Source organism: uncultured Arthrobacter sp. (genome assembly GCF_964021775.1).
In the GTDB taxonomy this organism is placed as follows: Bacteria; Actinomycetota; Actinomycetes; order Actinomycetales; family Micrococcaceae; genus Arthrobacter.
Genome location: NZ_CAXHZI010000015.1, coordinates 1 through 55,289, shown reverse-complemented (window position 1 = coordinate 55,289; position 55,289 = coordinate 1). Strand labels below are relative to the sequence as shown.

At 68.0% G+C, this 55,289-nt stretch carries 53 protein-coding genes, 1 tRNA gene and 2 rRNA genes (1 of these 56 running past the window's edge); 18 read left to right on the top strand and 38 right to left on the bottom strand.

Going from position 1 to position 55,289, the window contains the following annotated elements; translation table 11 throughout:
* From ABIN76_RS12830 to ABIN76_RS12740, 19 genes are all read right to left on the bottom strand, one after another.
* On the bottom strand, positions 1-311 hold the 5' portion of the coding sequence (locus ABIN76_RS12830) for a flagellar motor protein MotB (RefSeq protein WP_346960077.1). The gene continues 517 nt to the left of window position 1, outside the view; only the first 311 of its 828 coding nucleotides appear in the window; its start codon is at positions 309-311; its stop codon lies beyond the left edge, outside the window.
* Complete coding sequence (locus ABIN76_RS12825; RefSeq protein WP_346960076.1) at positions 308-1,129, bottom strand: MotA/TolQ/ExbB proton channel family protein; 822 nt, start codon at positions 1,127-1,129, stop codon at positions 308-310. The genes ABIN76_RS12830 and ABIN76_RS12825 overlap by 4 nt, the downstream gene beginning before the upstream one ends.
* A gap of 2 nt (positions 1,130-1,131) precedes the next feature.
* Positions 1,132-1,419 carry a flagellar FlbD family protein gene (locus ABIN76_RS12820; protein WP_346960075.1) on the bottom strand — a complete coding sequence of 96 codons (288 nt, stop codon included), beginning with the start codon at positions 1,417-1,419 and terminating at the stop codon, positions 1,132-1,134.
* Between the two features lie 510 nt (positions 1,420-1,929).
* Positions 1,930-3,105, bottom strand: a complete 1,176-nt coding sequence (locus ABIN76_RS12815) for a flagellar hook protein FlgE (protein WP_346960074.1) — start codon at positions 3,103-3,105, stop codon at positions 1,930-1,932.
* 30 nt (positions 3,106-3,135) lie between these two features.
* Positions 3,136-3,570 (bottom strand): flagellar hook capping FlgD N-terminal domain-containing protein, encoded by a 435-nt coding sequence (locus ABIN76_RS12810; protein ID WP_346960073.1) that lies wholly within the window; start codon positions 3,568-3,570, stop codon positions 3,136-3,138.
* Between the two features lie 18 nt (positions 3,571-3,588).
* Positions 3,589-4,611 (bottom strand): flagellar hook-length control protein FliK, encoded by a 1,023-nt coding sequence (locus tag ABIN76_RS12805; protein ID WP_346960072.1) that lies wholly within the window; start codon positions 4,609-4,611, stop codon positions 3,589-3,591.
* Between the two features lie 824 nt (positions 4,612-5,435).
* Positions 5,436-6,149: a C40 family peptidase gene (locus ABIN76_RS12800; RefSeq protein ID WP_346960071.1), complete on the bottom strand. Its 714-nt coding sequence runs from the start codon at positions 6,147-6,149 to the stop codon at positions 5,436-5,438.
* A complete protein-coding gene (locus ABIN76_RS12795; protein ID WP_346960070.1) occupies positions 6,146-6,580 on the bottom strand; it encodes a flagellar FliJ family protein in 435 nt (144 codons plus the stop codon). The genes ABIN76_RS12800 and ABIN76_RS12795 overlap by 4 nt, the downstream gene beginning before the upstream one ends.
* The gene (locus ABIN76_RS12790) at positions 6,577-7,905 is read right to left on the bottom strand and encodes a FliI/YscN family ATPase (RefSeq protein ID WP_346960069.1); all 1,329 of its coding nucleotides are present in this window, start codon (positions 7,903-7,905) and stop codon (positions 6,577-6,579) included. The genes ABIN76_RS12795 and ABIN76_RS12790 overlap by 4 nt, the downstream gene beginning before the upstream one ends.
* Positions 7,902-8,576: a FliH/SctL family protein gene (locus ABIN76_RS12785; RefSeq protein WP_346960068.1), complete on the bottom strand. Its 675-nt coding sequence runs from the start codon at positions 8,574-8,576 to the stop codon at positions 7,902-7,904. The genes ABIN76_RS12790 and ABIN76_RS12785 overlap by 4 nt, the downstream gene beginning before the upstream one ends.
* On the bottom strand, positions 8,566-9,582 hold the full coding sequence (gene fliG, locus ABIN76_RS12780) for a flagellar motor switch protein FliG (RefSeq protein ID WP_346960067.1): 1,017 nt from the start codon (positions 9,580-9,582) through the stop codon (positions 8,566-8,568). Before fliG ends, ABIN76_RS12785 begins: the two co-directional genes overlap by 11 nt.
* A complete protein-coding gene (gene fliF, locus ABIN76_RS12775) occupies positions 9,579-11,189 on the bottom strand; it encodes a flagellar basal-body MS-ring/collar protein FliF (protein ID WP_346960066.1) in 1,611 nt (536 codons plus the stop codon). Before fliF ends, fliG begins: the two co-directional genes overlap by 4 nt.
* Positions 11,189-11,494 (bottom strand): flagellar hook-basal body complex protein FliE, encoded by a 306-nt coding sequence (fliE, locus tag ABIN76_RS12770; RefSeq protein WP_346960065.1) that lies wholly within the window; start codon positions 11,492-11,494, stop codon positions 11,189-11,191. Before fliE ends, fliF begins: the two co-directional genes overlap by 1 nt.
* Positions 11,494-11,886 carry a flagellar basal body rod C-terminal domain-containing protein gene (locus ABIN76_RS12765; RefSeq protein ID WP_346960064.1) on the bottom strand — a complete coding sequence of 131 codons (393 nt, stop codon included), beginning with the start codon at positions 11,884-11,886 and terminating at the stop codon, positions 11,494-11,496. The genes fliE and ABIN76_RS12765 overlap by 1 nt, the downstream gene beginning before the upstream one ends.
* Entirely contained in the window at positions 11,886-12,227 is a 342-nt protein-coding gene (locus ABIN76_RS12760) for a flagellar basal body protein (protein ID WP_346960063.1), read from the bottom strand. The genes ABIN76_RS12765 and ABIN76_RS12760 overlap by 1 nt, the downstream gene beginning before the upstream one ends.
* Before the next feature lie 156 nt (positions 12,228-12,383).
* Complete coding sequence (locus tag ABIN76_RS12755; RefSeq protein ID WP_346960062.1) at positions 12,384-12,770, bottom strand: hypothetical protein; 387 nt, start codon at positions 12,768-12,770, stop codon at positions 12,384-12,386.
* On the bottom strand, positions 12,763-13,293 hold the full coding sequence (gene fliS / locus ABIN76_RS12750) for a flagellar export chaperone FliS (protein ID WP_346960061.1): 531 nt from the start codon (positions 13,291-13,293) through the stop codon (positions 12,763-12,765). Before fliS ends, ABIN76_RS12755 begins: the two co-directional genes overlap by 8 nt.
* Entirely contained in the window at positions 13,293-14,624 is a 1,332-nt protein-coding gene (gene fliD / locus ABIN76_RS12745) for a flagellar filament capping protein FliD (protein WP_346960060.1), read from the bottom strand. The genes fliS and fliD overlap by 1 nt, the downstream gene beginning before the upstream one ends.
* 188 nt (positions 14,625-14,812) lie before the next feature.
* Positions 14,813-15,688 (bottom strand): flagellin, encoded by an 876-nt coding sequence (locus tag ABIN76_RS12740; RefSeq protein ID WP_346960059.1) that lies wholly within the window; start codon positions 15,686-15,688, stop codon positions 14,813-14,815.
* Positions 15,689-15,985: 297 nt separating this feature from the next.
* Between ABIN76_RS12740 and ABIN76_RS12735 the strand changes: the two genes are divergently transcribed.
* Genes ABIN76_RS12735 through ABIN76_RS12720 form a run of 4 tightly spaced genes read left to right on the top strand, consistent with a single transcriptional unit; the run spans position 15,986 to position 19,169 of the window.
* Positions 15,986-16,471 (top strand): flagellar protein FlgN, encoded by a 486-nt coding sequence (locus tag ABIN76_RS12735; protein WP_346960058.1) that lies wholly within the window; start codon positions 15,986-15,988, stop codon positions 16,469-16,471.
* A gap of 10 nt (positions 16,472-16,481) precedes the next feature.
* Entirely contained in the window at positions 16,482-17,894 is a 1,413-nt protein-coding gene (flgK, locus tag ABIN76_RS12730; RefSeq protein ID WP_346960057.1) for a flagellar hook-associated protein FlgK, read from the top strand.
* A gap of 4 nt (positions 17,895-17,898) precedes the next feature.
* Complete coding sequence (flgL, locus tag ABIN76_RS12725) at positions 17,899-18,783, top strand: flagellar hook-associated protein FlgL (RefSeq protein ID WP_346960056.1); 885 nt, start codon at positions 17,899-17,901, stop codon at positions 18,781-18,783.
* Positions 18,780-19,169: a flagellar assembly protein FliW gene (locus ABIN76_RS12720; protein ID WP_346960055.1), complete on the top strand. Its 390-nt coding sequence runs from the start codon at positions 18,780-18,782 to the stop codon at positions 19,167-19,169. The genes flgL and ABIN76_RS12720 overlap by 4 nt, the downstream gene beginning before the upstream one ends.
* 58 nt (positions 19,170-19,227) lie before the next feature.
* Here the strand turns inward: ABIN76_RS12720 and ABIN76_RS12715 are convergent, their stop codons facing one another.
* Positions 19,228-19,788: a hypothetical protein gene (locus tag ABIN76_RS12715; protein ID WP_346960054.1), complete on the bottom strand. Its 561-nt coding sequence runs from the start codon at positions 19,786-19,788 to the stop codon at positions 19,228-19,230.
* Between the two features lie 218 nt (positions 19,789-20,006).
* Positions 20,007-20,309, bottom strand: a complete 303-nt coding sequence (locus ABIN76_RS12710) for a DUF4193 domain-containing protein (protein ID WP_056741192.1) — start codon at positions 20,307-20,309, stop codon at positions 20,007-20,009.
* Between the two features lie 141 nt (positions 20,310-20,450).
* On the opposite strand from ABIN76_RS12710, the gene ABIN76_RS12705 reads away from it, so the two are divergent.
* Positions 20,451-20,798 (top strand): hypothetical protein, encoded by a 348-nt coding sequence (locus ABIN76_RS12705; protein WP_346960053.1) that lies wholly within the window; start codon positions 20,451-20,453, stop codon positions 20,796-20,798.
* Between the two features lie 36 nt (positions 20,799-20,834).
* Here the strand turns inward: ABIN76_RS12705 and ABIN76_RS12700 are convergent, their stop codons facing one another.
* The 4 genes from ABIN76_RS12700 to ABIN76_RS12685 form a co-directional block, all read right to left on the bottom strand.
* Positions 20,835-21,347 carry a GyrI-like domain-containing protein gene (locus tag ABIN76_RS12700; RefSeq protein ID WP_346960052.1) on the bottom strand — a complete coding sequence of 171 codons (513 nt, stop codon included), beginning with the start codon at positions 21,345-21,347 and terminating at the stop codon, positions 20,835-20,837.
* 68 nt (positions 21,348-21,415) lie between these two features.
* On the bottom strand, positions 21,416-22,051 hold the full coding sequence (locus tag ABIN76_RS12695) for a lactate utilization protein C (protein WP_346960051.1): 636 nt from the start codon (positions 22,049-22,051) through the stop codon (positions 21,416-21,418).
* Positions 22,048-23,616, bottom strand: coding sequence for a LutB/LldF family L-lactate oxidation iron-sulfur protein (locus ABIN76_RS12690; protein WP_346960050.1), 1,569 nt, complete (start codon positions 23,614-23,616; stop codon positions 22,048-22,050). Before ABIN76_RS12690 ends, ABIN76_RS12695 begins: the two co-directional genes overlap by 4 nt.
* Complete coding sequence (locus ABIN76_RS12685; protein ID WP_346960049.1) at positions 23,613-24,416, bottom strand: (Fe-S)-binding protein; 804 nt, start codon at positions 24,414-24,416, stop codon at positions 23,613-23,615. Before ABIN76_RS12685 ends, ABIN76_RS12690 begins: the two co-directional genes overlap by 4 nt.
* Positions 24,417-24,605: 189 nt before the next feature.
* Between ABIN76_RS12685 and ABIN76_RS12680 the strand changes: the two genes are divergently transcribed.
* The 6 genes from ABIN76_RS12680 (at position 24,606) to ABIN76_RS12655 (ending at position 33,375) form a co-directional block, all read left to right on the top strand.
* Entirely contained in the window at positions 24,606-26,351 is a 1,746-nt protein-coding gene (locus ABIN76_RS12680; protein ID WP_346960048.1) for an L-lactate permease, read from the top strand.
* Positions 26,352-26,421: 70 nt separating this feature from the next.
* Positions 26,422-27,174: an FCD domain-containing protein gene (locus ABIN76_RS12675; RefSeq protein ID WP_346960047.1), complete on the top strand. Its 753-nt coding sequence runs from the start codon at positions 26,422-26,424 to the stop codon at positions 27,172-27,174.
* Between the two features lie 30 nt (positions 27,175-27,204).
* A complete protein-coding gene (locus tag ABIN76_RS12670; protein ID WP_346960046.1) occupies positions 27,205-30,048 on the top strand; it encodes an FAD-binding and (Fe-S)-binding domain-containing protein in 2,844 nt (947 codons plus the stop codon).
* Between the two features lie 85 nt (positions 30,049-30,133).
* On the top strand, positions 30,134-30,715 hold the full coding sequence (locus ABIN76_RS12665; RefSeq protein ID WP_346960045.1) for a hypothetical protein: 582 nt from the start codon (positions 30,134-30,136) through the stop codon (positions 30,713-30,715).
* A 96-nt stretch (positions 30,716-30,811) separates the two neighbouring features.
* A complete protein-coding gene (locus ABIN76_RS12660) occupies positions 30,812-31,348 on the top strand; it encodes a hypothetical protein (protein ID WP_346960044.1) in 537 nt (178 codons plus the stop codon).
* Positions 31,349-31,704: 356 nt separating this feature from the next.
* Positions 31,705-33,375 carry a phosphodiester glycosidase family protein gene (locus tag ABIN76_RS12655; protein WP_346960043.1) on the top strand — a complete coding sequence of 557 codons (1,671 nt, stop codon included), beginning with the start codon at positions 31,705-31,707 and terminating at the stop codon, positions 33,373-33,375.
* 247 nt (positions 33,376-33,622) lie between these two features.
* On the opposite strand, the gene ABIN76_RS12650 is transcribed toward ABIN76_RS12655, so the two are convergent.
* A tRNA-Thr gene (locus tag ABIN76_RS12650) sits at positions 33,623-33,699 on the bottom strand.
* Positions 33,700-33,858: 159 nt separating this feature from the next.
* Positions 33,859-34,749 (bottom strand): DsbA family protein, encoded by an 891-nt coding sequence (locus ABIN76_RS12645; RefSeq protein WP_346960042.1) that lies wholly within the window; start codon positions 34,747-34,749, stop codon positions 33,859-33,861.
* A 308-nt stretch (positions 34,750-35,057) separates the two neighbouring features.
* On the opposite strand from ABIN76_RS12645, the gene ABIN76_RS12640 reads away from it, so the two are divergent.
* Together ABIN76_RS12640 and otsB are read left to right on the top strand one after the other, a co-directional pair.
* Complete coding sequence (locus ABIN76_RS12640) at positions 35,058-36,467, top strand: trehalose-6-phosphate synthase (RefSeq protein ID WP_346960099.1); 1,410 nt, start codon at positions 35,058-35,060, stop codon at positions 36,465-36,467.
* A complete protein-coding gene (gene otsB, locus ABIN76_RS12635) occupies positions 36,457-37,266 on the top strand; it encodes a trehalose-phosphatase (protein ID WP_346960041.1) in 810 nt (269 codons plus the stop codon). The genes ABIN76_RS12640 and otsB overlap by 11 nt, the downstream gene beginning before the upstream one ends.
* Positions 37,267-37,270: 4 nt before the next feature.
* Here otsB and ABIN76_RS12630 read toward each other — a convergent pair whose 3' ends face one another.
* The gene (locus ABIN76_RS12630; RefSeq protein ID WP_346960040.1) at positions 37,271-37,687 is read right to left on the bottom strand and encodes a VOC family protein; all 417 of its coding nucleotides are present in this window, start codon (positions 37,685-37,687) and stop codon (positions 37,271-37,273) included.
* Positions 37,688-37,945: 258 nt separating this feature from the next.
* Here ABIN76_RS12630 and ugpC point away from each other — a divergent pair, with 258 nt between their 5' ends.
* Together ugpC and ABIN76_RS12620 are read left to right on the top strand one after the other, a co-directional pair.
* Positions 37,946-39,028, top strand: coding sequence for a sn-glycerol-3-phosphate ABC transporter ATP-binding protein UgpC (gene ugpC / locus ABIN76_RS12625; RefSeq protein ID WP_346960039.1), 1,083 nt, complete (start codon positions 37,946-37,948; stop codon positions 39,026-39,028).
* Positions 39,029-39,191: 163 nt separating this feature from the next.
* Positions 39,192-40,604 (top strand): DUF4032 domain-containing protein, encoded by a 1,413-nt coding sequence (locus ABIN76_RS12620; protein ID WP_346960038.1) that lies wholly within the window; start codon positions 39,192-39,194, stop codon positions 40,602-40,604.
* A gap of 45 nt (positions 40,605-40,649) precedes the next feature.
* Here the strand turns inward: ABIN76_RS12620 and ABIN76_RS12615 are convergent, their stop codons facing one another.
* The 5 genes from ABIN76_RS12615 to ABIN76_RS12595 all read right to left on the bottom strand — a co-directional run bounded on the left by ABIN76_RS12615 (position 40,650) and on the right by ABIN76_RS12595 (position 48,083).
* A complete protein-coding gene (locus tag ABIN76_RS12615; protein ID WP_346960037.1) occupies positions 40,650-42,020 on the bottom strand; it encodes an FAD-binding oxidoreductase in 1,371 nt (456 codons plus the stop codon).
* Positions 42,021-42,069: 49 nt separating this feature from the next.
* Entirely contained in the window at positions 42,070-44,037 is a 1,968-nt protein-coding gene (locus ABIN76_RS12610; protein WP_346960036.1) for a glycoside hydrolase family 13 protein, read from the bottom strand.
* 2 nt (positions 44,038-44,039) lie between these two features.
* Entirely contained in the window at positions 44,040-45,011 is a 972-nt protein-coding gene (locus tag ABIN76_RS12605; RefSeq protein ID WP_346960035.1) for a sugar ABC transporter permease, read from the bottom strand.
* Positions 45,008-46,660 (bottom strand): ABC transporter permease subunit, encoded by a 1,653-nt coding sequence (locus ABIN76_RS12600; RefSeq protein ID WP_346960034.1) that lies wholly within the window; start codon positions 46,658-46,660, stop codon positions 45,008-45,010. The genes ABIN76_RS12605 and ABIN76_RS12600 overlap by 4 nt, the downstream gene beginning before the upstream one ends.
* A 118-nt stretch (positions 46,661-46,778) precedes the next feature.
* Positions 46,779-48,083, bottom strand: coding sequence for a maltose ABC transporter substrate-binding protein (locus ABIN76_RS12595; protein WP_346960033.1), 1,305 nt, complete (start codon positions 48,081-48,083; stop codon positions 46,779-46,781).
* 322 nt (positions 48,084-48,405) lie between these two features.
* Here ABIN76_RS12595 and ABIN76_RS12590 point away from each other — a divergent pair, with 322 nt between their 5' ends.
* Positions 48,406-50,151 carry a glycoside hydrolase family 13 protein gene (locus ABIN76_RS12590; RefSeq protein WP_346960032.1) on the top strand — a complete coding sequence of 582 codons (1,746 nt, stop codon included), beginning with the start codon at positions 48,406-48,408 and terminating at the stop codon, positions 50,149-50,151.
* A 2-nt stretch (positions 50,152-50,153) separates the two neighbouring features.
* A complete protein-coding gene (locus ABIN76_RS12585) occupies positions 50,154-51,197 on the top strand; it encodes a LacI family DNA-binding transcriptional regulator (RefSeq protein ID WP_346960031.1) in 1,044 nt (347 codons plus the stop codon).
* A gap of 811 nt (positions 51,198-52,008) precedes the next feature.
* Here ABIN76_RS12585 and ABIN76_RS12580 read toward each other — a convergent pair.
* Complete coding sequence (locus ABIN76_RS12580) at positions 52,009-52,605, bottom strand: RHS repeat-associated core domain-containing protein (RefSeq protein ID WP_346960030.1); 597 nt, start codon at positions 52,603-52,605, stop codon at positions 52,009-52,011.
* 81 nt (positions 52,606-52,686) lie between these two features.
* A complete protein-coding gene (locus tag ABIN76_RS12575) occupies positions 52,687-53,508 on the bottom strand; it encodes a hypothetical protein (protein WP_346960029.1) in 822 nt (273 codons plus the stop codon).
* 47 nt (positions 53,509-53,555) lie between these two features.
* Between ABIN76_RS12575 and ABIN76_RS12570 the strand changes: the two genes are divergently transcribed.
* Positions 53,556-53,741: a hypothetical protein gene (locus tag ABIN76_RS12570; protein ID WP_346960028.1), complete on the top strand. Its 186-nt coding sequence runs from the start codon at positions 53,556-53,558 to the stop codon at positions 53,739-53,741.
* Between the two features lie 75 nt (positions 53,742-53,816).
* Here ABIN76_RS12570 and ABIN76_RS12565 read toward each other — a convergent pair whose 3' ends face one another.
* From ABIN76_RS12565 to ABIN76_RS12555, 3 genes are all read right to left on the bottom strand, one after another.
* Positions 53,817-54,305 carry an SRPBCC domain-containing protein gene (locus tag ABIN76_RS12565; protein ID WP_346960027.1) on the bottom strand — a complete coding sequence of 163 codons (489 nt, stop codon included), beginning with the start codon at positions 54,303-54,305 and terminating at the stop codon, positions 53,817-53,819.
* A 301-nt stretch (positions 54,306-54,606) separates the two neighbouring features.
* A 5S ribosomal RNA gene (gene rrf, locus ABIN76_RS12560) occupies positions 54,607-54,723 on the bottom strand.
* A 237-nt stretch (positions 54,724-54,960) separates the two neighbouring features.
* Positions 54,961-55,289 (bottom strand): 23S ribosomal RNA (locus tag ABIN76_RS12555); the annotation flags it as partial.

Sequence of the window (55,289 nt, the reverse complement as noted above, 5' to 3'; positions counted from 1 at the left end):
GCGAGCGCCTGGTCCTGGGCCGTTTTGTCGTCCGCCTGGACGGCGGCAAAGGCCTCGAGGTCCTTGTCGACGAATTCGGGCGGGACCACCGTGCCGGAGGCGGTGTCCACGGTCTCCGAGGCCACCGCGCCGAACCCCGTGGCGAGCGAGTTGCGCAGCTTCTCGAACTTGTTCGCGTCCACCGTGGACATGGCGTAGAGGACGATGAAGAGGCACATAAGCACCGTGACCATGTCCATGTAGGACGCCATCCAGCGCTCGTCGACGTGGTGCGCTTCGGGTTTCTTGCGGGGCCGCCGGCGCCCGCTCACGCGGCGGTGTCCATCGACTCCGCAGGGGAATCCCCGCTCGGCGCCTTGCGGCGGCTGTCGGCGCTCTTGAGCTGGTGCTCGGGGACCATGGACCGGAGCCGTTCGGCCAGCAGCAGCGGCTGGGCACCGGACTGCACGGCGAGCATTCCCTCCATCACGAGCGTCATGCGTTCGATGTCCAGCTCCGAGAGCCGGGCCAGGCGCGAGCTGAACGGCAGCCAGATGAAGTTGGCGGAGAGCAGGCCCCACAGGGTCGCGACGAACGCGGCGGCGATCATGTGCCCCAGCTCGTCCGGCTTGGAGAGGTTTTCCAGCACGTGGGTGAGGGACACGACAGTTCCGACGATCCCTACGGTGGGGGCGTAGCCGCCGAGGCTGGCGAAGAACTTCGACGAGGCGTGGTCGCTGCGCGACTTCGTGTCGATCTCGTCCTCCATCTGCATCCGGAGGTCCTCGGCGTCGGTGCCGTCGGCGATGTTCTGCAGGGCACGGGCCAGGAACGGATCCTTGACGCTCGCCGCCTCCTCCTCGAGGGAGAGCAGGCCCTCGGCGCGCGCCTTTTCCGCGAAGCGGACCATCTGGTCGATGCTTTCCTGCGGCTTTGACGTCTTCCCGACGAACATCCCCGGCACGGCCTTGAAGGCCTGGATCACGTCCTTGAGGGTGTTGCCCGCCAGTCCGATCGCCAGGGTGGCGCCGAAGACCAGGACCAGGGGCCCGGGCAGCAGCAGCGAGGAAAGGCTGCCGCCTTCAATGAGCACCATGACAATGACGGAGCCAAAGGCGAGGAGCAGTCCGATGACTGTTGCGGGATCCATGGTTACTTCCTTGGTGGTTCAGGTGCAGGGGTGCCGGCGTCGTCGTCCGATTCGGCCGGCGGCACCAGGCTCAGCGGGAAGCCGGTGACCACGGGAAAGTCCCGGGCCTTGCTCAGGACGTGGGCGCGGTAGTCGGCAATCAGTTCCACCACCTCGGCGAGGCTTTCGAGCACCACGTAGGCGGCGCCGTCGAGCGTCACCAGGTGGGTGTCCGGGCTCTCGTGGATCCGTTCGATCAGGTCCGGATTGACCGCGAAGCGCGTTCCGTTGAGGCGTGTAACAACGATCATGGGCCGATTCTGCTCTGGGGATTGCTCGGCTGTGGGGCCAAGCGGCGGGAAGGGGTGTTCTCCCCTTACTGTCGGCCGCAGGCGCGCTTTCGTTAGGAATTGGCCCGGACACACGAAGAGGGTCCCCCAAGGACCCTCTGCCATGTGGCCGCCGTTACCCGGCCTTCGTTCGCCGGACCATCATAAACATGCTTACGATTATTTGTCAGCTTCGCCGCCGGCCTGGGCAGCTCCGGGGGACGACGGCGGCACGAATTTCGCTACGGCAACGGACACCGGCTGCGGAACCGGACCCGCGCCCCCCGGATCCGAGGAGCGTCCGTCCAACCGCGCCGCGCTTTTCCAGAACCGGTGCGAAAAAGCAGCCATGCCGCGGCATGGCGGCCACCGGGTTTGCCGCAAACGGGTGAATCCGAGGGGACAGCCCGGGACTCGGTGCGGTACGAGGCCCGTAGCTGTCCCCTGCGCCTGTCGCAGTCAGCCGTGGACTGCGGTGCGATGCGCTTGGGGTTAGCGCTTGAGGTTGCCGAGCTCCTGCAGGACCTCGTCGGAGGTGGTGATGATGCGGGCGTTGGCCTGGAAGCCGCGCTGCGCGACAATCAGGTTGGTGAATTCCTGGGACAGGTCCACGTTGGACATTTCCAGCGAGCCGCCGGCCAGGGTGCCGATCCCCGGGTCGCCAGCCGCGCCCAATTGGACGTTGCCGGAGTTGCCGGTGGCGACGTAGGAGGAGCCACCGGCCTTCTCCAGCCCGGCCGGGTTGGTGAACTTGGCCAGCGCGATCTTCGCCAGCACCTGCTTGACGCCGTTGCTGAAGGATCCGATCAGTGACCCGTCGTTGCCCAGCGTGAAGGACTCGAGCTTGCCAACGGCGGACCCGTTCTGGCCGCTGACGGTTAGGGAGCTCATGCCGGCGAAGCCGGAGACCTTGGAAAGGTCGACGTCGATGCCGTTGATCGAAAGCGCGGGGCTGGCAACAAGGGTCCCGCCCGGGCCGGGGGTGAGCTTGGTCACCGGGGACGTGGTTGCCCCGTCCTTGGCGGTGACATCCCAATCAGCGCCGTTCCGGGCGAAGTTCAGCGAGAAATCGCGGGGTGCACCCAGGCCGTCGTAAACCTTGACGATGCGGTCAAAGGTGGCGTTGGCAGCCGCGTCAGCGGGCAGGTTCCCGTCCAGCGTGACCGTGGTGGTGGGGGTAGCGATCATGGTGTTCGGGTTGAGCGTGATATCGCCGATCGCCCTGCCCTGGTCGACCGTGCCGCTGGCGTTGGCGGTCCAGCCCTGCAGGATGCCGCCGTCGGGGCTGACCAGCTGGCTGGCGGCGTCGAACGTCATGGATCCGGCGCGGGTGAACAGCTGCTGGCCGCCCTTGCTGGTCACAAAGAAGCCTTCGCCGGAGATCATCATGTCGGTGGCGCGGCCGGTGCTCTGCGAGGAGCCCTGGGCGAAGTTGGTGCTGACGCCGGCAACGCGGACGCCCAGTCCGATCTGCGCCGGGTTGCTGCCGCCGGACTCCCCCTGCGGCGCGGAGGCGCCCTGGGTCATCTGCGACAGGGTGTCCTGGAACTGCGTGGAGGACGCCTTGAAGCCGGCCGTGTTGACGTTGGCGATGTTGTTGCCGGTGACATCCAGCATGGTCTGGTGGGCACGGAGGCCGGAGATTCCGGAGTACAGCGAGCGGAGCATGGGAACTGCCTTTCTACGGGAGGTAAACGGCTAGGAAGCGGCCGGTGCGGTGAGGCCGCTGATGGAGTCGAGAGGGATGGAAAGATCGCCGACCTTGACGGTTGGCACCGTCCCGGCGAAGGAGACCGAGCTGGCGAGTCCGGTGCCGGTGGTGCCGTCGGCGAGGGTGTAGTCGACGGAGTGGCCGATCAGCTGGGCTGCGGCCGAGCGCATCTGGAGGGAGAAACCCTCCTTGCTGTTGGTGGTCAGTTCGGTCATTTTTTCCATCATGGAGAGCTGGATGGTCTGGGCCATCATCTGGTTGGTGTCCATGGGGGCGCTGGGGTTCTGGTTCTTGAGCTGGGCCACGAGGAGGGTCATGAACACGTTGGCGTCCATGGTCTGCACGGGCGCCCGGACGGCAGCAGCCTCCGGGGTCGTCCCCGCGGCCGTGATCGGCTGGGGGGCGATGGGCTGGATGGTCATGGGTCGGGTTCCTTCGTGTCAGACGAGAATGTCAAGGGTGGTTTGGGGGCCGTTCAGGATCCTGGCGGTGCGCAGCGAGGCTTCGTCCGCCAGGGCATCCCAACGGTGTCCCGGCCGGGGTTCGCCGGGCCCGTTCCGGCCGCCGGCGCCCGAGCCGCCGCTGCCGGCGTGGGAGGCTTCGCGTCCGCCGGCTCCCTGCCCGGCGGCCTGCCCTGCGTCCCGGCCCCCGCCGGCGGGCCCGCTATGGTCCGAGACGTCGAGGCTGGCGCCGAAGCCGGCGTCGGCAAGTTCCTTGCGCAGTTCGGGGAGGATCCCGCGCAGGGCTTCCCGGCCGGTGTCTCCGGGGGCGAACAGTTCGATCCGCACGCCGGCGCCGTCGATGTGGGCGCGCACGGTCAGCGGCCCCAGGTCCTCCGGGCTGACCTTCAGGGTCATGATGTGCTGGCCGTGCGGCGCCCCGGCGAGGGTGAAGAGAGGTCTGGCCAGTTGCGGCTGGAGGGCGGGCTGCTGGGCGGGCGTCGGAAGCGGAGCCGCGGCGGCGGGTGCTCCCGTGCCGGCTGCCGGGCCTGGCGCGGGCGGGGCCACAGCTGCCGCGCTGGCGGCGCCGGCCGCAGCCAGGTTGTCGGTGGGGGCGGCAGCCGCGGTCATCCAGTCCGTGGCGTCGGGGGCAGTGGTGCCGGGCACGTTTCCCGCTCCGACGACGACGGCGGCCGGCATCACGCCGGTGGGCCTGGCGGTCGGCGTGCTAGCTGCCGTCGCGCCGGTGGGCGTGCCGGTCGCCGTGCCGGCCATGTTGAAAGTTCCGGGCATGCCGGCCGGGGGCACCGAGGGAGTCGCAGCCGGGCCGGCCTTTCCACCTGCGGTTGTTTGGGCCGGTTCAGCGGCGGACGCTGCGGTCAGGACCGCGGCCGGCAGCACAAAGGCTTCCGCCCGCGCTGCAGGCAACACCGGCGCGGTTGCCGCCGTCGTCACCGGCGTGGAGGCAGACTGCACGCCGGGGACGGCGCTGGAGGCCACTGCGCTGCCCGGCAGTGCAATCATTTGACCCGCGGTTGCAGCGACCGGCTCCGGGCGGAGGAAGTCAGGTGACTGCGCGAGGGAGAGACCCGAACTCTTGGGAACCCCTGCCGGCGTTAGCACCGGGCCGGTCCCCGCCTCCGGTTGCATGACGTCCGCTCCAGCAGCAACGGCGGCACGATCCACGGCCGGGCTTCCCAGAGCGCCGGAACTGAGCCAGCCCCGGGCAGCAACAACGTTGGCGGCGGAATCGGAAGCCGACCCCAGCACGTCTCCCGTCGGCGCGTCGGTCGGTGCCGTCGCGGGACCCAGACCCTGGCTCGCGGCCGTCGTCGCTGCCGCGTCACCGGGTCTTGTGGCCGATGCCGGGTTTGCGGGAGTTACGGGAACGAAAGGCGCCACACCTGAGGGAGCGTTAGGGGTGGTGGCAGCCAAACCTGAGGGAGCGTTAGGGGTGGTGGCAGCCAAACCTGAGGGAGCGTTGGGTACGGAAGGCGCCAAACCTGAGGGAGCGTTGGGTACGGAAGCCGCCAAACCTGAGGGAGCGTCCGGGGAGGAAGCAGCCAAACCTGAGGGAGCGTTCGGGGTGATGGCAGTCAGACCTGAGGGAGCGTCGGGTACGGAAGGCACCAAACCTGAGGGAGCGTTGGGTACGGAAGGCACCAAACCTGAGGGAGCGTCGGGGGTGGGGGGTGTTCCGCTGGCGACGGCGTCGCTCAGGACGGATCCGAAGGCGTCGGCGTCGGACGAGCCGCCCTCCGCGCGGCTGCGGCTCCCCTGCCCGGCGCCGCGCGCGTGCATCGGCGCCGCGGCAAGCGCAGACGCCAGGTCCATCGAAGCGGCGCCCTTCACGAGGCACCTCCGGCCGGGACAATCCGGCGGATCGAGGTCAGGTTGGACTGCTGTTCCCAGGCGTCGCGGATCTGGATGGTCTTGCCCGGCACCGGCGCGTCGATGGCCTTGCCGTTGCCCAGGTAGATGGAGATGTGGTTCCCGCCGAAACTCACCAGCAGGTCGCCGGGTTTGGCCTCGGCGAGGGACGCCACCGGGGTGCCCTGCTTCATCTGGTCGCTGACGACGCGGGGAATTTCGACGCCGAGATCTTTGAAGACCCGCTGGGTGAAGCCGGAGCAGTCCATCCCGGTGGCCGGGTTGGTGCCGCCCCAGACGTAGGGCACGCCGATGTATTTCTTGGCCATAGCCACCACGTCCGTGCCGGTCGCGGTCCCGGCCGCAACCGGCGCCGGGGCCGCCACCGGGGCCGGCGCGGTGAGCCCGGTCAATGCCCCGAGTCCCGCGCCGCCGCCCAGCCCCAGTCCACCGAGGCCCAGGCCGCCGGACAGCCCGGTGGTGTCCGTGCCGGCGGTTGCGGCGCTGCCGCCGAGGGCCGCGGTGAGCGCGTCGGTGAAGGAGCCGGCGTCGCCGGTGCCCGTCCCGGTGGCGAGGGACGCCGCCGCGGCGGACTTCAGCGCCGCCGTGCTTTCGGTCTGCGCGGGGCGGGTCAGTTCAGCGATCATCGACTGGATGCCCTGCATGCGGCCCAGCGCCTCGGTCAGGCTCATGGGCGCACCTGCTGTTCATCCCGGTGCCAGATGGTCGAGGAGATCTCGTCCAGGGTGGACTGTTCGGCGCGAAGTTCCGCGGTGCTGACCTCGGCGTGGTGGCGGGCCTGCAGCTTTTCCAGGCCCACGGAGCGGGTCCGGGCGGCGATGAATTCCTCGCGCGCGGCGGCCTCGTCGGTCTCGGCGATGCGGGCGAGGTTCTGCAGGTCCGCGAGCATGCTGTGCGCGGCGGAGCGGGACGCGGCGACGGCGCGCAGCGATGCAGAGCTGTCAATGCCCTCGTCGGTGGCGGACAGCTGCCGGCGGGCCGAGGCTTCCCGGGCGCGGACGGAGCTGGACCGGGAGCGGGCGCGGGCCAGCCCGCTGGCTGCCTGGTCCTGCTGGATCTGGCGGAGGCGCAGCAGCCCCGCGAGCGAGAATTGGCGGTTCATGCCGCGGCTCCCAGAATCGAAGTGAGATGGCCCAGCTGGCGCCAGGACTCGGGGTGGGGGGTGGACTCGTCCATTGGCTGCTGCAGGAACCCGCTGACGGACTCCTCATGCGCCAGGGCAGCGTCCACCAGCGGGTTGGTCCCGGCCTGGTAGGCGCCGACGTCGATCAGGTCCTGGGCGGACTTGCGGGCCGCGAGGACGCGGCGCAGCGCGGAGGCCGCGTCCAGGTGGGGACGGGCGATGACCTTGGAGGCGACGCGCGAGACCGAACCCAGCACGTCCACCGAGGGGAAGTGCCCCGTCACGGCGAGCTTGCGGTCCAGCACCACGTGGCCGTCCAGGATGGAGCGGGCGGCATCGGCGATCGGTTCGTTGTGGTCGTCGCCGTCCACCAGCACCGTGTAAATGCCGGTCACGGAGCCGGTCTCGGCGGTGCCGGCGCGTTCCAGCAGCCGGGCCAGGATGGAAAAGGTCGACGGCGGGTAGCCGCGGGTGGCGGGCGGTTCGCCGGCGGACAGGCCGATCTCGCGCTGGGCCATGGCCACCCGGGTCAGGGAATCCATCATCAGGACCACGTCCTGGCCCTGGTCGCGGAAGGACTCGGCAATCCGGGTGGCGGTGAACGCGGCGCGCATGCGCATCAGCGCCGGTTCGTCGGAGGTGGCGACGACGACGACGGAGCGGGCCAGCCCGGCCGGGCCGAGGTCGTCTTCAAGGAATTCGCGGACCTCACGGCCACGCTCCCCCACGAGGGCGATCACGGATACCTCGGCGTCGGTTCCGCGGGCGATCATCGACAGCAGGGAGGATTTGCCCACGCCGGAGCCGGCGAAGAGGCCCATGCGCTGGCCCTTGCCCAGGGTGGTCATGGTGTCCAGCACCCGGACGCCGGTCTGCAGCGCGGTGTTGATCCGGGCGCGTTTCATGGCGTTCGGCGCTTCGTTGTCGATCGGCACGCGGGGGCCGCTGAGCAGCGGGCCCTTGCCGTCGATCGGGCGGCCGAGGCCGTCGATGACGCGTCCGAAGAGGCCCGCGCCGGTGGGCACCAGCACGGCCCCGCCCTTCGCCCGGACCGGGTCACCGGCTGCAACGCCGGCGAGGCGTCCCAGCGGCATGCAGCGCACGGCGCCGTCGAGCGCGGCCACCACCTCGGCGTCGAGCCCGGGGTTCTCCCCCACGGTGACCAGGTCGCCGAGCGCGCAGTCCAGGCCGGACACTTCGAGGCCCAGGCCCATCACGGAGGTGACGGTGCCGACGCGCTGCGGCGCGGCCGCGGCGAGCGCTGCGGCGAAGTCGTCGCCCTTGGGGCGCCACTGGGCGATCATGCCGGGCCGCCGGAGGAGCTGTCAGCGGCGGGCCACTGCTGGTCCCCCAACAGGGCCGCCCTGGCCCGGGCCAGGGCGCTGCCGAGGCTGGCGTCCAGCCAGCCCTGCTGGTACTCCACCTTCGCGTCGCCGCGCTGCAGCGACGCGTCGGCGAGCAGCGGGAGCCCGGCCGGCAGGTCCTGGCCTTCCTTGGCGAGGACCTCGATGTCGGCGGGGTGCAGCCGGATGGCCAGCACGGTGGCGGCATCGTTTCCGGACAGGGCGCGGTTGAGGGCGGCGCGGGCGGTCCGGGTCCCCTCGGCCAGCTCATAGCCAAGGATGGCCTCGGCAAGCTCCAGCGCGGTGCGGGCCAGGACTTCCTCGGCGTCGTGCAGGGCCTGGACGTTGCGGTGCGCGAAGTCGGCGCGGGCCACCGCGAGCGCGCGGACGGCGCGGTCCAGGTCCTGTTGACCGGCGGCCAGCGAGGCGGCCTGTTCGGCGGCCATCCGGTCCCGCCAGCGGCGCTGTTCCTTGGCGGCGGCGCGGACGCCCGCGGCGTAGCCGGCGGCGTGGCCCTCGGTGTAGCCGGCCTGTTCGTTGGCCGGTCCGCTGGAACGCAGCGAGGGGAAGACGATGCGGGCCGGGGCGCCCTCGGCGGCGGCCCCGCCGGTGCGGGCCCCGTCAATAAACATAGTCTTCTTCGTCCCCGCGCTGGATGGTGATCTGGCCTTCGGCTTCGAGTTCGCGGATGGAGCGGACGACGGCGGCCCGCGCCTCCTCGATCTGCGAGGCGCGCAGCGGTCCCAGCGCCGCGATTTCCGATTCGAGGATTTCCAGGTTGCGTCCGGAGACGTTGGTGGTGATGGTTTCCAGGACCGGTTCCGAGGCGCCCTTCATGGCCACGGCGAGCACCGAGGCGTCCAGGCCGCGGAGCACCAGCTGCACGTCGCGGCGTTCCAGCTTGACGATGTCGTCGAACGTGACCATCTGGGCACGGATTTCCACGGCCAGGTCCGGGTCCAGCAGGTCCAGGCCGTCCAGGACGGAGCGTTCGGTGCCGGCGTCGGTCCGGTTGATGATTTCCAGCAGCGGCGCGATGCCGCCCACCACCTTGGAAGCCTGCTGCGAAACGGCCGCGCCGCCGCGCAGTTTCAGCGTGTCCGCGACGATGCCGATGGCTTCCGGCGCGCCGGATCCCATTGTGGCGATGCTCAGCGCGACGTCGGCACGGAGCGTGCCGGGCAGCCCGGACATCACGGCGGAGGCCTTGCGTGGGCTCAGGTGCGCCAGGACCAGCGCGATGGTCTGCGGCAGTTCGCCGTCGATCAGCGCGAGGATCTGCACCGGTTCAATGTCTTCGAGGAATTCGAACGACTTGCCGGCCATGTTGACGGTCAGCCGGTTGATCAGGCCGGCGGCCTTCTCCGAGCCGAAGGAGGCCTCGAGCAGACCCTCGGCGAGCTCGCGGCCGCCGCGTGCCTGCCGCGGGCTGCTCAGGGCGGCCTCGTGGAAGTCCTTCATGATCTGTTCGGCGACCTCGGGGTCGACCTTGCGGAGCCGGACGATCTCGGCGGCGATATCTTCCGCCTCGGCGTCGGTGAACTGTGCCATCACCTTGGCCGCATTGGGCGGGCTCATCTGCATCAGGACGACGGCGGCGCGCTGGGTCCCGGTGAGGGTCGAGTCGGCGAGTTTCATACCGGCTGCCTGTCATCCATCAGGCCGCGGAGGTAGTCGGCGGCCTTTTCCGGGTTGGCGGCGACCATGTTGTCGATCTCCTGCATGCGGCGTTCGGCTTCGAGGACTTCCATCGGCGGCGCCGGCAGCGGCTGCAGCGGCAGGGCCGTCAGCGGGATGGCCGACGTCGCGGGGGCCGGGTCGAAGGCCGTGACCGCGGGGATCGCGGGCAGCATGTCCAGCCGTTCGCCCAGGTCCACGGGTTCGCGCTTCTGCCGGCGGCGCAGGATCACGGTGATGACCAGCGCCAGGATCAGCAGCCCCAGCAGGATGCTGCCGGCGGTGACCAGGGTGCTGAAGAAGGCTTGCTGCTTCTGCGCCTCGAGCTCGGCCTTGGCCGCTTCGAGGGAGGCGTTGGCCTGGTCCGCGGCAGCCGTGCTGAACGGGATGATTTCCACCGTGACGACGTCGCCGCGGGCCTTGTCCACGCCGGCGGCGGAGGTGACCAGCGCGGTCAGCGAGCCGAGGTTCAGCCCGCCTGCGGCGGTCTGGCTGACGGCCACCGAGATGGTCTGTCGTTTGACGGCGCCCGGCGGGATCACGCGGTCCTCGGTGACCTTGTTGACGGCATTGTTCTTGGTCGCGGTGGTGGAGTCGAAGTTGCCGTTGCCGCTGGTGTCGCCGGGCACGGCGATGTTGTCCGGGCCGAGGACGCCGGCGGCGCCTCCCCCGGCGCCGCTGTACTTTTCCGTTTTGGAGGATTCGCTCAGCGGCAGCGCGCCGGGCGTGTTGGAGAACGTCTCGCTCTTCTGCTGGGCGGACTCGCCGGTGATGTCCGCGGCCACCGCCACGGTGGAGTTTCCGGGGCCGACGACGCGGTCAAGGACGGCGCGGACGGCGTCGCCGGTGCGCTGCTGGTAGTCGGAGGCCTGCTTCGACGAGGACCCTGCCGCCCCGCCGCCCACCGTGGAGAGCACGTTGCCCTGCGAGTCGACCACCGAGACGTTGGCAGGCTTGAGGTTCTCGATCGCGGCGGAGGTGAGGTGCACGATGGCCTGGACCTTGTCGCCGGAGAGCGTGACGCCGGGGGCGGTCTCAACGAAAACGGACGCGGTGGTGTCCGGGGTCTTGGAGACGAAGACGGTCTTTTCCGGGATCGCGAGCCGGACGGCGGCGGTCTTCACGCCGTCCATGGCGGAGATAGTGCTGGCCAGTTCGCCTTCGAGCGCCCGCTTGTAGGTGACGGACTGCTGGAATTCGGAGGACGTGACGCCCATTTTGTCCAGCAGCGAGTAGCCGGTGGCCGCCGCGGTCGGGAGGCCGGCGGCGGCGGCCTTGAGCCGCTCGTCGTAGACCTTGTCCTGCGGCACGAGGATGGTGGAACCGCCGTCGCTGAGTTCGTAGGGCACATTGTCCTTGCGGAGCTGCTCCACGATGCCGTTCGCATCGGTGTCCTTGAGGCCGGAGAACAGAGGCGCCAGGGTGGGGCGGGTGAGCCAGGCGGAGAGCGCCACAATGCCCACCACCAGGAGGGCGGCGCCGATCGCGGCGAGCGTGCGCTGGCCGGTGGTGAAGCCTTTGAGCCCGGCGCCGAAGCGCTGGAAGAAGACGGTAATCTGCGGAGGCATCAGGCCTGCATCCTCATGATCTCGTTGAACGCGTCAACGCCCTTGTTCCGGACGGTGGCGACGAGTTCGAGCGTGATCTGCGCCCGGCTCGCCGCGATGGTGGCGTTGTGGATGTCGTCCAGGTTGCCGGTCACGGCGGAGACGGCGAGCTGCTTCGACGTCGACTGCAGCTGCTGGAGGTTGTCCACGGCGCCGGTGAGGGAAGAGGCGAACCCGGAGCCGTCGGTTGCCGGCACCGAGCCGGCGCCGGAGAGGTAGTCCGTGGGGAGGACGCCTTGGACCGGGGCGATAGGGGAAACAGGCATCAGGATCTTCCAATCTCAAGGGCGGCGAGATAGGTCTCGCGGGCACGGTCCACGACCTGGGCGTTCGCCTGGTAGCCGCGCTGGGCGATGATCAGGGCGCCCATCTGTTCGGCCATGTCGATGTCCGGGTACTTCACGTTGCCGTTGGCGTCGGCGAGGGGGTGGTCCGGCTGGTAGACAACGCGGCCCGCGCCGTCGCCGAGCTGCGTCGCCTTGACGTACACGCCGGTCCCCTCGGCGCCTTCGGCCGCTTCGACGTACTTGGCGCGGAACGCCGGGCCCGACGTGGCGGAGGCGTTGTTCATGTTGGCCAGGTTGTCCGAGACGGCGTCGAGCCACTTGCGGTGCACGGTCAGGGCGGATCCGGCGATGCCGATTGCATCGAAAGTCATCAGTTGGTCCTCATCGCGGCGCGCACGGCATTGAATTCCCCACCGACGGCGCGGGCGGCGAACTGGAAGCGCAGCACCGTGTCGATATTGGAGAGGGTTTCCGTGTCCAGGTTGACGTTGTTGCCGTTGAGCTGGGTGGGCTCAAGCGAAGTCGCGGTCGTGGCCTCGGCGTGGCCGTCACCGGACTGCACCGACGCGGCCAGGGCAGCCTCAAAGCTGACGCGTTTGGCGTGGTAGTTCGGGGTGTTGACGTTCGCGATGTTGTTCGCGATGGCGCGTTGGCGCAGGGCCAGCCCGTCCATGGCGCTGGCCAGGGCTGCGGAAGTCACGGATTCGAGCACAGAGTCCTGCCTGGGAAATTGTGGGGTGGCCGATCCGTGGCCGGTAAACGAGCGATCCGTGCTCTTACTGTGGTTATCGGCACAGTTCAGCGCCGCGTTAGCCAAAAATGTGAAACGTTTATTCGGGTTCTTTCCGGCGCCCCGACCGCGGCTGCGTCAGCCCTTGACGTCGAGGTAAATCGCACCGGACGGGTCGCCGACGCCGGGCACCGAGCTCACGGCCTGGAGTTGACGGACGACGTCGTGTTTGGCGGCTTCCAGCCGCCGGGCCACCCGCTCCTGCGCCGCGGAGAGCGCCATGGCGCGGCGTCGTGCCTCGGGCGGCAAGGGGGCATTCAGGGAGGGCGGGGACCAGCGTTCCACCGGCAGCGCGGCCACCGGCTGGTCCCGCGCGGAGAGGGGACCCAACGGGTCCCTGAGTGTCTTCTCCGCGGCAACGACAGCCATCTCCAGCACGTCCAGCACCAGGGACCACGCGGCGAGGGCGGGATCCCCCTCGAATGGCTCGGCTGTTTGGTCCCCCCAATGGGCCTGCTCAGCCAAAGCCAAGGCTCCCGCCGCCGGCGCCCGGCTGCGTGCTCCAGGCCCCGGCTGTTGCGAAAGCAGACGCTGCCGGCGCTGCCGCTGCCGCCGCAGCCTGCCGGCCAGCCGGCTGTGCCGCCGGGATGGCTGCCGCGGCCTCATGCCAGGCCTGGCGCAGAGGTTCCAGCAGTTCGATCGCCTCGCGGGTCAGTGCCGCGTCCCGCTGGATGTTGGCATTGACGAGGGCCGTGAACGCGTAGTTGTAGAGCCCCAGCAGCCCGTCGGCGCCGTCCCAGGCGTCCGTCTTGAGCGAGGAAATCAGCTCGGCGATGATGGCCTGGCCGTGCAGCAGGTTCTCCGAGGCGACCGGCCAGTTGGCGGCCTGCTGGGCGGTTTCGGCGCGGCCGAGGTCCAGCAGGAGGCGGTCGTAGAGCATGGTCAGCAGCCGGGCCGGTGGTGCGGAAAGCACCGAGTCCGCGAGGTACTGGTTGCGCTGGGCGGCGCCGCCGAAGCCGCCGCCGTAGCCGAAGGGCGTGCTGGTCATTACTGGGCGCTCCCGCCGGACAGGCCCGCAAGCTGCGAGGTGAGCCAGGACTGCTGCGCCTTCATGTTGCTCAGCGCCACCTCCAGGCCGGAGTAGGTGCTCTGCAGGGTGGCTTTGCGGGAGGCGAGCCGGAGGTCCCAGTCGCTGATCCGGTCGGCCAGGTCCCGGACTTCGGATTGCTGCCCGGTGATCTTAGTGGTGAGGGTGCCGGTGTACTTGTCCGAGGCGTTCGTGGCCGCAGTCGCGATGCGTCCGGCAAGTTCCTGCACCTTGGCGGCGGTGCCGGCCGGATCGGCGGCGAGAGCGGCGCCGAACTTGGTGGCGTCGAACTCCATGGTGCCGGTCTTGGTAATGCTGATGCCGATTTCCGACGGCGACCGCGGCGGCGTGCCGACCGGCAGCGACGCGGCCGAGAGGATGCTCTGGTTCACGGAGCGCACCGTGCTGTCCCCCGCAAAGACCCCCGCTGAGACGTTGGTGCCGCTGGTGTTCGTGGTGGTGCTGACCGCGGTCTTGCTGGCGACCAGCGAGAAGATGCCGTTGACGCCGTCCACCAGGTCGGAGGCCAACTTCGTGATGCCGGCGTCGTCGCGGGACACGGTCAGGGTGACCGGAGCGGCGCTAATTTCCTTGGCCGTAACCGTCACGCCCGGCAGGACGTCGGTAAACGTGTTGGTGGAGGATTTGATCGTGGCCTGGATGGCTGGATTTGTCGGCCAGAGCACCAGCTCAGCGTCCTGCGCGACCGTTACATCTGTGAAAGGGTCTACGGGGCCCGTGATGGTAAATTTCCCGGCCTCGCCGGACTTGGTAGCGGTGAACTGAATCCGGAAGTCGCCGCCCCCGACGTCGACCTTAGTAGCCGTGACGCCGGCACCGGCTGCATTCACCGCGCTCACCACGTCGTGGAGGTTGTTGGACGCCGGCGCGATCGTGTAGTCCTTGCCGCCGCTATTGATGGTCATGGTGGTGTAGGGCCAGCCGGTGACCGCGTTGACCTTGGGCGTCACAGTGACCTGGGTTTGGGCCAGCTTGGTCACCTGGAAGTCGATCGATCCTGCTTTGGCTGCCGCGGTGGTGGAAGCGGAGACCTTGTCGCTGGTGGTGGTGGCGGTAGTGAGGTCCAGGGCGCCGGGCTTGGCGGCGGCGGTGGCCTGCGTTGCCAGCGCTGCGACCTTGCTGTTGAGCCCCTGCAGCGCGGACACCATGGACTGCAGGTCGTAGGACTTGTTCTTGAGCAGGGTCTGCGGCAGGGCCTCGGACTGCATCAGGGAGCTGATGAGCGCGGTGGTGTCGAGCCCGCTGGCCAGTCCGTCGAGTGAGATTCCCATCGCTGCCTCTCTTAGCTATCAAGAACGTTCGTTGGTGGTGCTGTTTCTGACGTTTCGGTATTGCACGTAAGGGCCGGACGATGGTTTTGCCATCGTCCGGCCCTTCCGCAGTTTAATGATCGGGGGTATCTCTTCGTCCGATCAGGGTGGCAGCCGCGCTTCTGGACTACCGGACTGCCGGATCCGGGCTAGCGCAGGAGCGAGAGAACGCCCTGGCTGGACTGGTTTGCCTGGGCCAGCATTGCGGTGCCGGCCTGGGACAGGATGTTGGCCTTGGTGAACTTGACCATTTCCGAAGCCATGTCGACGTCAGCGATGCGGGACTGAGCGGCCTGCAGGTTTTCACCGGCAACGTTCAGCGACTTGATGGTGTGCTCAAGGCGGTTCTGCGAAGCACCCAGCTCCGAACGCTGCTTCGAGATGTTCTCGATGGCGGTGTCAATGGCGGTGATGGTGGCAAGAGCCTCAGTGCTGGTAGAAACCTTGAAGTCGCTCGCGCCCGTGGTCTCGGACAGAGCACCAACAGCGGTAGTTACGTCACCCACCTTCACCGAGAGGGAGTCGACCCCAACAGTACCGCCGGTACCGACCTGGATTTCCAGGCTGCCCGGGGTCGTGGTAGCAGTAAGGCCCTTGCCGGCAGCACCCTTGAGCAGATCGATGCCGTTGAAGTTGGTGGCTTCGGTGAGTCGGTTCAGTTCCTTGCCGAGGGCGTCGCCTTCGTCCTTGATCGCCTGGCGGGCCTTGTCGTTGTTGGTATCGTTCGCACCCTGGACAGCGAGGTCACGCATACGCTGCAGGATGGAGTGAACCTCGGTCAGGGCGCCTTCAGTGGTCTGGATGACCGAGATGCCGTCCTGGGCGTTGCGGGCGGCCTGGGCCGAGCCGGTGACCTGGGCCTTCAGGCCTTCGGAGATGGACAGGCCTGCTGCGTCATCGCCGGCGCGGTTGATGCGCAGGCCGGTGGACAGCTTCTCCAGGGACTTGGAGAGGTCGGTCTGGGTGGAGTTGAGGTTGCGGTACGAGTTGTTCGCCGCGAGGTTGTTGTTAATAACGAAGCCCATGATGTTTCCTCCGTGAGTGGGACTGTAAGCGATGGCCCATCCGTGGGCCTTCAGGAGTAGTTATCGCCGGTTTGATGGCGCCGGTAAGCAATTTTTCCAAATTTGTTTTTCGGATTTGTGCGCCGCAGGTTTCCGCCTGTTATCAGCCTTATTCCTGCTAACGCCTGCGGAAATCCTGCCGATAGTTTGTACGAACCCTGTTGCAGGCTGCATCGTCCGCACGATGAAAATCATGCCTCTGCAACCACCGCATCAGTCGCCCGCACCATTCGCACTCATAAGGGAGCCGTCCGGACCATGGCCATCCACGAACTTTCTGCCCTGCTGTGGCGGGAGCGTGAACTTCTGGACGTTCTGACTTTCAAGCTGGAGGAAGAGCAGCTTTTGCTCACCGCCGGCAAGTCCCGCTGGCTGCCGCACGGCACCCGCGAAGTAGAGCAGGTCCTTGGGCACCTGTCCCAGGCGAGCCTGGCCCGCACCATCGAAGCAGCCGTTGTTGCCGAGATGTGGGGCCTGCCCACCGACGCCACCCTGGGTGAACTTGCCGCAGCCGCCCCGGAGGGGGCATGGGCCGAGGTACTCAACGCCCATCTTGCCGCCCTGACCCGCCAGACCGCCCTGATCAAGGAGCTGCGCGATTCCAACGAGCAGTACTTGCGCACCGCGGTCCGCTCCACCCAGGAGTCCCTCGCCGACCTGCGTCCGGCCACCGCCGGCACCTACGACGCGCACGGCAAGACCGGGGAATCGGCCGGCTCCCGCATCTTCGACAAGCAATTCTAAGGAAGCGACCATGAGCACCTTTGGCGCCCTGAACACCGCCTACCGTGGACTGACTGCCGCCCAGCAGGGCATGAACGTGGCCGGGCAGAACATCGCCAACGCCGCAACCGAGGGCTACACCCGGCAACGCGTGCAGCAGTCCGCGATCGCGGCACCGGCCCCGGGGATGTTCAGCAGCGGCGTCGCCCAGACCGGCCAAGGGGTCTCGGTGGACGCGATCGCACGGCTGGGCAGCAGCGTTCTTGACGCCGGCGTCCGCACCGCCAGCGCACAGGCAGGCTACGCCGGAATCCGCTCCAACGCCTTGCAGGGCATCGAAGGCATTTTGCAGGAACCCGGGGACAACGGCATCTCCGCCTCCCTCCAGTCGTTCTGGTCCGCGTGGCAGGGCGCCGCGAACCAGCCGGACGAGGACGGCCCCAAGGGCCTGCTGCTGAACGCGGCCACTTCGCTCACCGAGAAGATCTCTTCCGCCTACCAGTCACTCCAAGGGCAATGGAGCAGCGTCCGCGCCCAGGCCGCTGACGCGGTTGACACCGTCAACGCCGCCGCCAAACAGGTGGCCGCCTACAACGCCACCATCCGCTCCACCCTGGCCGCCGGCGGGTCCGCCAACGAACTGATCGACGCCCGTGCCAAGCTCACCGAGACCATCTCCCGGCTTGCAGGCGGCACCGTCCGCGAACAGACCGACGGCACCGTGGACGTCCACATCGGCGGCAACGCCCTGGTGATGGGCACCTCGGTACGGGCGCTGGAACTCTCCGGCAGCCAGACCGGAGATGCGCTCGGGTCAACCGTCCAGCTGCTCTGGAAGAACCCGGCAGGAGTTGCGTCCACCGACGGCGGCGAAATCGCCGGAGCCCTCTCCGTGCTGGCTCCCGCCGCCGGCGGCAGCGGCGGCGCCATCGCCGAGGCAGCTGAGTCCTACAACAAGCTGGCCGACTCCCTCGCCCAGACCGTCAACACGGTCCACCGCACCGGTGAAACAGGAACCGGCGCCACCGGCGTCGATTTCTTCACCACCAGCGCCACCGGGCCGGCAGCCCTCGGGCTCAAGGCCCCCGCGGACACCACCGGCATCGCGCTCAAGGCACCGGGCAAGGGCGCGCTGGACACCAGCATCGCGGACCAGATTTCCCAACTCGGCACCGGCCCGGACGCACCGGACAGGCTCTGGTCCGGCATCGTCACCGGCATCGGCGTCGAGTCCCGCGGCGCGCAGCAGCGCGAAGCCCTCACGTCCGCGGCCCAAGCGTCCGCGGTGACCAGCCGCGCGTCGCAGGCGTCGGTGAGCCTGGACGAAGAGAACGTCAACCTGCTCACCAACCAGCACGCCTACCAGGCGGCCGCCCGCGTGATGACCGCCGTCGACGAAGCCCTGGACGTCCTGATCAACCGCACCGGATTGGTAGGAAGGTAGAACCATGCTGAACCGGGTAACAAACCTGACCATGAGCGCGAACGCCCAGCGGACCCTGCAAACCCAGCAGGCCAAGCTGGCCGAACTGCAGGACAAGGCAACCTCACTCAACAAGATCTCCCGGCCCTCGGACGATCCTGCCGCCACCGCCCAGGCCCTGGCCACCCGCTCGCTGCAGGCGGCCAACGCCCAGTACGGCCGGAACATCGACGACGGCAACTCCTGGCTCACCGCCGCCGACTCCGCGCTGGAGCAGGCCACCAACGTGATGCACCGGGTCAAGGACCTCACCGTGATGGCCGGCAACGGCTCGCTGAACCAGTCCGGCAAGGACGCGATCGCCGCCGAGCTGGAATCCCTGAACCAGGACCTGGTCTCCATCGCCAATTCCCAGCACCTGGGCCGGAACATCTTTGCGGGCAACACCGACAAACCGGCCTTCAACGACGCCGTCCCACCCACTTACAACGGCGCCGGCATCAACCCGGTGGAGCGGCGGATCAGCGCCACCCAGACCGTCCGCGTCGACGCCGACGGCGAGGCGATCTTCGGCAGCGGCGCCGGTTCGGTCTTCGACGTCGTGAGCAAGATCGCGGCGGACCTGCGGACCGGCACCGATATTTCCCCCCGGGTGGCCGACGTCGACACCGCCTTTAAGAACATCGTCAACGGCCGTGCTGAAATAGGAACACGGCAGGCACAGCTGGAACGTGCCGGCAACGTCAACACCGAATTGGAGGCTTCCTTGGACGCCCAGCGGACCGGGATTGAAAAAGCTGACCTTGGCAGCGTGATCATGGACCTGAAGCTTCAGGAAACCAATTACCAGGTGGCGCTGGCCGCCACTGCGCGGGTCCTGCAGCCCACGCTCATGGACTTCCTGCGATGAACTCCGTCCTCAACAGCACCCCGGTGACATTCACAGCCCCGATGCCCGGGCTCGAGAACGTGCACGACTTCGCCCTGCGCAACATCGACAGCGCCCCGGGCCTGTTCGCCCTCGAGTCCGGTTCCGCCCCGGTCCGGCTGTTCCTGGCGGACGCCGCCGTCTTCGTCCCGGGCTACACGCCGCCGCTGCCGGGCGCCGCGCTGGACGCCTTGGAACTCGGCGACGGGGAGACGCCGCAGGTGCTCGTGGTGGTCAACCACTCCCCCGCTGCCACCACGGTGAACCTGATGGCACCGATCGTGCTCAACCCGGCCACCCGCCGCTGCACCCAGCTGGTGCTGGACGGCAAGGAGTACCCGCTGCGGGCGGAGCTTGGCGCGGCCTAGCCGGAACCGCCGTCGGGCGCTGCCGACGGCTCACCGGCGAACGGTTGTCGGGTCCGGTTCACCAGTAGTGCGCGACGTCGATGACCAGGCGTGAGCCCGAGTCCGGCCCGGCCAGCGTGAAGACCCGGAACGGCAGCCGCGCCCGGACACCTAGCCCCAGGCTGGTGTAGCCCTCGAAGCTTCCCGCCCACGCCAGCTGCCGGAACGTCTGGTACCCGCCCACGTTGCTCACCTCGGTCTTGTTGGCCGGGGTGTAGGTGGCCTTGCCGCCCTCGTCGTAGGCCGGCGCGTTGGCGGTGACCTGAAGGAAGGCCTGGCCCCGCAGCGCAATCGGCAGGCCGGACCCGTCCTGCACCACTTGGGGAACGTAGCGCACCGAGTAGCCGGCCGCCGGCCCGTTGAGGTCAAGGACGAGCCGGTCGAAGCAGTAATGCTGCCCGGTCCGGACGTTGACCACCTTGGCCTGGCTCATCGCGGGGTCAGCCTTTGCCAGCGAGCCCCAGACAAGGCCGCAATAGGGTTCCGCCGCGGCCGGCCCGGACGTCAGTAGGCCCAGCCCTGCCGCCATCAGCACGGCCACCAGCCAGACGGTGAGTTTCTTCCGAAGGATTATGAACATACCGGCCGCCCCTCAATCATCCGGACCTGCACCTCGTCCAGATATCTCAAGGGTAGAACCGCACGTCTGGGTTGACGAGGGGTCGTTAGCCCCAACTGTCACCCGGCGGGTTCGGCAAAGCGCCGGGCCCTGCGGGCGTCCGGCGCTTTGCTTGGAATGATGTGAAATTCTTTTGAAACGAGCCCGGGGATGCGGGCTGGCCGTCCTGGGCGAGGGTTTTAGCCTTCGCAGTCGCGGCAGTACTTCAGGCCGTTCTTTTCCTTGGCGACCTGGGACCGGTGGCGGACCAGGAAGCAGGAGGAGCAGGTGAATTCATCTGACTGCTCGGGAACAACAATGACGGTCAGTTCTTCGCCGGAGAGGTCGGCGCCGGGAAGGTCGATGCCCTCGGCGGTGTCGTTCTCGTCGACGTCGATCACAGCAGTCTGGGCACCGCCGCCGCGGGATGCCTGGAGGGCCTCCAGCGATTCAGCGGGAGACTCTTCTTCTGTCTTGCGTGGGGCGTCGTAATCGGTAGCCATAGCGGGGTTCACTTTCGTTGCTGCACAGCGCCATTTCAGGCACCTCAGTGAAGCAGTTTAGGGCATCATGCTGGTAGTTGGCGCATAGTGTGTTTAAAGCGACATTCAGCGTCATGGACCAGGTTCTCCAGGGAGGCAATGATGGCTACGAAACTCAACAAGAAGTCGCTCGCCCAGGCGCGTCGACTGATCAAGGACGGGAAGGTCCAACGCGACACCCGGGACGATTGGAGCGAGCACGCGCCGTCGGCCGAGCAGGAGAACAAGTTCATCGAAAAGAACGGATTCGCCGAGTTCTCCCACTGGCATCTGGGGCTCGACCCGGATGCTTCCGATGGCACCAAAGGCAGCGTGACATTCCCCTTCGGCGACTTCAAGAAAGTCCACCGCTGCGCCATTGTTTCGTTGGAGAGCCGGGCTGCGCAGCATGGCCACGACGACATTGCCGCCGCGGCCAAGAAACTCCTCGAAGAAATCGACGCCGAGTAGCGCTGGCGGCCGGCCGGTGCCGGCCGCTGCCAGGACTCAGGCCACCGGCCAGACGATGAGGGTTTTCCAGGCCGACGGGTCCGGTTCGGCGGCCGGGTCGCTGAGGTAGTACTCCCACATGGCGTCGCCCGGGGTCAAACCGTCCGCCTGCATCCGCGCCATCACGGCGTTGTAGGTCTCAGGCAAGGTCTCGTAGGGGCCGACGTGCATGGCCTGCAGTGCCCTGCCGGCTGGAAGCACGCCCGCCGTCACGCTCGGTTCCGAGCCGCGATCGCCCCCGCCGCCTCCCCCGCCCGGGTACGGCGCGGCCAGCGGGAAGCCTGCCTCGACGTCGACGACGTCGGTGGGCATGCCGCGGTACAGCGCGAACGGGGGCCCCGCCAACTGGACGTTTTGCTGCTGCACGGCCTCCATGACGGTCCGGTAGGCACGGTCGAAGAAGTCGCGCAAGGCATTCATGGGCACAGTCTCGCGCAGCACTGCGGTGGGCTGTTCCTGGAGGTCGGTGGACTTGATGTCCGGTGTCGTTTCGGGATTCGTTTCACTCATAGGCCAAGCCTCCGCCGCCGGATTTGGCCGGTCAAGGGCCCAACGCCCCGCGGACAGTAGCCGCGCGGCTACCGGGCGATGATCACGTCGAGGGTGCGCGGGCCGTGGACCCCTTCGACGCGTTCGAGTTCGATGTCGCTGGTGGCGCTCGGTCCGCTGATCATGGTGAGCGGCCGGGTGCCGTCGATGCGCCGGAGCGCCTCCGGAAGGATGCCGGCGATATCCGCGGCGTTCACGACGCAGATGTGGTGGTCCGGGACGAGGCTGATGGCGCGGCGGCCCTGGTTGGGACTGCCGTCCAAAATGATCGTCCCCGTTTCGGCGACGGCGACGGCGCTGCCGGTCACAACCGCGTCCACGCCGTCCAGCTCGGCAACGGTCAGCGGCGCAGACACGGAATCCACCCGGCGGCGGTCGCCGTCGGGGGCGGAGTGGAGGCCGGCGGTCCAGCCGGCGTCGAGCCCTGCCGGGACGACGTAGCTGCGGGCGTCCGCGAGCAGTTCGGCGATCCGACGGGGCACCTCGGCCGCGTCCACCACACAGACCCGGGCCTTGTAGTCGACCAGGCGGTCCACCAGCAGGTGGATCAGCGCGTCCTGGTCCAGCCCGGATGATGTGCGGTATTCCCGCGGAATCTGCGGCGCTTGTGGGCCGTCCCGCAGTGCGGAGCGGATCCGGCCGAGGATATCTTCGCGTGCGCTCATGCTCCGTCTTCCTTGTCCTGGGCAGTGACTTGGGCATTGGGGTGGGCATTGCCGTGGGCTGGGGCCGGCGCTGGGGTGCCGCCGGTTTCCGGGCCGTGGTGTTCCTTGGCCCACCAGTCGCGGAATGATTGCTGCGGGGGCGCCGGGATGTCGCGGCTTTGGGTCCAGCCGGCGGCGATGCCGGGCAGCTTGGTGATCTTTTGATCCGGGCCGGCCGCCAGGCGGCCCAGCGGAAGGCCCTTTTCGACCAGCCCGAGGCGTTTCCCGGAGGACAACGCCCAGGACGCGGCCTTCATGCCGACGTCCATCTGGCTGGGCAGCTTCTTCTTTCCACGCTTGCTGTCCACGTCGACGCTGCGCAGGTGCACCAGGATGTCCGGGATGTTGATTTTCACCGGGCAGGCGTCATAGCAGGCCCCGCACAGTGAGGAGGCGTACGGCAGGGAGCTGTTTTCCTCCGATTCGATGCCGGTCAGCAGCGGCGAAAGGATGGCGCCGATCGGGCCGGGGTAGGTGGAGCCGTAGGCGTGGCCGCCGGTCCGCTCGTATACCGGGCAGACGTTCATGCAGGCGCTGCAGCGGATGCAGTGCAGCGCGGAGCGGCCCATCTCGTCCGCGAGCGCGGCGCTGCGTCCGTTGTCGAGCAGCACCAGGTGCACGTTTTGCGGCCCGTCGCCCTCGGTGACGCCGGTCCACAGCGAGGTGTAGGGGTTCATCCGTTCCCCGGTGGAGGAGCGCGGGAGCAGCTGCATGAACACCTCGAGGTCCTGCCAGCCCGGCAGCAGTTTTTCCACGCCCATCACGGTGATCAGGGTCTCCGGCAGGGTCAGGCACATCCGGCCGTTGCCTTCGGATTCGACGACGGCCAGGGTGCCGGAATCGGCGAGCGCGAAGTTGGCCCCGGACACTGCCACCTTGGCCGTGAGGAATTTGCGGCGCAGGTGTGCGCGGGCCGCCATGGCCAGCACCGCGGGGTTGTCAGTCAGGGCGGGGTCCGCGCCGGGCATCTCGCGCAGGAAGATGTCGCGGATTTCGGTGCGGTTCTTGTGGATGGCGGGGACCAGGATGTGGCTGGGTTTGTCGTGGTCCAGCTGCACGATCAGTTCGGCCAGGTCCGTTTCAAACGCCGTGATCCCCTGCTCTTCGAGGTATTCGTTCAGCCCGATTTCCTGGGTGGCCATGGATTTGACCTTGACCACCTCGGTTTCGCCGGTGTCCCGGATCAGTCCCGCGACGATTTCATTGGCCTCGTCGGCGTCGCGCGCCCAGTGGATGACTCCGCCGCGGGCGGTGAAGTTCTGTTCGAACTGCTCGAGGAGTTCGGGCAGCCTGGCCATCACGGATTCCTTGATGGCGGACCCGGCGTCGCGCAGCTGTTCCCAGTCGGGCAGTTCGGAGACCACCTGGAGGCGCTTGTCGCGGATGGTGTGGGTGGCGTGGCCCAGGTTGGCGCGCAGCTGGGCGTTGCCCAGCTCGCGGTGCGCCGCCGTCGGGAACGATTCGGCGGCGTGCAGGTTGCCGGTGCCGAAGACGGGAAGGGAGGGCATGCCCAGGAAGGTGCTCATCGTGTTGCCTTTCCGGTGGCGACGCGTACCTCGCCGGTGACGGACGCGGGCGCTTCCGCGGTGCTGGCGAGGATTTCGGCCAGGTGCAGGGTGGTGACGTCGCTGCCCTGGCGGGACAGGCCGCCGCCGATGTGCATCAGGCAGGAGGCGTCCCCGCCCGTGCACAGCGCGGCGCCGGTGGAGCGGACGTTGGCCGTCTTGTCCTCGAGCATGGCCGAGGAGACGTCGGCGTTTTTCATCGAGAAGGTACCGCCGAAGCCGCAGCACTGGTCCGCTTCCGGCAGGTCGGCCAGCTCGATTCCCTGGACACTGCGCAGCAGCCGGGCCTGGCGGTCGCCGAGGCGGAGCAGGCGCATCCCGTGGCAGCTGGGGTGGTAAGTGACCCGGTGCGGGAAGTAGGAGCCCAGCTGGGCGCCGGCGTCGGTCACGCCCAGCACGTCCACCAGCAGCTCGGACAGCTCGTAGGTCCTGGCGCCGACGGCGGCGGCCCGGGCCTCCAGCGAAGTGTCGCCGCAGGAGCGGGCCACCATCGGGTGCTGGTGCTTGACCGAGGCGACGCAGGACCCGGACGGCGCGACGGCGACGTCGTAGTCCTCGGTGTCGAAGGCGCGCACATGGTTGGCGACGACCGGGACGGCTTCCTTGAGGTAGCCGCTGTTGACGTGCATCTGCCCGCAGCAGGCCTGGCCGGACGGGAACACGACCTCGTGCCCCAGCCGCTCCAGGATGCTCACGGTGGCCTGCGCGGTGCGCGGATACATCGCATCCACGATGCAGGTGGCGAACAAAGCGATTCTCATAACAGCCTTTCGAGGAACGCCGGAGGTATGTGGTCTGACCATAGTAAAGCACGTGATGCCTGCCACTTCCAGCGCGGGCCGCGACGTGAACCCGCTCACACGGCAATTGAGATCTGCGCTACACTCTCATGGTCCGACCACAGTGGTCTGACCAAAGCTTTCGTCGTCTCTCAACGCAGAGGAACTTCCGTGGACCACTTCACCCCCACCACCGACCCGGTGCTGAACAGCGTGGCCTGGTCGGCCATCGTTGGCCTGCTGCCGCTGCTCACTTTCTTCATCCTGCTGGCCGTCGTGAAGACCAAGGCCCACGTGGCCGGCGCCTTCGCCCTGCTGGTCGCCCTCGTGATCGGCATCGCCGCCTTCCACATGCCGGCCGGCCTGGCGATCCTTTCGGCAACCCAGGGCGGGGTCTTCGGCGCCTTCCCGGTGCTCTGGATCGTCGTCATGGCCGTCTGGCTGTACCAGGTGACCGTCCTCAGCGGCCGGTTCGAGGACCTGCGCCGCGTCTTCGACGTGATCGGCGGCGGCGACGTGCGCCTGCAGGCCGTCCTGGTGGCGTTCTGCTTCGGCGGGCTGCTCGAGGCCCTCGCCGGCTTCGGCGCCCCGGTGGCCATCACTGCCACCATGCTGCTGGCCCTGGGACTGCCGCCGCTCCGCGCAGCCGCCGCCGTGCTGGTGGCCAACACCGCGCCGGTCGCGTTCGGCGCGATGGCCATTCCGATCACCACCGCCGCCGGACTGACCGGCCTGCACGCGACGGACATCGCCTCCATCGTGGGCCGCCAGGCTCCCCTGCTGGCCACCTTCGTGCCGCTGATCCTGCTTTACATCATCGACGGCCGCCGCGGCCTGAAGGACTGCTGGCCCGCCGCGCTGGTGGTGGGCGGCTCCTTCGCCGTCGCCCAGTTCCTGTGCTCCAACTACTTCTCCTACGAACTCACCGACATCCTGGCCTCGCTGGTCGGCCTCGGCGCCGCTGTCGTGTTCTTCCGGATGTGGAAGCCGAAGGGCAGCGCTGCCGCCCGCGAGCGCCTTGGCGTTGCCGCTGACGCTGTTGCCGGCGGCGGCGCCGCCCGGAGCGGGGGCTCACAGGATGCCGGCACGGCCGGCGTTGTCACCGCCGAAAGGGCCACCGACGGCGGCCTCACCCCGATGCGCACCTGGCTGGCCCTCTTTCCGTACTTCCTCGTGATTGTGGTGTTCGGCATCGCCAAGCTGTGGAAGCTCGGCATCGACCTGCCCGCGTTCCTTGCCTCGACGGACGTCAAGATCCCCTGGCCGATCCTGCACGACGCCCTGGTCAACGCCGAGGGCAAGCCCGTCTCCTCCACCGTGTACTCGTTCCAGTGGCTGTCCAGCCCGGGCACGCTGCTGTTGATCACCGGGCTGCTGGTTGCGCTGGTGTACTCCAAGTACGACGACGGCGGCCGCTTCCGCCTCTCGGTCGGCGACGCGGTCCAGGAGATCGGACGCACCATCTTCAAGATGCGCTGGGCAGGACTGACCATCATCACGGTGCTCGCCCTGGCGTATGTCATGAACAACTCCGGCCAGACGGTCTCGATCGGCACCTGGCTGGCCGGCACCGGCAGCTTCTTCGCCTTCCTCTCGCCCGTGCTCGGCTGGCTGGGCACCGCCGTGACCGGCTCGGACACCTCCGCCAACGCGCTGTTCGCCAAGCTGCAGCAGACCGCGGGCCTGAAGGCCGGCATCGATCCGAACCTGCTGGTCGCCGCCAACACCTCCGGCGGCGTGGTGGGCAAGCTGATCAGTCCGCAGAACCTCGCCATCGCGGCGAGCGCGGTCAACCTTGACGGCCAGGAGTCGGTGATCCTGCGTAAGGTGGTCGGGTGGAGCGTGGCTCTGCTGCTGGTCCTGTGCACCCTCGCCTTCCTGCAGTCCACCCCCGTCCTGGGCTGGATGCTGCCGTAGCGGCCAGCCCCACGCCATCACGAGTGCGGGCCGCGCCGCGGCCCGCACTCCCGCCCGGAAGGAAAAGCCCGTGACAACCGCCGAAGCAGGAGCAGCCCCCCGCCGTCGTACCTATGACGCGCTCCTGCAGGACATCGAGGCCGACCTGCGCTCCGGCAAGATCAAACTCGGCGACCGCCTCCCGGGCGAACGGACCCTGGCGGAAAGCTACGGGATCTCCCGGGCCTCGGTCCGCGAAGCCATCCGGATCCTGGACGCGATGGGTGTGCTGCGCAGCTCCGTCGGCTCTGGCCCCACTTCCGGGGCCATCGTCATCTCGGATCCGTCCGCGGGCCTGTCCTCCGCCCTGCGCCTGCATGTGGCCAGCAACCGCCTGCCCGTCGAGGACATCGTGCAGACCCGCATCCTGCTCGAGACCTGGTCGGCCCAGGCCGGGGCTGCCCGCGGCGGCACGGAGGAAGAGCTGAAGCAGGCCGCCGCTCTGCTGGACGCCATGGACAACCCCGGACTCGACCGGGCCACCTTCCACGAACTCGATGCGCGCTTCCATGTCGCGCTGAGCTCGCTCGCCGGGAACGCCGTCGTCGCCACCATGATGGAGTCGCTCAGCGGCTCCATCGTCGGCTACGTCAAGGGCGCCATGGACGCGATGGAGTCCTGGCCGGATGTCCTGTGCGAGCTGCGAAGCCAGCACCACGGCATCTTTGATGCCGTGCGGGCCCGCGACGGCGAGCTTGCGGCCCGCCTGCTGCGCGAACACATCGAGTGGTTCTACATCCGGGCGCAGGAAGCCACCCCGCCGCAAGCCCCTCCCGCCCCGTAACACACTCCCCGAAAAACTCTGGAGCACCGCATGACCGCCACGGCCGCCGCCGCACCCCTGATCGACCAGCTGGACCTCGACACGGTCAGCACAAGGGACCTGGACCGCCGGGCCATGGCGCACGACGCGTCCCACTACCTGCTGATCCCCCAAGGCGTCGCCACCCCGCGCAACGCCGACGACGTCGGGCTGCTGCTGCGCCGCAGCCGCGAGCTCAACCTGCCCGCCACGTTCCGTTCCGGCGGCACCAGCCTCTCCGGCCAGGCGCTCAGCGACAGCCTGCTCATCAACACCCGCCAGCATTTCCGCGGCATCGAGGTCCTCGACGGCGGCGCCCGCGTCCGCGTCCAGCCCGGCGCCACCATCCGCAGCGTTAATGCCCGCCTGGCGGCGTTCGGCCGCAAACTCGGCCCCGACCCGGCGAGTGAAATCGCCTGCACCGTGGGCGGCGTGATCGCGAACAACTCCTCCGGGATGGCCTGCGGCACGGAGTTCAACACCTACCGCACCCTGGAATCCATGGTCCTGGTGCTGCCCTCAGGCACGGTCATCGACACCGCCGACGCCGGCGCGGACGCGCGCCTGCGGGAGCTGGAACCGGATCTCCATGAGGGCCTGCTGCGGCTGCGCCGCCGGGTGGCCGGGAACGCGGAATCGGTGCGCACCATCACCTCGCTGTTCTCGATGAAGAACACCATGGGCTACGGGGTGAACTCGTTCCTGGACTACGAACGCGCCGTCGACATCCTGATGCACCTCATGATCGGCAGCGAAGGCACCCTCGGCTTCGTCGCGGAAGCGGTCTTCCGCACCGTCGAGGTCAAGCCCGCCGTCGCCACCGGGCTGCTGGTCTTCAACACGCTCGCCGCGGCGACGGCGGCGCTGCCCGAGCTGGTGGCCTCCGGCCTGGCGACCATCGAACTGATGGACGCCGCCGCGTTGAAGGTCGCGCAGCTGGCCGCGGATGCTCCCGCGGCCATCCGGTCGCTGCCGGTCCAGGGGCACACCGCGCTGCTGGTGGAACACCAGGGCGCCGACGCCGCGGAGCTGGCCTTCAGACGGGAGAGCTCGCAGCCGCTCTTCGCGTCGCTGGACCTGGCCTCGCCGTTCGCGCTGACCACGGACCCGAAGGACCGGGCGGCCCTCTGGCATGTCCGCAAGGGCCTGTACACCACCGTGGCCGGCGCCCGTCCCTCCGGCACCAACGCACTGCTGGAGGACATCGTGGTTCCGGTTCCAGCCCTGGCGGACACCTGCGGCGAACTGACCCGGCTCTTCGCCGAACACCGCTACGAGGAGTCGGTGATCTTTGGCCACGCCAAGGACGGCAACGTCCACTTCATGCTCAACGAGCGCTTCGACGACCCGGCCCAGCTGCTGCGCTACCAGGCCTTCACCGACGACATGGTGGACCTGGTCCTCGGCGCGGGCGGTTCGCTCAAGGCCGAGCACGGCACCGGCCGGATCATGGCCCCGTTCGTCCGCCGCCAGTACGGTGACGAACTCTACGAAGTCATGCAGGAGATCAAACGGCTGATCGACCCGGCCAATCTCCTGAACCCGGGCGTGCTGCTAGCGGAGGAGCCCCTCTCCTACGTGCAAAACCTCAAGGTGGCGCCGACTGTGGAGGAAGAGGTGGACCGCTGCGTGGAGTGCGGCTACTGCGAGCCGGTCTGCCCGAGCAAAGACATCACCCTCACGCCCCGCCAGCGCATCGTGCTGCGCCGCGAGATGGCCGCCGCGGAACAGCGCGGCGACGACGCCCTGGCGGCGCGGCTACGCAAGGACTACGAGTACGACGGCGTGCAGACCTGCGCGGCCGACGGCATGTGTGTCACCGCCTGCCCGGTGCTGATCAACACCGGGGACCTGGTGCGGCGGCTGCGGCAGGAAAACGCGAACGCCGTTGCGGAGGCCGGCTGGAGCGCCGCCGCGGACCGCTGGGGCGCCGTCACGGCCGGCGGCGGCCTGGCCCTGACCGTGGCGAAGGCGATGCCCGCGCCGCTGGCCAAGGCAGCGACCGCCGTCGGCCGTGCCGTGCTGGGCGCGGAGACCGTTCCCGCCTACGACGCCGTGCTGCCCGGCGGCGGCTCCAAGCGCCGGCCGCGCCGGGATCCGGACAGCGTCGCCGTGTTCTTCCCGGCCTGCATCGGCACCATGTTCGGCCCCGCGGATGCGGGCGGTGGTGTAGCGGGCAGTGGCGCCAAAGGCTCGGCCCAGGCGTTCTTGGAGCTCTGCGAGCGCGCCGGCGTCGGGCTGACCGTCCCGGAGGACATCGGCAGCCTGTGCTGCGGCACCCCGTGGAAATCCAAGGGCTTCGCGCAGGGCTACGCTGCGATGTCCGCCAAGGTCCTGGACGGGCTCTACGAGGCCAGCGGCCAGGGCCGGCTGCCGGTGGTGTGCGACGCCGCCTCCTGCACCGAAGGCCTGGAGACCATGAAGCGGCTCGCAGCCGAGGGCGGCGAGCGGTACGCCGGGCTGCGGTTCGTGGACTCGGTGGAGTTCGTGCACCAGCACGTGCTCGGGCAGCTGACCGTCACCGCTCCGGTGGGGTCTATGGCCCTGCACCCCACCTGCTCCTCCACCCAGCTGGGAACCAACGGTGCGCTGATGGACATGGCCCGGGCCGTCACGGAGGACGTGTTTGTGCCGCTGAACTGGGGCTGCTGCGCCTTCGCCGGCGACCGCGGCCTGCTGCACCCGGAACTGACCGACTCCGCCACGGATAAGCAGGCCCGGGAAATCAACGAGCGCGAGTTTGATGCTTACGCCTCGACGAACCGCACCTGCGAACTGGGCATGTCCAAGGCCACCGGCCACTCCTACCGGCACCTGCTGGAAATTCTCGAGGAGGCCACCCGGCCGCTGGGGTGAGGCGCGGGCGGCCACCGCCGGCTTGGATGTCGGGGGTTAGCCATAAGCTGGTCGCGCACACTTCAGTACGACAAATGGGGGAACCATGAACTCGATTATCCGCAACCTCGGCGCAACGCTTTCGGCACTCGTAATCGTCGCCGGTACGGTCGCCTGCGGCGCGAACAGCCCCGGCCCTGCAGGCGCACCGCCTGCCGGATCCTCGGCCGCGGCCGCCGCCCGGGCGGACGAGGTCGCCCGGCACAAGCCCGCGGAGGTGAAGAAGGTTCTCGACGCGTTCCTGCGGAGCGTTTCAAATGAATCCGATGCCTACATGAAGGCTGCCATGGCTGGCGGTTCCACAAATGACACCCCCGAGGAGAAGGCAGCGAAATTTAAGAGCGGGTTCCCTGGGTCTTACAAATACCTGGACCTGGACGACAAGAAGGCGGCCGGCCTGATCGGTATCTTCGCACTCGTCGCCATGCTGACCCCCGATACGGAGATGAGCGCCAATGAGTCTGGAATCGTCATCGACGGCGAGACCGCGACAATCAGGGGAAGTGACATCAAGATCAAGGGCATTGAGAAGTCCGGGAAGGGTGGAACCGGCGGCAAGCTCGGGAAAATCACCCTGAGATTCCAAGGGTCGACTTGGAAGATCACTGATCTAGAAATCCAGCAATAACCCCTCTTCGACCGGGGCCGGCCTCCGGACCCGCACCCCCCGGTGCCCGGAACGCGGGCGGCTTGCCATCCGGCGGACAGTCCGTAGACTCGGCGCATGTCTGGTCTTGGGGGAACGAAGGCAGTCCGCTCCGTTGCGGCACTCGGCCTGCTGCTGGCCGCAGGGCTGGGCGCCTGCACCTACGAGGATCGGGGCGATCCGCAGCGCACGGATGGGCAAAGCCTCCGGCCGGCGCCCACCGGTGCGGCGAAGGATCCTGATGTCCTGGCAGTGGAGGGACGCAACTATGCGGAACTGGAGCGGCGCTTGGCCGCAACGCCCGGGGAGGCGCTGCTGGCCGACTCGGGTCAAGCGGACGGCCCAAGTGTCGGATTCAAGAAAACGGCAACGGTAACGAAGACCGGGCCGCACACCGTAACGGCCGCTTGCATCGGCATTCCGCATGCCCAGATATACCTCTCGCAGGACATCAAGGGCGGAAGCAAGTACACGGTCCTCGAGGTCGACTGCTCGCAGACCCAGACCCAGGTGGTTCAGCTGGCGGCAGGGCCCGTCGGCGTCCAGCTCACCCGTGTCCACCCAGACGGCGCCTGGACCGGGGCGGTCGCCGGGATCAGGATCACCGCCCCATGAGGCTCGAGGGCTGGAATGTCACGGTTCTCCTGCTCCTGCTTGTGGCTGCAGCCGTTGTGGTGCACGGCGTGACCTTGCTTGTCGCGTGGGCCGTGCGGCGGCTCCGTCGGCGAAGCAACGACGGCGGCACCGGGGCAGGTCTTCCTTGAGGCTTGCCGCCACAGCCAGCGGCCTCCGCCAGAGCGTGTGAATCCTGTCCTACCGAGCGGACGTCCACTCACCCGTAGTTCGTGAGACCGGCGGAAGGAGCCACGACGAGGACAGGCGTGGGCGTGCTGTGAACAGCTCGCGAAGAGGCGGTGAACTGCGGCATGTCGGTTGTGGGAGGCTTCTCGGCTTCTCATAGCGTCGGGTGCATGATCACACCCCATCATCGTTTCCGCAGGGCCGCCATCACTGCCCTGGCCGTCACCCTCCCGGTTGCCTTCCTAGCCCCCGCCGGCGCCTCCTCTGCCGCGCCGGGCACAGCGCACCAGGCCGCGGCCGTCGCCCCGGACCCGTCCGCCAAGCTCGACCTGGGTGCTCCGGGCCAGCCGGAGTCCCGCACCGTGACCACCCTGGCACCCGGCCTCACCCGGACGTCCATCACCCGCGGCACCCCCAACCAGGACTTCTTCTGGACCGCTGAGGTCGCCGTTCCTTCTACGTCCCCGGACCCGGACGCTCCTGCTTCGGCGCTGTCGACGCAGTCGCAGGCCCAGGAGGTCGCCGACAAGCTCAACGCGGCCGGGGTGGTTGCCCGCGTCGAGCACGTCCAGTCCCCGAAGCTCGCAGATGCCGGCGGGGACCTCGGCTACCGGGTACGCGCCGGGAACTTCACGGCCAAGGCAGACGGTTCCGCCACTGTCGCGCAGATCCAGGCGGCCGGCTACAAATCCTCGGTGATCTACACCGGCTGGGACGGCGACGAAGGCACCAGCGAGGACGACCGCGGACCCTGGAAGCTGGAGGTCCTCACCATCGACCCGAAGCAATTCCGCGGCGACCTGACCTCCTCCTTCGGACCCGACCTCAAGACCCGGGAAACGACAAGCAAGCTCGCGGCCGCCTCGGGCGCCCTGGCGGGGACCAATGGCGGCTTCTTTGTCATGGATCCGGCCGCCGGAGCCGAAGGCGATCCCGCGGGCGCGGCAGTGCAGGACGGCAAGATCCTCAGCGAACCCGTCGGAGACCGCCCCTCCCTCGTCATCGGGGCTAAGAACACCACCTCGGTCCAGCGGCTGCATTGGCGCGGCACTGTCGGTGCCCCCGGCAACCCCGCGACACTCCCCCTGGACGGCCTGAACCGCGTGCCGGGCCTCATCCGCAACTGCGGCGGGACCGACGACACCCCCACGAACCTGCCGCTGCACGATTTCACCTGCACCGACGCGGACGAGATCGTGGCCTTCACCCCCGAGTTCGGCGCCTCCACCCCGTCCGGTGCCGGCCTCGAAGCCGTCGTAGACGCCCACGGCACGGTCACGGCCCTCCACCACACGCGCGGCACCACAGTCCCGGCCGGCGGTCACACCCTGCAGGCGATCGGAGCGGACGTGGCAAAGCTCTCCGCGCTGGCCAAGCCCGGCGCGAAGCTGAAGATCGGCACGGACCTCCTCAACGAAAGCGGCAGGGCACTGCAGATTGGCACCACCACCGATGTCGTCAACGGCGGCCCCACTCTGGTCCGGAACGGTGAACTCAGCGTGACCGCCAAGCGCGACGGCATGGTCCGCACCGGCGACAGCAACTCTTTCTTCTACGGCTGGGTACACAAGCGCAACCCCCGCACCTTCGCCGGCGTTGACGCCCAAGGCCGCACCATGATCGTCACCGCCGACGGTCGCCAGACGACGTCCCTCGGGCTGAGCATCAAGGAGTCCGCCGACGTCGCGCATTCACTGGGCATGGTCGACGCGATCAATCTGGACGGCGGCGGCTCGACCACCATGGTCCAGGGCGGTCAGGTCGTGAACTCGCCCTCCGACGCGACCGGTGAACGCCCGGTGGGGGACGCACTCCTCGTCCTGCCCGGCCGCAAGAACTAGGCCGGTCAAACCCCGCCCAAGGCCCTCGGGGCCTTGGGCGGGGTTTCCCTCTTTAAGCCAGCCGGGATTCACACCGGCGGGGGTAGGCGAAGCAGTTGGCCGACTGCATGGCCGCGGCCATGGGCGGCGATTCCGGCGCAGCGGCTACGGCACCACGAACTGCAGCGGAATCCGGGGCGGCGCGGGCGGGCTCCGGGCACAAGAAACCCCTCCGTCCCGGGCAAAATCGCCGGAAAGGAGGGGTTCGTGGGGCCCCCTGTCGGATTCGAACCGACGACCCCCGCTTTACAAGAGCGGTGCTCTGGCCAACTGAGCTAAGGAGGCAATCCGCCGTCGTCGCCTGACCAAAAATCCGGCCCGGCGCTAACTGCTAGATAAGGGTAGCCCACGGACGCCCGCCGGTAAAAAATGCCGGCAAGCGGCGAAAACAAAGCAGCCCGGCCCCGGACGGATCCGGGCCGGGCTGCATCGTCAATGCGGCGCTTACTTCTTGGCGTCGACCGCAGCCTGCAGGAACTGCTCGAACGGGGTCTGGGCGCTGTCACCCTTGCCCCACTGCTTGCCCTCGACGAAGACCGTCGGCGTTCCGGTAACACCGATGGCCGCCGCCTCCTGGGTGGTGTACTTCACGTACGGGCGGTAGGTCTTGTCATCGACGCACTTGTCGATGCTCTTAGCCCCGACGTCGGTTGCCATCTTCTTCAGCTCCGCGTCGGACAGGCCCGCGCCGCCCTCGGCCGGCTGCTTCGCGAAGAGTTCGTCGACAAAGGCGGAGTACTTCTCGGGGGATTCATTCACCACGCAGGCCGCGGCGTTGGCCGCGCGCGAGGAGTAGTTGGTGCTGGAGCGGCTGTCCAGGAAGCCCAGCGGACGGTACTCGACCGAAATCTTGCCCTCGTTGCGCAGCTTGGTGAGGGTCTCGTTGTACTGGGTCTCGAAGTTCTTGCAAACCGGGCAGATGAAGTCGATGTAGAGGACCACCTTGACCGGCTTGCCGGCCACAGCCTCTGCCCCGGGCGCCTTGATCTCGGCGGGCGGGGTGGCGGCGGGGGACGGCAGGTCTGCGACGTTCACGGTGGCCGGGTCCGTCTTGGCCACCTCGGTGTTGGCCAGCAGGGTGACGCCGCCGTGGACGTTGCCGTTCGCCGGGGTCGGGCCCGAGTCTGCCACCGGGGCGTTGTTCTTGATGTTGGAGGTGACCACCAGGGCAACAATCACGACGATGGCCACGACGGCGGCCACAATGCCCCAGCCGATGAGCAGCTTGTTCCGCTTGTCCTTCTTTAGCTGCGCCTCGCGGATCTCACGGGCTTTCTCGCGGGCCGCGGCGGTGCGCTCCGCTTTGGACTGACGGGGTTCGTTTGCGGCGCTCATTAGTTCCTCGTGTCGATCGGCCATGGATGCTCCACTGGGTGGCAACTTCATCATTTTAGGGGAGAAACCTGAGGAGCTTGCGCTTTCAAGTTTCCTTCCGTGTGCCCAACGGACGAATAGCACAGAAGATTCCGCCCGGCTAGGGTGGATGAGAGCCACAAGCGACCCAGGGGGCACCAATGCAAGCAACGGACCACGCCGAGCAGCGCGCCGAGCACCATACTGCGCCGACAGCCGGGAAGCAGGATGCCGCACCTGCGACGGACAAGCACCCGGATGCCTCCGAGGCGGCTGCGAGCTTCGACTTTATGGTGGTGTCCAACCGCATGCCGGTGGACCGGTGCTCCCCGGATGAGCCGGGCTGCGAGGACGGCTGGCGCCGCTCCCCCGGCGGCCTGGTGACGGCGCTGGCCCCCATGATGACCAAGACCGACGGCGCCTGGGTGGGCTGGCACGGCGCCCCGGACGAGCACCTTGAGCCGTTCAGCCACGGCGGCATCGATCTCATCCCGGTCCAGCTGAGCACCCGCGACGTCGAGCTCTACTACGAGGGCTTCTCCAACGCCACGCTCTGGCCGCTCTACCACGACGTGATCGCCCCGCCGGAGTTCCACCGTGCCTGGTGGGACACGTACCGCAAGGTCAACAAGCGGTTCGCCGACGCCGTCGTCCGCCACGCCGCCCAAGGCGCCACGGTCTGGGTGCAGGACTACCAGCTCCAGCTGGTTCCGAGGATGCTTCGCGAGGCGCGCCCGGACCTCAAGATCGGCTTCTTCAACCACATCCCGTTCCCGCCGCCGGAGATTTTCGCGCAGCTGCCGTGGCGCCGCGCGATCATCGACGGCCTGCTGGGCGCGGACCTGGTGGGCTTCCAGCGCAGCAGCGACGCCGGGAACTTTATGCGCTCGGCCCGCCGCTTCCTCGGCGCCAGCGTCAAACAGCAGCAGGTGCACGTCAAGGGCGCCGACGGCGAAACCACCCACATTGCCCGCGCCCAGGCTTTCCCGATCTCCATCGACGTCAAGCAGATCAGCGAACTGGCGCGCAAACCGGAGATCATCGAGCGGGCCAAGCAGATCCGCCGGGACCTCGGCAACCCCAAGACCATCCTGCTGGGCGTGGACCGGCTGGACTACACCAAGGGCATCCGGCACCGGCTCAAGGCCTACGAGGAGCTGCTGCAGGACGGCAAGGTCACGGTGGAGGACGCTTCCCTGATTCAGGTGGCCAGCCCCAGCCGCGAGCGCGTCGAGCAGTACCGGCTGCTGCGCGAGGAGGTCGAGGGCACCGTCGGGCACATCAACGGCACCTACGACACCATGCAGAACACCGCCGTCCGCTACCTGCACCACAGCTACCCGATCGAGGAAATGGTGGCCCTCTATCTGGCCGCCGACGTTATGCTCGTCACCGCCCTGCGCGACGGCATGAACCTGGTCGCCAAGGAATACGTCACGGCCCGGACCAACAACGACGGCGCCCTGGTACTCAGCGAGTTCGCCGGCGCCGCGGACCAGCTCAAGCAGGCGCTTCTGATGAACCCGCACGACATCGACGGCCTCAAGGACACCATCATGCGGGCAGTCAACATGCAGCCCGCCGAGGCCGCCCGCCGGATGCGCGCCATGCGCAAGCAGATCCTCACCCATGACGTCGACCTCTGGTCCGCTGACTTCCTCAGCGCGCTGCAGGAAAAGGTGGTCCGTGATGACTCCTGAGCCCGACCCCGCCACCCGGCTCTCGCTCTCCCCCGAACTGCTGGCGGCCGTGCACCGCGTCGCCGGCACGGAACAACTGCTGGTGGCGATGGATTTCGACGGCACCATGGCCCCGCTGGTGGACCACGCGGCGGACTCCCGCGCCCTGCCCCGCTCGGCCGCGGCCTTCGCCGGCCTCGCGGAACTTCCGCGGACGACGACGGCGCTCATCTCCGGCCGCGCCCTGGACAGCCTCCGGGCGGTCGCCTCGCCGCCGGAGAGGACCCTGCTGATCGGCAGCCACGGCGCGGAGATCTGGATGGGCCCCGGTTCCGCCGAGCTCGTCCTGGAAGACGCCCAGCGGGAACTGCTCGCCGACGTCCGGCGGATCCTGGCCGAAATCGTGGACGTCGCCCCCGGCACGTTGCTTGAGGACAAGCCGGCCGGCGTCGTACTGCACACCCGGCTGGCCGCCGACGACGTCGCCGAGGATGCCGTGGCGGCCGCCAAGGCCGCCCTGCAGGACCGCCCGGGCGTCTTCCTCAAGACCGGAAACCGCGTGCTGGAAACCGCCGTCGTCCACGCTTCCAAGGGCGAGGGCGTCTCCTTCCTACGCCAGGCCACCGGGGCCACCGCGGTTGTGTTCGCGGGGGATGACACCACGGACGAGGATGCCTTGGGCAGCCTCCTCCGCGGGGATGTGGGCGTCAAGGTGGGACTGGACTTCACCCAGGCCGAGTTCCGGGTGGAGGCGCCGGTGCATGTCTCCGAACTGCTGGAGGCGCTGCTGCGCGAACGGACGAAGGCTGTCGGGGGCTGAAGGGCTACACCTCGCCGGGCGAAGCGTCGGGTTCGTAGCCGATCAGCCAGTGCAGACCATGCCTGTCGATGACCTGTCCGTCCGAGGCGCCCCACGGCTTCGGCGCAAGGGGGTCCACCACCCGTCCGCCGACAGCGAGTTTGTCGAACCAGTCGTGCAGCACCGACGGCTCGGCAGTGCCCAGCAGCGAGAGCATGACGCCCTCCAGCCGGACACTCTTCTCGCCCGGTGCCGCATCCGATCCCGCCAAGACCACTGCGCCGTTCAGCGTTCCGTGGGCAATGGCGTCCGGCGGTCCGTCGCTCCGGCTGAACTGCTCATACGTGAACAAGGAAAGCTCCCCGCCGAAGACGTCGGCGTAAAAGCCGAGAGCTTCACGCGCCGTGCCGGGGAAACTGACATAGATCTGGAGGGCCGTCATGCGGACAGCCTATACACCCGCTTCGGGCGCCACGTGACGGAACCCACCTATGACATCCGTAACTTTTTCACCCTAAAACCAAAAATCTGACATACTCTGTATGTGATGTGGCGCACAACTACCGTGCGGCGTCATTGGATGCTCCTCGGCTTCGGCCGGGGAGCATGCGCATCCGCCTCCGGATGCCACAACTGAATACGAAGAACCATTCACTACGGATCGTCCGGCACGTACCTGCCGGTGAAGGGATTGATAACTGTGGCTACAGTTACTTTTGATAACGCTACGCGTCTGTACCCGGGCACAGAGAAGCCCGCTGTTGACAAGCTCAACATTGAAATCGCCGACGGCGAATTCCTGGTCCTCGTTGGACCCTCCGGCTGCGGCAAGTCCACCTCCCTGCGCATGCTCGCAGGCCTTGAGGACGTGAACTCCGGCCGGATCCTGATCGGCGACCGCGACGTCACCGACATGCCGCCCAAGGACCGCGACATCGCGATGGTGTTCCAGAACTACGCCCTGTACCCGCACATGACCGTCGCGGACAACATGGGCTTCGCGCTGAAGATCGCCGGCGTCAGCAAGGAAGAACGCGCCGAGCGTGTCCGTGAAGCCGCCAAGCTCCTGGACCTCGAGCCGTACCTGGACCGCAAGCCGAAGGCGCTCTCCGGCGGCCAGCGCCAGCGCGTCGCCATGGGCCGCGCAATCGTGCGCAACCCGCAGGTCTTCCTGATGGACGAGCCGCTGTCCAACCTCGATGCCAAGCTCCGCGTGCAGACCCGCACGCAGATCGCGTCGCTGACCCGCCGCCTCGGCGTCACCACGGTCTACGTCACCCACGACCAGGTCGAGGCCATGACCATGGGCGACCGCGTCGCGGTCCTCAAGGACGGTCTGCTGATGCAGGTTGACACGCCGCGCAACCTCTACGACAAGCCGAAGAACGTGTTCGTTGCCGGCTTCATCGGCTCACCGGCCATGAACCTGCTCGAACTCCCGGTCGTCGACGGCGGCGTGCAGTTCGGCGGCACCGTTTACCCGGTCCCGCGCGATGTCCTTGAGGTCGCTTCCGGCTCCACCGTCACCCTGGGCACCCGTCCCGAAGACCTTGAAACCGCGCCGCAGGGCGAGGGCCTCCAGGTCGAGGTCGACGTCGTCGAAGAACTCGGCGCCGACGCCTACGTCTACGGCCACACCACGCTGGACGGCAAGGACCACGACATCGTGGCCCGCGTCGACGGCCGCCGTCCCCCGATGAAGGGTGAGACCGTCTGGGTCCGCCCGCAGTCGGGACACGTGCACCTGTTCGACACCAAGACCGGCCTGCGCCTCGGCGACTAGTCCCCACCGGCTCCCTCACCTCGCTCCGCTTCGGCCAGGGAACCCTGCCGGCGTGGGCCCTTCCGCGTTGAAACTGACGGCGGTCCTCCTCCGGGAGGGCCGCCGTCGGCCGTTAACCGGCAGATTTTAGGCGGGGCCCGCCCTCGTACGGGAGAATTGCGTTATGACCGAGGACAACGGTGCCCAGTGGCACGACGAACCCACTGACTACGGACAGATCGGCAAGCTGCCCCGGTACGAGGCCGCCAGCGCCAACGACGACAAGGCAGTATCCAGTTCGCTGAGCATCACGGCCGCGGCCACCGAGCCCGAGCTGCTGGACCTGCCCTGGCACATCGCCCTGGAGGACTGGCCTGCGGAATACCTGGCGGCCCTCCCCCGCGGCATCTCCCGGCACATCGTGCGCTTCGCCCACCTCGGCGGCTCCGTGATCGCCATTAAGGAAACCTCCGAGCACGTTGCCCGGCACGAGTACCACATGCTCCGCAAGCTCGCCCGGCTGGACGTGCCCTGCGTTGAGCCGGTGGCGGTCATCACCGGACGGACCACCCCGGAGGGCCGGCCGCTGAACCCCGTGCTGGTCACCCGGCACCTCAAGTTCTCCATGCCCTACCGCGCCTTGTTTTCCCAGATGCTGCGCAAGGACACCCTGACCCGCCTGATCGATGCCCAGGCCCTGCTGCTGGTCCGGCTGCACCTGATCGGCTTCTACTGGGGTGACGTCTCGCTCTCCAACACGCTGTTCCGGCGCGACGCCGGGGCGTTCGCCGCGTATCTCGTGGACGCCGAAACCGGCGAGCTGTATCCGGACCTGTCCACCGGCCAGCGCGAGTACGACCTGGAGATCGCCCGGGTCAACATCGCGGGTGAACTGATGGACCTGCTCGACGGCGGGCTGATCGAGGAGAAGGTGGACCCGGTCGCCACCAGCGAGCTGATCATGGAGAGCTACCGGCGGCTCTGGACCGAGCTGACCGAGAAGGAGTCCTTCGAAATTGGCGAGCGCTGGCGCGTGGCCGCCCGCATCCGGCGGCTCAACGAACTCGGCTTCGACGTCGAGGAATACGCCATCAAGACGACGCAGAACGGCTCCACGATCCAGCTTCAGCCCAAGGTGGTGGACGCCGGGCACCACCAGCGCCGGCTGCTTCGCCTGACCGGGCTGGATGCGCAGGAAAACCAGGCGCGGCGGCTGCTGAACGACATGGATTCCTTCCGGGCGGACAACAACCCGGGCATGGACGAGGAATACAGCGCGCACCTGTGGGTGAGCCAGATTTTCGAGCCGATTGTCCGGTCGATCCCGCGCGACCTGTCCGGCAAGCTCGAGCCCGCGGAGGCCGTGCACGAGATCCTGGAGCACCGCTGGTACATGTCCGAGAAGGAGAACCGGCACATTCCGCTGGCCGAGGCCGTGCAGTCCTACATCGACTCCGAACTCCGGCACCGCCGCGACGAGGCCGCGATCATGCTCAACCCGGACACCGAACTGCTCAAGATCCTCGAGGTCGAGACCGAGGAGTCCCGCTACGGCAAGGACGAGTCGGTCGAGGAATACCCGGACTCCGACGACTAACCCGCCAAAGTCCGTCCCGGTGGAGCGGGTTCCAGCACAGGCGCGCTAAATCGCCTTGCCCGGGTTCAGGATCCCGGCCGGGTCGAAGAGTTCCTTGATCCGGCGCTGCAGCTCGCGCACCGGTTCCTTCTGCTCCAGGCCCAGCCAGCGCAGCTTGTACTGGCCGACGCCGTGCTCCCCCGTGATGGTGCCGCCCATCGCGAGCGCCACGGTGACGGAATTATCCAGGGCGGCGCCGAGCCGTTCCATGGCGGCGGCGTCCACGGCGTCGTCGGCCCGGTCCACCCAGAAGGTGGGGTGCAGGTTGCCGTCACCGGCGTGCGCCACGACCTTGAGCTTCACCTGGTGCCTGACGGCCATCGCCTCCAGCTCCGCGACGTAGTCCACCAGCCGGGACCGCGGCACGGCGACGTCCTCGCCCACCCGGTATTCGTCGTCGACTTCCACCCCCCGGCTGTTGCGGCGGAGCTCCACGAGCTGTTCGGCCTCGGCGTTGGCCTCCATGGTCACCACGGCGCCGCCGGCGGCCAGCAGCGGCCGGATCGCGGCAGCCTCCGCCGCGGCGCCGAAGCCGTCGGTCTGGATCAGCAGCAGGGAGGCGCCCCGGGCGGCCAGGTCCGAGCCGTGGGCGTCGTCGAGCTGGGCGAGCGACCCGCCGTCGAGCAGTTCCATAATCGCTGGCTGCACGCGGGCCTTGCCCACCGCGAGGACACCCGCCGCGGCGCTGCGGAAGTCGGGGTAGAACGCGGCGATGGTGTGGACTTCCCGGGGCAGGTACTTCAGCCGCACCGTTATCCCGACGACGATCCCGAGGGTCCCCTCGGAGCCCACGAACAGTCCGGTGAGGTCGTAGCCGGCCACGCCTTTGAAGGTCTGGTGTCCGGTGTGGATGAGGGTGCCGTCCGCGAGGACGACGTCGAGCGCCAGGACGGAGTCGCGGGTGACCCCGTACTTCGCGCACCGCAGGCCGCCGGCGTTGGTGGCGACGTTGCCGCCGATGGTGGAGACCTTGTAGCTGGCAGGGTCCGGGGCGTACATCAGGCCGTGCACCGCGGCGGCGGCGTTGAGCTCGGCGTTGATGACGCCGGGTTCGACGACGGCGGTCTCGTCGTCCGGGTTCAGGTCCAGGATGCGGTTCATCCGTTCCAGGCTGAGCACCACGCAGTTTTCGCTGGCGTGCGCGCCGCCGGAGACTCCGGTGCCTGCGCCGCGGGCCACCAGCGGGATCCGGCCGGCGGCGCAGGCCTGCACCACTGCCTGGACGTCCGCCACGGATTCGGCCAGGACCACCGCCTGCGGAAGCTGGTAGTCCAGCACCGGCGCCTGGTCCACGGCATAGGCGGCCAGGGTGGCCTCATCTACGGCGACTTTCCCGCTGCCCAGGGCGGAAGTCAGCTCCTCAACAATGCTGCGCATGCGCTCTCCAGTTCTCCATCGAATCCGGCCGTCAGTCTCGACCTTCAGTCTAGGGTGCCGGCAGCCCGCCCCCGGGCAGCCCGCCCCCGGGCAGCCCGCCCCCGGGCAGCCCGACTCCGGGCAGCTCGACTCCGGGCAGCACCCAGACGGCGGCGGCGGGGCCACCGGCCCGGAACAGCGCACCCGCCGGGGCCGCGGCCGCCGGGTCCGGCTCCGCCGGGTCCGCGCCCGGGGCCGCGGTGATGCTGCCGGCGGCGAAGGCCGGCGGAAACGCAAGCGCGGCGAGCTGCCGGGCGGAGAGCAGGCCCGCAGCGAGGTCGACGTCCGCGGCGGCCCTGGCCACCACCACCAGCGCCGCGCTGTCCGCGGTTTCCCGCACGAAGGCCAGCGCGTCCCCCTGCGCGTCCAGCCAGCGGATCCCGCCGCCGGTGAGCGCGGGCTGTTCCCGGCGCAGCGCGGTGAGTGCGGCGTAGACTCCCCGGAGGTCGTTCAGGATCCGTCCCGGATCGGTCCAGGGCATGGGCGTGCGGGAGAACTCCCCGTTGTCGCCCTTGAGCCCGAACTCGTCCCCGGCGAACACCACCGGCACGCCGGGCAGGGTGAACATCAGCACCGCGCCGAGCTGCTGGCCGCCGTCGAGCATGACGGTGGCGGCCCGGGCCGTGTCGTGGCTGTTCAGCGCGTTCATGTTCTGCTGCCGGACGTCCCAGCTGAAGGCGGCGGCCAGGTCCTGGTGTGTGGCGAGGAAATCCGCCGCGTCCATCCGGTTGGGCCCGGGCAGCGGGGTGCCGAAGAAGTTGACGTGGCCGGCGTCGCCGGACAGCCAGGCCCAGAGCGGGCGGGTGAAGTTGGAGTACGTCATGGCGCCGTGCCAGTGCTCACCGCTGAAGTCCGGTGCGGCGTCGTTGGTCGCTTCGGCCAGCAGCGCCGCGTCCGGGTTGATCCCGCGGACCCGGTCCGCGATCAACCGGGCCACCTCCTGGTTGAGGTCGGCCGCCCCGAGCCGCCCGGTCATGTTGCCGACGTCGATCCGCCAGCCGTCCAGGTTGAACGGGGGCCGGAGCCAGCGGGCCACCGGGGAATCGTCGTCCAGGACGAACTTCTGCCGCAGGGCCGCCGAGGCCCAGTTCAGTTTGGGCAGCGAGGCCACCCCGTACCAGGCTTCGTAGGAGCTGTGGTCCTTGCTGAAGTAGTAGTAGCCGGCCTCCTCGGAGCCAGGCGCGGCCAGGGCGCGCTGGAACCATTCGTGCGCGTCGCCGGAGTGGTTGGCGGTCAGGTCCCCCATCACCTTCAGGCCGCGGGCGTGCGCCGCTTCCACCAGCTCCACCAGGGCCTCGTCACCGCCCAGCAGCGGGTCCACCATGGAAAAGGTGGAGGCGTCGTAGCGGTGGTTGGACCGGGCGGGGAAAAACGGCGTCAGGTAGATGATGTCCGCGCCGAGCCCCTGGATGTGGTCCAGGTGCTCGGTGATGCCGGGCAGGTCGCCGCCGTAAAACTGGAACGGCGTCTCGGCGGACGCGCCCTGCACCGGCGTGTCCCAGTCGCAGGGCACGGCCCAGTCCGGGACCGGGTGCCCCGATGCCCTGGCCGAGCGGGCGAAACGGTCCGGGAAGACCTGGTAGAGCGTGCCCCGGCGCAGCCACGCCGGCGCGGCCGGGAACGTGGTCAGCCGGAAGTCCGCGTAATCGGAGACGTCCCGGCTGAAGAGGCCCTGCGCGTTGAGGCTCCAGTACCGCTGCCCGGCCTCGATCAGGAACCGGTAGCGGGCCACCGGGTTGGTGACGGCCATGCCCGCTTCCCACCAGACCCAGCCGTCGGCGTCGCCGAGGTTCACGCAGCTCTCGTACCGCGGTTCGCCGTCGTGCACGGAGCGCAGCCAGACCCGGCTGGCCGCACCCCAGGCCGCCGGGATGCGGACCCGGAGCCGGGCCGTGGCTCCGGGACCCGCCGGCTGCACCGCGTGCAGGCCGGAGCCGTCGTGGTGCGGGAGCAGGCCCGCCGCGGCAGCACCGGACATGCCTAGCCCTTCACCGAGCCCGCCGTGAGCCCGCTGACGATGTAGCGCTGCAGGAACAGGAACAGGGCCATCACCGGGATGGCGGAGATGACGGCGCCAGCGGCAAAGACGCCCCAGTTTTCGGAGCGCTGCTGCGCCACGAAGGAGTAGAGCCCGACGGCGAGGGTCTGGCTGTCCGGGTCCGTGAGCACCACGCTGGCGATCACGAATTCGCCGGAGATGGCGATGAAGGACAGCAGGCCCACGACGGCCAGGATCGGCGTGACCAGGCGCATGATGATGCCGAAGAAGATCTGGGTGTGGCTGGCGCCGTCGATCTTGGCGGCCTCATCCAGTGACTGCGGCACGGTGTTGAAGAAGCCGTACATCAGGTAGGTGTTCACGCCCAGGGCGCCGCCGAGGTAGACCATGATCAGGCCCAGCTGGCTGCCCAGTCCCAGCGCGGGAATGACCTCGGAGATGCCGCTGAGCAGCAGGAAGATGGCCACCACGGCGAGCAGCTGCGGGAACATCTGCAGCAGGAGCAGGCTCAGCAGCCCGATCCGGCGGCCCTTGAAGCGCATCCGGGAGAAGGCGTAGGCCGCCATCGCGCCGAGGAACACCGTGGCCGCGGAGGTCACGCCGCCCACCACCATGGTGTTCAGGAACCATTGGGCAAAGGGCCGCGAGGGCATGTTGAACAGGGCGGTGAAGTTGCCGAAGTCGATCTTGCTGAACAGCGCGTTGGAGCCCACCAGGGTGCCGGTGGAGTTCAGAGCCGCGGAAAGGACGTAGAGCAACGGGAAGACCGCGAAGATCGTCACGATGATGCCCACCAGGTGGCGCCAGCCCTTGTCCTTGAACCAGACGCCGAAGGGGTGCCGGCGCCGCAGCGACTTGAGGTATTCGACGTCGGTGGTGCCGGTGCCGGTGGTGCCGGTGCCGCGTTCGGCGTCGTCCGCCGTTACGGCGTTGCGCGATGCTGACCCGTTCATGAGTTCACGTCCTCGAGTGCCTTGGTCTGCTTGAAACTGATGGCCGAGACGGTGGCCACGATGATGAAGATGATGATGGCCAGCGCACTGGCGAGGCCGTAGTCACGGCCGGTGCCCTGCCCGAACGCCACCTTGTACACCAGGGTGATCAGGATGTCGGTGGCTCCGATGTCCCGGTCCGTGTCGGCAAAGCGGGGTCCGCCGCCGGTGAGCATGAAGATCACATTGAAGTTGTTGAAGTTGAAGGCGAAGGAGGAGATCAGCAGCGGCGCGATCGACACCAGCAGCAGCGGCAGCTTGATGGAGCGGAACACCCGCCACGGGCCGGCGCCGTCCATCCGGGCGGCCTCGTCCAGTTCGGAGGGCAGCGACTGCAGGGCCCCGGTGCAGACCAGGAACATGTAGGGGAAGCCCAGCCAGAGGTTGACCATGAGGACGCTGATCTTGGCCAGGACCGGGTCGGTGAGCCAGCCGATCGAGGCTCCGCCGAGCAGGGTCTGGTTGAGCCAGCCGAACTCGGGGTTGAGGATGCCGGACCAGACCAGACCGGTGAGGAAGGCCGGGAAGGCGTACGGCAGGATCATCAGGATCCGGTAGGCCTTCTTGCCTTTGAGGTCCTCGCGGTTGAACGTGATGGCCAGGAACAGCCCCAGCGCGAAGGTCAGCGCCACCGAGGCCACGGCGAAGGTGAAGGTCCAGAGGATAACGCCCAGGAGCGGGCCGCGCAGGCTGGGATCGGTGAAGGCGCGGGCGAAGTTTTCCATCCCGACGTCGATCTTCCAGCCGGTGGAGAGCTGCTCGCCGTTGTCCGCCGCGAAGGCGCCCTTGCCGTTGTCGCGGTAGACGGAACCGGTGGCCGTGTCCGTGAAGGTGTCCGCGGCGGCGTCGTACTTCAGCGCCGGCTTGAACTGGTAGGCGTTGCTGCCGTCCGCGGTGCGCAGGGTGCCGTCGGCCGGGTCCGCGGAGACCGGGACGGTGATGCCCAGGATGCTCTGCTGGTTGGCGACGATTTCCTGGAAGTTCAGGGTCCGGTAGCCGTCCAGCGTCTTGGCCTTGCCGGTGGAGTCTTTGCCGGCCCCGGAGACTTCCTCCAGCGGCTTCTCGGTGCTGCCCAGCGAGACCTTGCCCTGCGGGTCGGTGAAGAGCAGGTAGAAGGAGTTGTCCTTGGCCAGCACGGAGGTCTTGTAGGCCGGTGAATCCGGGACGCGCTTCTGCGCCGTGAGCTGGATGGCGGCGATCGCATCATCTTTGGTGCTGTTGTGGCCGTCGCCGTAGTTGGTGAAGGCAATGTAGCCGCTGAACATGACCACAAAGACCTGGAAGACCAGCAGGAACAGCACACCGGGGGCCAGGTATTTGGCGGGCAGGCCGCCCTTGCGGAGGTAGATCCAGTTGATCACCAGCACGACGGCGGCGGAGACTCCCAGCGCCAGCCAGGACTGGCTCAGGAAGAGCATCATCAGGACGTAGACGGCAAGGGCGTCCACGAGGCCCAGCAGCACGATCTTGGCGATGGTCCCCTTCGTGCCCTCCGGTCCGGACCGGCGTCGGCGGACGCTGCCGGCCTGCCGGCCGGGGGTGGTGGGGGCGGAGTCCGGGGCGGACGACGCTGCGGGGTCTGTGTCCTCGCGGAGTTCGGTTTCTGACATGGCTGTCTACAGTCCTTGGGAGAAGCTGGGGTGATGCAGGAACGGGCCGGGCGGCCTGGTGGCCGCCCGGCCCGGTGCTGCCGGTTCCTGGCGCAAGCGTCAGGAACCGGCGCGGGGACTAACCCTTGATTTTCGCCTTGATGCTGGCGGCCATCTTGGCCCAGTCAGCGGCCGGGTCGCCCTGGCCCTTGATCAGGGCGAGCTCGGTGGCTCCCCAGTCAGCCCAGACCGCACTCATTTCCGGGATAGCGGGCATCGGGACGCCGGTGGCGCCGATCTTGCCGAAGGCGGCGACAACCGGGTCGCTGGAGGCTTTGTCGAAGGACGCTTTCAGTGCCGGCGGGCGGCCGCCGGCCTTGTACATGGAGTCCTGGGCTTCCTCAGAGGTGAGGTAGTTGGTGACGAACTCGTTGGTGGCCAGGGCGTTGGCGCTCTTGGCGCTGATGAAGAAGCCGTTGACGCCGATGAACGGCTGGGCCGGCTTGTCACCGGCGGTCGGCAGTTCGTCAACGGCGAACTTGATGCCCTTCTTCTGCACGTCCGGCACGTTCCACGGGCCGGTCAGGTAGTAGGGGGACTCGCCGGCGAGGAACTTCTCCTTGGCGATGTCACCGGTGATGTTGGAGTTGATGATCTTTTCGCCCTTGTCGCCCCAGGCGGTGAGCTTCTTGGCGAACTCGACGCCGGCGGCGTCGCCGATCAGGAGCTGCTTCGGGTCGTAGCCGCCGTCGGCAGCCTTGCCGAAGACCTGCGAACCCATGGAGGCCTGCAGCGGGTACAGGTGGTACGGGTCGCCCTGCTTCGGGTCCATGCCGACCAGGAACGGGAACTTGGCCTTGCCGTCGGCGACGGCCTTCTTGCCGTTGGCAATGACCTCGTCCATGGTCTTGGCTGCGTCCGGGACGATGGCCGTGTTGCGCAGCAGCGCGATGTTCTCAACCGCGTAGGGGACGCCGTAGACCGAGCCGTTGTAGGTCATGGCCTTGACCGAGGACTCCTGGAAGGCGTCCTTCTTGTCGCCGAGCTCAACCGGTGCGATCACACCGTTCTGGACGAACTTGCCTACCCAGTCATGCGGACCGACGATCAGGTCCGGGCCCTTGCCGGTGGGGACCTGCGTGATGAAGTCGTCGCGGACGGCGGCGAAGTCCTTGACCACGAGCTTGACGTCGATGCCGGTGTCGGCCTTGAACTTCGCGGTGATGTCCTTCAGGGCGGGCGAGCGCTCGGCGTCGACCCACATGGTGATCGTGCCGGCGCCGCCGGACTTGAGGTCCGGCTTCGCCGTGGCCGTGGCCGTGGCCGGGCCGGTGGCTGCTGCCCCGCCGCAGGCGCTGAGCGCCAGCGCTGCAACGACGGAAATCGCACCGGCCGTGATTACCCGGCGGCTGGTCCCGGTTGTGAGGGTGTTCTGCACCTTCATTGGTGTCCCTTTCATAAAATCCTGCATCCACGCGGAGGGCTCTTCGGAAGATTCCTGGCCCGGTGGCATCGTCGGTGATGTGGCTCACAGCTGCAAGCGCTTCCAAGCTACACGGTGATGAACGCTTTGGAAAGTCATTCTAGCGTGGCGTGTCGCGGGGCGAGGACCAGGCCGGAAAACCGCGGGACACCGGCAGGAGGCCAGCTGGTGCGGAACCTGCGGGCCAGAGCCGCGGATTGATCGCAGGCACTCCGGGCGGCACAAATGATTTATCGACTGGAAGCGTTTTCAATTTCGACGTCGGGGACTTACGATTACCGGCATGTCCGTTGATTCAGTACTCACAGCCCCCGCCGCACTGGCCGGCCCGCTGACCCTGGTGCACGCCGCAGATGACACCCCCGGCTGGTGGCGCTCGGCCGTGATCTACCAGGTGTACCCGCGCTCGTTCCGGGACGTTAACGGCGACGGCGTCGGCGATCTCGCCGGCATCACCGCCGAACTCCCCCAGCTCGCCGAGCTGGAGATCGATGCTGTCTGGCTCTCGCCGTTCTACCGCTCCCCGCAGCGCGACGCCGGCTACGACGTCAGCGACTACTGCGACGTCGACCCCCTATTCGGAACCCTGGCCGACTTCGACGCCATGATGGCCGAAGCCACGCGCCTTGGGCTGCGGCTGATCGTGGACCTGGTGCCGAACCACTGCTCGGACCAACACGCCGCGTTCCAGGCCGCGCTGGCTGCTCCCGCGGGCAGCCCGGAACGGGACATGTTCATCTTCCGCGACGGCCGCGGCCCCTTCGGCGAGGAGCCGCCGAACAACTGGCAGTCGCACTTCGGCGGACCGGCCTGGACCCGCATCAGCGAACCTGACGGCACCCCGGGCCAGTGGTACCTGCACCTTTTCGACACCTCCCAGCCCGACTTCAACTGGGACAACGACGCCGTCCACGCCGAATTTGAGCGCGTCCTGCGCTTCTGGCTGGACCGCGGCGTCTCCGGCTTCCGCGTCGACGTGGCGCACGCCCTCGTCAAGGCACCGGGCCTGCCCGAATGGGGCGGCCGCGCCGACGGCAACAGCTCGCACGGCTTCCCCGGCCATGAAGCCCCGATGTTCGGCCAGCCCGCGCTGCACGACATCTACCGGACCTGGCGCCGAATCCTGGCCGAATACGGCCCCGACCGCATTCTCTGCGCCGAAGCCAACGTGGACCCGCTCCCCCGGCTGGCCGACTGGGTCCGCCCGGACGAGATGCACCAGGCCTTCAACTTCCCCTACCTGCACGCGGGACTGGACGTGCACCGCATGCGCCACGTCATTACCGAGTCACTGACCGCGCTGGACGCCGTCGGTGCGCCGAGCACCTGGGTGCTGTCCAACCACGACGTCGTCCGCCACGCCACCCGCTTCGGCTACCACGGTCCGGCACCCCGCGACGGCGACGGCATCGGCCCGGCCGACGTGCAGCCGGACGAGGAACTCGGCCGCTCCCGGGCTGCGGCGGCGTCCATGTTTATGCTGGGCCTGCCCGGCGGCGCGTACCTCTACCAGGGCGAGGAGCTCGGCCTGCCCGACGGAATCGACATTCCGGACAGCCAGCGCCAGGACCCCACCTTCGGGCGGACCGGCGGCGAGCGGCTGGGCCGGGACGGCTGCCGGGTTCCGTTGCCGTGGCGTTCCGGCGAGCCGCACGCGGGCTTCGGCGCGGGCGCGGATCCGTGGCTGCCGCAGCCGGCGAGCTTCGCCGGCCTGGCCCGGGACGCGCAGGCCGCGTCGCCGTCGTCGCACCTGTCCCTGTACCGGCGGATGCTGGCGCTCCGGCGCGAGCTCAGCCTCGGCCAGGGTTCGCTCACCTGGTTGGAGAACTGGTGCACGGACACCTCGCTGGCCTACCTCAACGGCACCACCGCGGTGCTGCTGAACGTCGGGCCGGAGCCGCTCGAGCTGCCCGCCGGACAGGTACTGCTGCGCAGCTCCGTGTCTGCGGAACAGGGCGAAGACGCCCATCGGTTAAGCTCAGGTGAAACTGTTTGGCTGGAAATCTACATCGAGGACACGGAGAGCTGAGAATGCCCGGTATCAAGGACGTCGCGGAACGGGCCGGCCTCTCCATCGCCACCGTTTCGCGAGCCTTGAGCGGCAAGGGAAATGTCTCAGCCCAGAGCCGCGAACGGGCCCAGGCCGCCGCCACGGAACTTGGTTTCGTGCTGTCCTACCACGCCTCCAGCCTGGCGTCCGGGCGGAACCACAACGTCGGCGTCGTGGTTCCGTCCGTGCACCGCTGGTTTTTTTCCTCGGTGGTGGAGGGCGTTTCCGCCACCCTGCTCGACGCCGGTTACGACCTCACGCTGTATAACGTCAGTGAAGGCGAGGAACGCCGGCATAGCGTGCTCAACGACTTCCTGCTGCGCAAGCGGGTGGACGCCGTCATCGCTGTCTCGCTGGAACTCAGCGAGGCCGAGATCCAGCAGCTGCTGGCTATTCACCGACCCATTGTGGGAATTGGCGGGCCGCTGCCGGGTGCCTCGACCATCCGGATCAACGATTCCGGCATCGCGGAGTCGGCCGCCCGGCACCTCATCCAGCTCGGACACAGCAGGATTGCGCACATGACCGGTGACGCAGCGTACGAGAAGGACTTCCGGCTCCCGGGCACGCGCCAGGGCGGCTTCACCAAAGCCATGCGCGACGCCGGGCTGACGATCCGTCCGGAATGGCTGGTGTCCGCCGACTTCACCATCCAGGGCGCCTACGCCAGCGCTCGTCAGCTGCTGGGCAGCTCTCCGGAGCGCCCCACCGCGGTCTTCGCGGCCTCGGATGAGATGGCTATTGGCACCATCCTCGCCGCCCGCGACTTCGGGCTGCGCGTGCCCCAGGATCTGTCGGTCATCGGCATCGACGGCCACGAACTCGGCGAGCTCTTCGGCCTGACCACCATCGACCAGGATCCGCGGGGCCAGGGCGCCATGGCCGTCCGGCGTCTGCTCGCCGGACTTGAGGGCGACGGCGACACCGCAGAGGCGGACACCGAGTATCCGACCAGGTTCGTGATCCGCTCCAGCACGGCCGTCCCGCCGGTCGACGCCGCGCCCCTGCGGGGAACTCATAGATAATCCCTCAAATTAGAGACCACGGCACCGGAGGGATAACCTACCCATTCGTGCCTGCCGTGCCGGAAGAGCTCGACCGCACGATCCATACACATGTACACGTCCTGATTTCCGATATCTGGTCGATGTTTCAGGGCTTGTCGCAGGTCCTTTCTGTTCATTGCGAGTTCTTCTCCGTTGGGGCCGATAAGCACAAAGGTCCAATGGTGTCTCCAGCCCAAGAAGCCGGTCCTTGTATGTTCGACGACTCTGAAGAACTTTTCTTTATACATGTCATTCACCTAGATTCCACGACGCCTGTGGGTCCGTGCTATAACCCGAATATCCAGAGACCTGCTTTAGTTCCATGTCATAGTAAGGACTAGGATCCATCGGGGGTATTCCCTTGACCCTTGGTCCCATCGGTGCCCCGATATCCACGAGAGACTTTCCCTGCATCATTTGATAGTCAATCCACTTCTTATTTGCCCAGATATGAACCTTTTCGTGACTCCATGCTCCTGCCCATGGCCATCGTGCCCGCGTTCGGGCGCGCGGTGACAGCTGCCATTACTTTCTGCCCGATCTTGTGCCCGGCAGCCCCGCCGGCAACCCCGGTAGCGGAACCGATAACAGTACCTCCAGCGGTCGCTCCAAGAACGCCGGAGACAGTATGGGGTCCAGGACCGGTGTAATAACCATAAGCACCTTGAATGCCCCCACCAATGCCACCCGAACTAGACCCGGCCACGAGGGTCGCCTTCGCCCCGGTCAAACCTGCCCGGGCGGCGATACCGGCACCGCCAAAACCGCCGAGGGCGCCGCTGAGCAGAACTTATCCCACGTCCACTTTGCCTGTTGTCGCTTTCTGGATGATCATATCTGCGCCTGCGCCCACGAGCCCCATGCCGATAGGTCCGCCCACTCCGGTGGCCATAAGGACCCCACCGGCGATCACCATGGCGCCGGCAGCGACGTACTCCCAGTTGTTCTTCCACCAGTCCCCTGCCGCGGCGAACGCTCCGCGGCTTGAGCCGTCGTAGGCCTTCAGCTCGCCGTCGGTCAGGGGCCGCAGGCCGGTGGGGTCGGTGGTGTTGAGGGGGTTGTTGCCGGCGTAGGCGTAGGGGTTGCCGTCCCAGCCCGCCCCGAGGACGGGGGCGAGGGGGTCGGTGGAGAGGAAGCCACGCGTGGCCGGGTCGTAGGCACGGGCGCCGAGCCAATCCAGGCCCGCGATGTCCAGGCCGCCATTGCCGGTGAGGGTGATCCCGGCAGGCAGAGCGCCTGCCAGCGCTGAGACGGCACCCAGACCGGCGGCGCCGGGTTCCGGCGTGGTGGCCGCTGCTGCGCCGATGACGGCCCAGGGGTCGTTCTGGTCGGTGGGGCGGGCAGCACGCCACCCCGGTGCGGTCCAGGCGTCGCCGATACCGGTCACGCCACCGGGCAAGGAGAGGACCTGCCCGCCGCCGATTCCGGCCAGGGTGGGGATCGGGTTGGCGGTATCCCACCACAGTTCCTAACCATCAACGGCGGCGAGTTCGCCCAGCGCGTCCACCCACAGCTCATGCCGTGAAAGCTGCGCCCCGTCGGGGTTCCGGTCAACGGTTCTCTGCAGTTGCCCGGTCTGTCCCCAGGCGTATTCGGTCCAGGACCCGTCCGGGCGGATCTGCCGGGTGCGCCGGCCCAGGCCGTCATGGACGTACTCCGTCCGGGACCCGTCGGGCTCGGTCACGGACAACAACTGCCCGGCTGAGTCGTACTCATATGCCCGGGACCCACCGGGGAAAGTTTCGCGCAGGAGCCGCCCGCCGGCGTCGTACTCCCACCCCGACGCAGCAACGTCCGGAGAGCCGTCCCGGGTCGTCGCGGCCGCGACCATTTGCCCGGCCCCGTCGTACCCGTACCGGGTCACGGCACCGGCGCGGGTCAGCCCGGTGATCCTGCCGTCCCCGTCGCGTCCGATCAACGTCACATCGGCCGAGCCCGGATCTGTGCGGTCCGTGCGGCTGTGTTCGGCCAGAGCGCCGTTGCGGTAAACCCATTCCTGCACCAACTTTCCGGCGGTGGCAGAGGTAAGCCGCCCCGACGCGTCGTGGGTGAAGACCGCCTCGCCTAGCATCGGGTTACTCACGCCGGCAACCCGTCCGGCAGCGTCCAGGGTATAGCGGGTGGTGGTCCCGGCTGCGTCGGCAAAGGCGGTACGGTTCCCGTCGGCGTCGTACACCCAGGACATTCCCTGGCCGCCGCGGGTGCGGGAGGTCAGCCGCCCGCACCGGTCGAAGCCGAGTTCGTGCTCTACAGCCAGCCCGTCACCGCGGGTGTGGTCGGTGATGACCACCCGGCGGCGGAGCAAGTCCCGGCCGACGGAGGCCAGGAGCTGCCCCCGTGTCCGACGGCGAAAAGGGTCTGCGATTCTCCGACGGCTGCGGCGGGGCCCTGGCAGTCGACAGCTCCGGGCTCACCGTAACGGCCCTTCAAATCACACCCCAGTGCACGGTGCGCGCGAGTGTTGGCAACTTCACCGAGCTTCAGTCCCCGAGCTTCGCGATCACGTCCCGCGAGGGCTCCTAGCGACCACGACCGGAGGCTCCGGTGCCGACGTCGTTAGTCCGGCCACGAAGGCGACCGCCCAGGGGCGGCCGGACATCATTCCTCGGAGCCGCCCATGAATCGGACGAACCGCTGCAGCACGCCGGGCCAGCCCGCCTGGTAATCCGTACGCGTGGCGGCGGGGTCCTGGGCACCTTCCCAGCCGCTGTGCACCAACCGCACCTCAGTGCCGCCTTCCACGGCTCGGAAGGCCACCCGCAGCTCCGTCGACCATAGGGCCTGCGTACCGGGATGCCACGTGGTGTGGAAGGACAGTGGCGCCTGCCAGTCGTCGATGGATCCCCAGACGGTGGTCCTGCCGTCGTCGGCGGTCTCAAGAATGAGGCTCTCCTCGAACTCCACGTATGACCCCGCCCCGAAGACGCTGTGGCCCTCCAGCGGCCACCAGAGGTGCGTGTGCTCGGTAAAGCCCATGAAGGCCCTCGCGACCGCGCCCGGGACGACGACGGTACACACGACCGGTTCCAGGGCGTCCTCCCCGCCGGGATCCGGGGCGGCTGCGGCGTGGCTGAAGAGATTGTCCATGGTAAACAACTTTACGTTGCACCGCACGCCAGATCCTCCCGCCCCCACCGGTCGCTCCCGCACCTCTGACGCGTTTGCCCCCAACGCTCCCTCACATCTGACCGATTACGCAGGCCGGTGCTGAGGGAGGGTTTGTAGTGTGCGCTCCGGTGCTGAGGGAGGGTCTGTGGTGTGGGCTCCGGTACTGAGGGAGCGTCGCTCTTTTGGGTGCCGGCGCGTTCTGCGGGAGGGTTCTGTGGTTTTGGGTGTTAAAGGGGGAGAGCCTCCAACCTGGTGGTTGGAGGCTCTCGACCTAATGTATGTCCGGCGGTGACCTACTCTCCCACACCCTCCCGGGTGCAGTACCATCGGCGCTGTGGGTCTTAGCTTCCGGGTTCGGAATGGGACCGGGCGTTTCCCCCACGCTATGACCGCCGTAACCCTTGCTCCACACCCCTGGTTCCGCTTGTGCGGGGTCCCCTGGGTGGGAAATCTGTGGTTACAACTTCCTGCCCCTGCGGGCAGTGTGGTGTTGTTATTTAGTTTTGGTTCCTCAGCAACGTGCCCGTGGCGGGTTTGTTGTTTGGGAACCACATAGTGGACGCAAGCAGTCTTGTTTCTTTGTACTCCTCCGCTGGTGTGAACGTCTTTTGAATCCGTTCACGAAGAAGAGTGTGTGGTGTAAGTTATCGGCCTATTAGTACCGGTCAGCTTCACGAGTCGTTAGTCCTCGCTTCCACATCCGGCCTATCAACCCAGTGGTCTGGCTGGGGGCCTCTCACACACAAGGTGTATGGAAATCTCATCTCGAAGCGAGCTTCCCGCTTAGATGCTTTCAGCGGTTATCCCATCCGAACGTAGCTAATCAGCGGTGCACTTGGCAGTACAACTGACACACCAGAGGTTCGTCCGTCCCGGTCCTCTCGTACTAAGGACAGCCCTTCTCAAATTTCCTGCGCGCGCAGCGGATAGGGACCGAACTGTCTCACGACGTTCTAAACCCAG

What these genes read in the sequence shown, in the direction of transcription:
- ABIN76_RS12825 (WP_346960076.1), bottom strand. Translation starts at nt 1,129, where the DNA reads ATGGATCCCGCAACAGTCATCGGACTGCTCCTCGCCTTTGGCTCCGTC.
- ABIN76_RS12820 (WP_346960075.1), bottom strand. Translation starts at nt 1,419, where the DNA reads ATGATCGTTGTTACACGCCTCAACGGAACGCGCTTCGCGGTCAATCCG.
- ABIN76_RS12815 (WP_346960074.1), bottom strand. Translation starts at nt 3,105, where the DNA reads ATGCTCCGCTCGCTGTACTCCGGAATCTCCGGCCTCCGTGCCCACCAG.
- ABIN76_RS12810 (WP_346960073.1), bottom strand. Translation starts at nt 3,570, where the DNA reads ATGACCATCCAGCCCATCGCCCCCCAGCCGATCACGGCCGCGGGGACG.
- ABIN76_RS12805 (WP_346960072.1), bottom strand. Translation starts at nt 4,611, where the DNA reads ATGATTGCACTGCCGGGCAGCGCAGTGGCCTCCAGCGCCGTCCCCGGC.
- ABIN76_RS12800 (WP_346960071.1), bottom strand. Translation starts at nt 6,149, where the DNA reads ATGAGCCTGACCGAGGCGCTGGGCCGCATGCAGGGCATCCAGTCGATG.
- ABIN76_RS12795 (WP_346960070.1), bottom strand. Translation starts at nt 6,580, where the DNA reads ATGAACCGCCAATTCTCGCTCGCGGGGCTGCTGCGCCTCCGCCAGATC.
- ABIN76_RS12790 (WP_346960069.1), bottom strand. Translation starts at nt 7,905, where the DNA reads ATGATCGCCCAGTGGCGCCCCAAGGGCGACGACTTCGCCGCAGCGCTC.
- ABIN76_RS12785 (WP_346960068.1), bottom strand. Translation starts at nt 8,576, where the DNA reads ATGTTTATTGACGGGGCCCGCACCGGCGGGGCCGCCGCCGAGGGCGCC.
- fliG (WP_346960067.1), bottom strand. Translation starts at nt 9,582, where the DNA reads ATGAAACTCGCCGACTCGACCCTCACCGGGACCCAGCGCGCCGCCGTC.
- fliF (WP_346960066.1), bottom strand. Translation starts at nt 11,189, where the DNA reads ATGCCTCCGCAGATTACCGTCTTCTTCCAGCGCTTCGGCGCCGGGCTC.
- fliE (WP_346960065.1), bottom strand. Translation starts at nt 11,494, where the DNA reads ATGCCTGTTTCCCCTATCGCCCCGGTCCAAGGCGTCCTCCCCACGGAC.
- ABIN76_RS12765 (WP_346960064.1), bottom strand. Translation starts at nt 11,886, where the DNA reads ATGACTTTCGATGCAATCGGCATCGCCGGATCCGCCCTGACCGTGCAC.
- fliS (WP_346960061.1), bottom strand. Translation starts at nt 13,293, where the DNA reads ATGACCAGCACGCCCTTCGGCTACGGCGGCGGCTTCGGCGGCGCCGCC.
- fliD (WP_346960060.1), bottom strand. Translation starts at nt 14,624, where the DNA reads ATGGGAATCTCACTCGACGGACTGGCCAGCGGGCTCGACACCACCGCG.
- ABIN76_RS12740 (WP_346960059.1), bottom strand. Translation starts at nt 15,688, where the DNA reads ATGGGCTTCGTTATTAACAACAACCTCGCGGCGAACAACTCGTACCGC.
- ABIN76_RS12735 (WP_346960058.1), top strand. Translation starts at nt 15,986, where the DNA reads ATGGCCATCCACGAACTTTCTGCCCTGCTGTGGCGGGAGCGTGAACTT.
- flgK (WP_346960057.1), top strand. Translation starts at nt 16,482, where the DNA reads ATGAGCACCTTTGGCGCCCTGAACACCGCCTACCGTGGACTGACTGCC.
- flgL (WP_346960056.1), top strand. Translation starts at nt 17,899, where the DNA reads ATGCTGAACCGGGTAACAAACCTGACCATGAGCGCGAACGCCCAGCGG.
- ABIN76_RS12720 (WP_346960055.1), top strand. Translation starts at nt 18,780, where the DNA reads ATGAACTCCGTCCTCAACAGCACCCCGGTGACATTCACAGCCCCGATG.
- ABIN76_RS12715 (WP_346960054.1), bottom strand. Translation starts at nt 19,788, where the DNA reads ATGTTCATAATCCTTCGGAAGAAACTCACCGTCTGGCTGGTGGCCGTG.
- ABIN76_RS12710 (WP_056741192.1), bottom strand. Translation starts at nt 20,309, where the DNA reads ATGGCTACCGATTACGACGCCCCACGCAAGACAGAAGAAGAGTCTCCC.
- ABIN76_RS12705 (WP_346960053.1), top strand. Translation starts at nt 20,451, where the DNA reads ATGGCTACGAAACTCAACAAGAAGTCGCTCGCCCAGGCGCGTCGACTG.
- ABIN76_RS12700 (WP_346960052.1), bottom strand. Translation starts at nt 21,347, where the DNA reads ATGAGTGAAACGAATCCCGAAACGACACCGGACATCAAGTCCACCGAC.
- ABIN76_RS12695 (WP_346960051.1), bottom strand. Translation starts at nt 22,051, where the DNA reads ATGAGCGCACGCGAAGATATCCTCGGCCGGATCCGCTCCGCACTGCGG.
- ABIN76_RS12690 (WP_346960050.1), bottom strand. Translation starts at nt 23,616, where the DNA reads ATGAGCACCTTCCTGGGCATGCCCTCCCTTCCCGTCTTCGGCACCGGC.
- ABIN76_RS12685 (WP_346960049.1), bottom strand. Translation starts at nt 24,416, where the DNA reads ATGAGAATCGCTTTGTTCGCCACCTGCATCGTGGATGCGATGTATCCG.
- ABIN76_RS12670 (WP_346960046.1), top strand. Translation starts at nt 27,205, where the DNA reads ATGACCGCCACGGCCGCCGCCGCACCCCTGATCGACCAGCTGGACCTC.
- ABIN76_RS12665 (WP_346960045.1), top strand. Translation starts at nt 30,134, where the DNA reads ATGAACTCGATTATCCGCAACCTCGGCGCAACGCTTTCGGCACTCGTA.
- ABIN76_RS12660 (WP_346960044.1), top strand. Translation starts at nt 30,812, where the DNA reads ATGTCTGGTCTTGGGGGAACGAAGGCAGTCCGCTCCGTTGCGGCACTC.
- ABIN76_RS12655 (WP_346960043.1), top strand. Translation starts at nt 31,705, where the DNA reads ATGATCACACCCCATCATCGTTTCCGCAGGGCCGCCATCACTGCCCTG.
- ABIN76_RS12645 (WP_346960042.1), bottom strand. Translation starts at nt 34,749, where the DNA reads ATGAGCGCCGCAAACGAACCCCGTCAGTCCAAAGCGGAGCGCACCGCC.
- ABIN76_RS12640 (WP_346960099.1), top strand. Translation starts at nt 35,058, where the DNA reads ATGGTGGTGTCCAACCGCATGCCGGTGGACCGGTGCTCCCCGGATGAG.
- otsB (WP_346960041.1), top strand. Translation starts at nt 36,457, where the DNA reads ATGACTCCTGAGCCCGACCCCGCCACCCGGCTCTCGCTCTCCCCCGAA.
- ABIN76_RS12630 (WP_346960040.1), bottom strand. Translation starts at nt 37,687, where the DNA reads ATGACGGCCCTCCAGATCTATGTCAGTTTCCCCGGCACGGCGCGTGAA.
- ABIN76_RS12620 (WP_346960038.1), top strand. Translation starts at nt 39,192, where the DNA reads ATGACCGAGGACAACGGTGCCCAGTGGCACGACGAACCCACTGACTAC.
- ABIN76_RS12615 (WP_346960037.1), bottom strand. Translation starts at nt 42,020, where the DNA reads ATGCGCAGCATTGTTGAGGAGCTGACTTCCGCCCTGGGCAGCGGGAAA.
- ABIN76_RS12610 (WP_346960036.1), bottom strand. Translation starts at nt 44,037, where the DNA reads ATGTCCGGTGCTGCCGCGGCGGGCCTGCTCCCGCACCACGACGGCTCC.
- ABIN76_RS12605 (WP_346960035.1), bottom strand. Translation starts at nt 45,011, where the DNA reads ATGAACGGGTCAGCATCGCGCAACGCCGTAACGGCGGACGACGCCGAA.
- ABIN76_RS12600 (WP_346960034.1), bottom strand. Translation starts at nt 46,660, where the DNA reads ATGTCAGAAACCGAACTCCGCGAGGACACAGACCCCGCAGCGTCGTCC.
- ABIN76_RS12595 (WP_346960033.1), bottom strand. Translation starts at nt 48,083, where the DNA reads ATGAAGGTGCAGAACACCCTCACAACCGGGACCAGCCGCCGGGTAATC.
- ABIN76_RS12590 (WP_346960032.1), top strand. Translation starts at nt 48,406, where the DNA reads ATGTCCGTTGATTCAGTACTCACAGCCCCCGCCGCACTGGCCGGCCCG.
- ABIN76_RS12585 (WP_346960031.1), top strand. Translation starts at nt 50,154, where the DNA reads ATGCCCGGTATCAAGGACGTCGCGGAACGGGCCGGCCTCTCCATCGCC.
- ABIN76_RS12565 (WP_346960027.1), bottom strand. Translation starts at nt 54,305, where the DNA reads ATGGACAATCTCTTCAGCCACGCCGCAGCCGCCCCGGATCCCGGCGGG.